General features: G+C 55.3%; 59 protein-coding genes (2 of these 59 cut by a window edge). 19 read left to right on the top strand and 40 right to left on the bottom strand.

Annotated features, from left to right (window positions below):
* On the bottom strand, window positions 1-346 hold the 5' portion of the coding sequence (locus tag C6A40_RS13145; RefSeq protein WP_045333742.1) for a Cu(+)/Ag(+) sensor histidine kinase. 1109 nt of this gene lie to the left of the window's left edge; the window shows 346 of its 1455 coding nt (coding positions 1-346); it begins with the start codon at window positions 344-346; the stop codon falls past the left edge of the window.
* Window positions 336-1019: a copper/silver response regulator transcription factor gene (locus tag C6A40_RS13140; protein WP_008503517.1), complete on the bottom strand. Its 684-nt coding sequence runs from the start codon at window positions 1017-1019 to the stop codon at window positions 336-338. Before C6A40_RS13140 ends, C6A40_RS13145 begins: the two co-directional genes overlap by 11 nt.
* A 162-nt stretch (window positions 1020-1181) precedes the next feature.
* Between C6A40_RS13140 and C6A40_RS13135 the strand changes: the two genes are divergently transcribed.
* From C6A40_RS13135 to silA, 4 genes are read left to right on the top strand one after another with little or no spacing between them, the layout of a single operon-like run.
* On the top strand, window positions 1182-2567 hold the full coding sequence (locus C6A40_RS13135) for an efflux transporter outer membrane subunit (RefSeq protein ID WP_045333740.1): 1386 nt from the start codon (window positions 1182-1184) through the stop codon (window positions 2565-2567).
* Between the two features lie 28 nt (window positions 2568-2595).
* Window positions 2596-2934 carry a cation efflux system protein CusF gene (gene cusF / locus C6A40_RS13130; RefSeq protein WP_045333739.1) on the top strand — a complete coding sequence of 113 codons (339 nt, stop codon included), beginning with the start codon at window positions 2596-2598 and terminating at the stop codon, window positions 2932-2934.
* Between the two features lie 11 nt (window positions 2935-2945).
* Window positions 2946-4193 carry an efflux RND transporter periplasmic adaptor subunit gene (locus tag C6A40_RS13125; RefSeq protein WP_045333737.1) on the top strand — a complete coding sequence of 416 codons (1248 nt, stop codon included), beginning with the start codon at window positions 2946-2948 and terminating at the stop codon, window positions 4191-4193.
* A 10-nt stretch (window positions 4194-4203) separates the two neighbouring features.
* Window positions 4204-7344: a Cu(+)/Ag(+) efflux RND transporter permease subunit SilA gene (gene silA / locus C6A40_RS13120; RefSeq protein ID WP_045333735.1), complete on the top strand. Its 3141-nt coding sequence runs from the start codon at window positions 4204-4206 to the stop codon at window positions 7342-7344.
* Between the two features lie 41 nt (window positions 7345-7385).
* Here the strand turns inward: silA and C6A40_RS13115 are convergent, their stop codons facing one another.
* The 4 genes from C6A40_RS13115 to C6A40_RS13100 all read right to left on the bottom strand — a co-directional run bounded on the left by C6A40_RS13115 (window position 7386) and on the right by C6A40_RS13100 (window position 11238).
* The gene (locus C6A40_RS13115; RefSeq protein ID WP_008503225.1) at window positions 7386-7955 is read right to left on the bottom strand and encodes a hypothetical protein; all 570 of its coding nucleotides are present in this window, start codon (window positions 7953-7955) and stop codon (window positions 7386-7388) included.
* Window positions 7956-7970: 15 nt separating this feature from the next.
* Complete coding sequence (locus C6A40_RS13110) at window positions 7971-8936, bottom strand: hypothetical protein (protein ID WP_008503224.1); 966 nt, start codon at window positions 8934-8936, stop codon at window positions 7971-7973.
* A gap of 160 nt (window positions 8937-9096) precedes the next feature.
* A complete protein-coding gene (locus C6A40_RS13105) occupies window positions 9097-10005 on the bottom strand; it encodes a LysR family transcriptional regulator (protein WP_114191294.1) in 909 nt (302 codons plus the stop codon).
* Window positions 10006-10200: 195 nt separating this feature from the next.
* A complete protein-coding gene (locus C6A40_RS13100; RefSeq protein ID WP_045335747.1) occupies window positions 10201-11238 on the bottom strand; it encodes an aldo/keto reductase in 1038 nt (345 codons plus the stop codon).
* Window positions 11239-11652: 414 nt separating this feature from the next.
* Here C6A40_RS13100 and C6A40_RS13095 point away from each other — a divergent pair, with 414 nt between their 5' ends.
* Both C6A40_RS13095 and C6A40_RS13090 read left to right on the top strand, forming a co-directional pair.
* Window positions 11653-12096 carry a PACE efflux transporter gene (locus tag C6A40_RS13095; protein ID WP_023292407.1) on the top strand — a complete coding sequence of 148 codons (444 nt, stop codon included), beginning with the start codon at window positions 11653-11655 and terminating at the stop codon, window positions 12094-12096.
* Window positions 12097-12190: 94 nt separating this feature from the next.
* On the top strand, window positions 12191-12562 hold the full coding sequence (locus C6A40_RS13090; protein ID WP_023344151.1) for a VOC family protein: 372 nt from the start codon (window positions 12191-12193) through the stop codon (window positions 12560-12562).
* A 59-nt stretch (window positions 12563-12621) separates the two neighbouring features.
* Here C6A40_RS13090 and C6A40_RS13085 read toward each other — a convergent pair whose 3' ends face one another.
* Window positions 12622-13395: a DeoR/GlpR family DNA-binding transcription regulator gene (locus C6A40_RS13085; protein ID WP_021242483.1), complete on the bottom strand. Its 774-nt coding sequence runs from the start codon at window positions 13393-13395 to the stop codon at window positions 12622-12624.
* An 86-nt stretch (window positions 13396-13481) separates the two neighbouring features.
* Between C6A40_RS13085 and C6A40_RS13080 the strand changes: the two genes are divergently transcribed.
* Both C6A40_RS13080 and C6A40_RS13075 read left to right on the top strand, forming a co-directional pair.
* Window positions 13482-14066 carry an NUDIX domain-containing protein gene (locus C6A40_RS13080; RefSeq protein ID WP_045335749.1) on the top strand — a complete coding sequence of 195 codons (585 nt, stop codon included), beginning with the start codon at window positions 13482-13484 and terminating at the stop codon, window positions 14064-14066.
* A gap of 286 nt (window positions 14067-14352) precedes the next feature.
* On the top strand, window positions 14353-15045 hold the full coding sequence (locus C6A40_RS13075) for a helix-turn-helix transcriptional regulator (protein WP_008503218.1): 693 nt from the start codon (window positions 14353-14355) through the stop codon (window positions 15043-15045).
* 14 nt (window positions 15046-15059) lie between these two features.
* On the opposite strand, the gene C6A40_RS13070 is transcribed toward C6A40_RS13075, so the two are convergent.
* Complete coding sequence (locus C6A40_RS13070) at window positions 15060-15698, bottom strand: acyl-homoserine-lactone synthase (protein WP_045335752.1); 639 nt, start codon at window positions 15696-15698, stop codon at window positions 15060-15062.
* A gap of 438 nt (window positions 15699-16136) precedes the next feature.
* Between C6A40_RS13070 and tam the strand changes: the two genes are divergently transcribed.
* Window positions 16137-16895, top strand: a complete 759-nt coding sequence (tam, locus tag C6A40_RS13065; RefSeq protein WP_008503216.1) for a trans-aconitate 2-methyltransferase — start codon at window positions 16137-16139, stop codon at window positions 16893-16895.
* 5 nt (window positions 16896-16900) lie between these two features.
* Here tam and C6A40_RS13060 read toward each other — a convergent pair whose 3' ends face one another.
* From C6A40_RS13060 to C6A40_RS13030, 7 genes are all read right to left on the bottom strand, one after another.
* On the bottom strand, window positions 16901-18091 hold the full coding sequence (locus tag C6A40_RS13060; protein ID WP_045335754.1) for a cytochrome c biogenesis protein/redoxin: 1191 nt from the start codon (window positions 18089-18091) through the stop codon (window positions 16901-16903).
* 137 nt (window positions 18092-18228) lie between these two features.
* Window positions 18229-19530: an ATP-binding protein gene (locus C6A40_RS13055; protein ID WP_058657835.1), complete on the bottom strand. Its 1302-nt coding sequence runs from the start codon at window positions 19528-19530 to the stop codon at window positions 18229-18231.
* On the bottom strand, window positions 19527-20267 hold the full coding sequence (locus C6A40_RS13050) for a response regulator (RefSeq protein WP_045335759.1): 741 nt from the start codon (window positions 20265-20267) through the stop codon (window positions 19527-19529). Before C6A40_RS13050 ends, C6A40_RS13055 begins: the two co-directional genes overlap by 4 nt.
* Before the next feature lie 44 nt (window positions 20268-20311).
* Complete coding sequence (locus C6A40_RS13045; RefSeq protein ID WP_045335761.1) at window positions 20312-21307, bottom strand: alpha/beta fold hydrolase; 996 nt, start codon at window positions 21305-21307, stop codon at window positions 20312-20314.
* A gap of 145 nt (window positions 21308-21452) precedes the next feature.
* The gene (locus C6A40_RS13040; RefSeq protein WP_045335763.1) at window positions 21453-21893 is read right to left on the bottom strand and encodes a GNAT family N-acetyltransferase; all 441 of its coding nucleotides are present in this window, start codon (window positions 21891-21893) and stop codon (window positions 21453-21455) included.
* 12 nt (window positions 21894-21905) lie between these two features.
* On the bottom strand, window positions 21906-22376 hold the full coding sequence (locus tag C6A40_RS13035; protein ID WP_045335765.1) for a GNAT family N-acetyltransferase: 471 nt from the start codon (window positions 22374-22376) through the stop codon (window positions 21906-21908).
* 11 nt (window positions 22377-22387) lie between these two features.
* A complete protein-coding gene (locus C6A40_RS13030; RefSeq protein ID WP_045335767.1) occupies window positions 22388-22975 on the bottom strand; it encodes a hypothetical protein in 588 nt (195 codons plus the stop codon).
* A 289-nt stretch (window positions 22976-23264) separates the two neighbouring features.
* Here C6A40_RS13030 and C6A40_RS13020 point away from each other — a divergent pair, with 289 nt between their 5' ends.
* The gene (locus tag C6A40_RS13020; protein WP_045335769.1) at window positions 23265-23813 is read left to right on the top strand and encodes a GNAT family N-acetyltransferase; all 549 of its coding nucleotides are present in this window, start codon (window positions 23265-23267) and stop codon (window positions 23811-23813) included.
* On the opposite strand, the gene C6A40_RS13015 is transcribed toward C6A40_RS13020, so the two are convergent.
* The 9 genes from C6A40_RS13015 to sad all read right to left on the bottom strand — a co-directional run bounded on the left by C6A40_RS13015 (window position 23801) and on the right by sad (window position 34171).
* Window positions 23801-24715, bottom strand: coding sequence for a bestrophin family protein (locus tag C6A40_RS13015; RefSeq protein ID WP_023292420.1), 915 nt, complete (start codon window positions 24713-24715; stop codon window positions 23801-23803). The genes C6A40_RS13020 and C6A40_RS13015 overlap by 13 nt on opposite strands.
* Before the next feature lie 201 nt (window positions 24716-24916).
* Window positions 24917-26368 carry a tagaturonate reductase gene (locus C6A40_RS13010; RefSeq protein ID WP_045335771.1) on the bottom strand — a complete coding sequence of 484 codons (1452 nt, stop codon included), beginning with the start codon at window positions 26366-26368 and terminating at the stop codon, window positions 24917-24919.
* A 119-nt stretch (window positions 26369-26487) separates the two neighbouring features.
* Complete coding sequence (locus C6A40_RS13005) at window positions 26488-27015, bottom strand: GNAT family N-acetyltransferase (protein ID WP_045335773.1); 528 nt, start codon at window positions 27013-27015, stop codon at window positions 26488-26490.
* Window positions 27016-27097: 82 nt separating this feature from the next.
* Entirely contained in the window at window positions 27098-28063 is a 966-nt protein-coding gene (locus tag C6A40_RS13000; RefSeq protein ID WP_021242497.1) for a sensor domain-containing diguanylate cyclase, read from the bottom strand.
* A 110-nt stretch (window positions 28064-28173) separates the two neighbouring features.
* On the bottom strand, window positions 28174-29622 hold the full coding sequence (locus C6A40_RS12995; protein WP_021242498.1) for a GGDEF domain-containing protein: 1449 nt from the start codon (window positions 29620-29622) through the stop codon (window positions 28174-28176).
* Between the two features lie 113 nt (window positions 29623-29735).
* Window positions 29736-30092: a DUF4186 domain-containing protein gene (locus C6A40_RS12990; protein WP_021242499.1), complete on the bottom strand. Its 357-nt coding sequence runs from the start codon at window positions 30090-30092 to the stop codon at window positions 29736-29738.
* The gene (glsB, locus tag C6A40_RS12985; protein ID WP_008503201.1) at window positions 30092-31018 is read right to left on the bottom strand and encodes a glutaminase B; all 927 of its coding nucleotides are present in this window, start codon (window positions 31016-31018) and stop codon (window positions 30092-30094) included. The genes C6A40_RS12990 and glsB overlap by 1 nt, the downstream gene beginning before the upstream one ends.
* Before the next feature lie 62 nt (window positions 31019-31080).
* Window positions 31081-32670: a methyl-accepting chemotaxis protein gene (locus tag C6A40_RS12980; RefSeq protein ID WP_025911134.1), complete on the bottom strand. Its 1590-nt coding sequence runs from the start codon at window positions 32668-32670 to the stop codon at window positions 31081-31083.
* A gap of 112 nt (window positions 32671-32782) precedes the next feature.
* Window positions 32783-34171 (bottom strand): succinate-semialdehyde dehydrogenase, encoded by a 1389-nt coding sequence (gene sad / locus C6A40_RS12975; protein WP_045336171.1) that lies wholly within the window; start codon window positions 34169-34171, stop codon window positions 32783-32785.
* Window positions 34172-34269: 98 nt separating this feature from the next.
* On the opposite strand from sad, the gene ptrR reads away from it, so the two are divergent.
* On the top strand, window positions 34270-35148 hold the full coding sequence (gene ptrR / locus C6A40_RS12970; RefSeq protein ID WP_032651796.1) for a putrescine utilization regulator PtrR: 879 nt from the start codon (window positions 34270-34272) through the stop codon (window positions 35146-35148).
* On the opposite strand, the gene C6A40_RS12965 is transcribed toward ptrR, so the two are convergent.
* The 3 genes from C6A40_RS12965 to C6A40_RS12955 form a co-directional block, all read right to left on the bottom strand.
* Window positions 35102-35584 carry a GNAT family N-acetyltransferase gene (locus C6A40_RS12965; RefSeq protein WP_023292427.1) on the bottom strand — a complete coding sequence of 161 codons (483 nt, stop codon included), beginning with the start codon at window positions 35582-35584 and terminating at the stop codon, window positions 35102-35104. The genes ptrR and C6A40_RS12965 overlap by 47 nt on opposite strands.
* A gap of 92 nt (window positions 35585-35676) precedes the next feature.
* A complete protein-coding gene (locus C6A40_RS12960; protein ID WP_039025071.1) occupies window positions 35677-36468 on the bottom strand; it encodes a PhzF family phenazine biosynthesis protein in 792 nt (263 codons plus the stop codon).
* 27 nt (window positions 36469-36495) lie between these two features.
* Window positions 36496-37284: a PhzF family phenazine biosynthesis protein gene (locus tag C6A40_RS12955; protein WP_045335787.1), complete on the bottom strand. Its 789-nt coding sequence runs from the start codon at window positions 37282-37284 to the stop codon at window positions 36496-36498.
* A 177-nt stretch (window positions 37285-37461) separates the two neighbouring features.
* On the opposite strand from C6A40_RS12955, the gene C6A40_RS12950 reads away from it, so the two are divergent.
* Window positions 37462-38658, top strand: a complete 1197-nt coding sequence (locus C6A40_RS12950) for a sugar transporter (RefSeq protein ID WP_045335788.1) — start codon at window positions 37462-37464, stop codon at window positions 38656-38658.
* Between the two features lie 79 nt (window positions 38659-38737).
* On the opposite strand, the gene C6A40_RS12945 is transcribed toward C6A40_RS12950, so the two are convergent.
* Window positions 38738-39580, bottom strand: coding sequence for a lysozyme inhibitor LprI family protein (locus tag C6A40_RS12945; RefSeq protein ID WP_008503532.1), 843 nt, complete (start codon window positions 39578-39580; stop codon window positions 38738-38740).
* Window positions 39581-39760: 180 nt separating this feature from the next.
* Window positions 39761-40426: a MarC family NAAT transporter gene (locus tag C6A40_RS12940; RefSeq protein ID WP_008502235.1), complete on the bottom strand. Its 666-nt coding sequence runs from the start codon at window positions 40424-40426 to the stop codon at window positions 39761-39763.
* Between the two features lie 255 nt (window positions 40427-40681).
* Between C6A40_RS12940 and marR the strand changes: the two genes are divergently transcribed.
* From marR to marB, 3 genes are read left to right on the top strand one after another with little or no spacing between them, the layout of a single operon-like run.
* Window positions 40682-41116 (top strand): multiple antibiotic resistance transcriptional regulator MarR, encoded by a 435-nt coding sequence (gene marR / locus C6A40_RS12935; RefSeq protein ID WP_008502236.1) that lies wholly within the window; start codon window positions 40682-40684, stop codon window positions 41114-41116.
* A 21-nt stretch (window positions 41117-41137) separates the two neighbouring features.
* Window positions 41138-41518, top strand: coding sequence for an MDR efflux pump AcrAB transcriptional activator MarA (gene marA / locus C6A40_RS12930; protein ID WP_008502237.1), 381 nt, complete (start codon window positions 41138-41140; stop codon window positions 41516-41518).
* Window positions 41519-41551: 33 nt separating this feature from the next.
* A complete protein-coding gene (gene marB / locus C6A40_RS12925) occupies window positions 41552-41770 on the top strand; it encodes a multiple antibiotic resistance protein MarB (RefSeq protein WP_008502238.1) in 219 nt (72 codons plus the stop codon).
* A 31-nt stretch (window positions 41771-41801) separates the two neighbouring features.
* On the opposite strand, the gene eamA is transcribed toward marB, so the two are convergent.
* Complete coding sequence (eamA, locus tag C6A40_RS12920) at window positions 41802-42707, bottom strand: O-acetylserine/cysteine exporter (RefSeq protein ID WP_023327461.1); 906 nt, start codon at window positions 42705-42707, stop codon at window positions 41802-41804.
* Between the two features lie 194 nt (window positions 42708-42901).
* On the opposite strand from eamA, the gene ydeE reads away from it, so the two are divergent.
* Entirely contained in the window at window positions 42902-44095 is a 1194-nt protein-coding gene (ydeE, locus tag C6A40_RS12915; protein ID WP_008502240.1) for an efflux MFS transporter YdeE, read from the top strand.
* Window positions 44096-44144: 49 nt separating this feature from the next.
* Here the strand turns inward: ydeE and zinT are convergent, their stop codons facing one another.
* The 8 genes from zinT to C6A40_RS12875 form a co-directional block, all read right to left on the bottom strand.
* Window positions 44145-44786, bottom strand: a complete 642-nt coding sequence (gene zinT / locus C6A40_RS12910; protein ID WP_008502241.1) for a metal-binding protein ZinT — start codon at window positions 44784-44786, stop codon at window positions 44145-44147.
* Window positions 44787-44838: 52 nt separating this feature from the next.
* A complete protein-coding gene (gene urtE, locus C6A40_RS12905; RefSeq protein ID WP_023327459.1) occupies window positions 44839-45537 on the bottom strand; it encodes an urea ABC transporter ATP-binding subunit UrtE in 699 nt (232 codons plus the stop codon).
* Window positions 45538-45546: 9 nt separating this feature from the next.
* Window positions 45547-46344 carry an urea ABC transporter ATP-binding protein UrtD gene (gene urtD, locus C6A40_RS12900; RefSeq protein ID WP_045335791.1) on the bottom strand — a complete coding sequence of 266 codons (798 nt, stop codon included), beginning with the start codon at window positions 46342-46344 and terminating at the stop codon, window positions 45547-45549.
* Entirely contained in the window at window positions 46344-47417 is a 1074-nt protein-coding gene (urtC, locus tag C6A40_RS12895; RefSeq protein ID WP_114191293.1) for an urea ABC transporter permease subunit UrtC, read from the bottom strand. The genes urtD and urtC overlap by 1 nt, the downstream gene beginning before the upstream one ends.
* Window positions 47417-48991, bottom strand: a complete 1575-nt coding sequence (urtB, locus tag C6A40_RS12890) for an urea ABC transporter permease subunit UrtB (protein ID WP_045335794.1) — start codon at window positions 48989-48991, stop codon at window positions 47417-47419. Before urtB ends, urtC begins: the two co-directional genes overlap by 1 nt.
* Window positions 48992-49015: 24 nt before the next feature.
* Window positions 49016-50287, bottom strand: a complete 1272-nt coding sequence (urtA, locus tag C6A40_RS12885; protein WP_114191292.1) for an urea ABC transporter substrate-binding protein — start codon at window positions 50285-50287, stop codon at window positions 49016-49018.
* Window positions 50288-50488: 201 nt separating this feature from the next.
* Window positions 50489-51592 carry a cobalamin-independent methionine synthase II family protein gene (locus C6A40_RS12880; RefSeq protein WP_023327455.1) on the bottom strand — a complete coding sequence of 368 codons (1104 nt, stop codon included), beginning with the start codon at window positions 51590-51592 and terminating at the stop codon, window positions 50489-50491.
* A 156-nt stretch (window positions 51593-51748) separates the two neighbouring features.
* Entirely contained in the window at window positions 51749-52162 is a 414-nt protein-coding gene (locus C6A40_RS12875; protein ID WP_008502248.1) for a rhodanese-like domain-containing protein, read from the bottom strand.
* A gap of 73 nt (window positions 52163-52235) precedes the next feature.
* On the opposite strand from C6A40_RS12875, the gene ftrA reads away from it, so the two are divergent.
* Together ftrA and C6A40_RS12865 are read left to right on the top strand one after the other, a co-directional pair.
* Entirely contained in the window at window positions 52236-53243 is a 1008-nt protein-coding gene (ftrA, locus tag C6A40_RS12870; protein WP_023292437.1) for a transcriptional regulator FtrA, read from the top strand.
* Between the two features lie 40 nt (window positions 53244-53283).
* Window positions 53284-53820: a dihydrofolate reductase family protein gene (locus tag C6A40_RS12865; RefSeq protein ID WP_045335797.1), complete on the top strand. Its 537-nt coding sequence runs from the start codon at window positions 53284-53286 to the stop codon at window positions 53818-53820.
* Between the two features lie 173 nt (window positions 53821-53993).
* Here C6A40_RS12865 and C6A40_RS12860 read toward each other — a convergent pair whose 3' ends face one another.
* Window positions 53994-54356, bottom strand: a complete 363-nt coding sequence (locus tag C6A40_RS12860; RefSeq protein WP_045335799.1) for a hypothetical protein — start codon at window positions 54354-54356, stop codon at window positions 53994-53996.
* 245 nt (window positions 54357-54601) lie between these two features.
* Here C6A40_RS12860 and C6A40_RS12855 point away from each other — a divergent pair, with 245 nt between their 5' ends.
* Window positions 54602-54832: a DUF2554 family protein gene (locus tag C6A40_RS12855; protein WP_008502251.1), complete on the top strand. Its 231-nt coding sequence runs from the start codon at window positions 54602-54604 to the stop codon at window positions 54830-54832.
* On the opposite strand, the gene C6A40_RS12850 is transcribed toward C6A40_RS12855, so the two are convergent.
* Window positions 54833-55844, bottom strand: partial view of a peptidase U32 family protein gene (locus C6A40_RS12850; RefSeq protein WP_025911165.1) — the 3' portion only. Its footprint extends 953 nt past the window's final position; 1012 of the gene's 1965 nt are visible here — the last part of the coding sequence; its start codon lies beyond the right edge, outside the window — the gene reads right to left on this strand; it ends in the stop codon at window positions 54833-54835.

Below are 55844 nucleotides of genomic sequence, written 5' to 3'. Positions count from 1 at the left end.
AGTTCGCTGTGTTCATCGCCGGGCGCAATGCCGCGCCTTGCGCCGAGCTGAACAGGGTATTGCCCTGCGGATCCATCAGCAGGACGGCCACGTTGCGGTAGCTGGCGACCGACTCTTTGAGCTTGTTGATTTTCTTTTGGTCGGGATCGGCCGGAGACTGGAGGATGCGATGCATTGCGCTGCTAATCTGCTGTAAGTCGCTGATATCCTGCTCGGCAAAGTGCTTCTCAACGGAGTGCAGCATAAACCAGGTAAAGGCGAAGAAGGCCAGTATGGTGGAGAGGCTGATAAAAAAGGTCAGCCGCAGCGCAAGCGAGAACGGGCGTCGGAGGGGCTTAACGGGCATCCGGCACCTCCAGCATATAGCCTACGCCGCGTACCGTCTGGATCAGCTTGGGTTCAAAATCGTTATCGATCTTTGCGCGCAGGCGCTTTACCGCCACATCTATTGCGTTCGTGTCGCTGTCAAAGTTCATATCCCACACCTGCGAGGCAATCAGGGAGCGGGGCAGCACCTCGCCCTGATGACGCATGAAAAACTCCAGCAGGCTGAACTCCTTGCTGGTTAACAGGATGCGATTGCCCGCCCGGCTGACCTTCCTCGACACAAGGTCAACCGTCAGGTCAGCCGCCTGAAGCTGGCTTTCCGCGATCACCGTATTTCCGCGTCTTAGCAGCGTCCTGACCCGGGCGAGCAGTTCCGCAAAGGCGAAAGGCTTAATCAGATAATCATCCGCGCCCAGCTCAAGCCCTTTAACCCGGTGCTCTATCGTCCCGAGGGCCGTGAGTAACAGGATGGGCATTCCTTTGCCGGCAGAGCGAAGCATGCGGACAATATCCCAGCCGTTCACGTCGGGCAGCATGATATCCAGAATCAGCAGGTCATATTCCGCGGTCATGGCGAGGTGGTACCCGGTCAGGCCATTATCCGCGTGGTCCACGACAAACCCCGCTTCCGTCAGCCCCTTGCTGAGGTATTCCCCGGTTTTCATTTCGTCTTCAACGATCAGTATTTTCATCTTGCTCCCCAGACTGGCTGCTGATGACATTCTAGTGAGCCCGCGATCGTTAACAATGACTTACGCCATAAATGACAACATTGTCATTATCCTGTCACCGGTCAAACAGGATGCGTTCAGTAGAGTAGCCCTAAAAATCCTCTGGACTTGATTTGAACCGCTATGTTCCTGTTAAAACGACTCAGCATCACTACGGTATTTATCCTGGCAGGCTGCGTCTCGCTGGCGCCTGACTACCCGCGCCCGGCATCACCGGTACCCCGGCAGTTTTCGCTCTCGCGCAACGGCCTGACGCCCGCGGCGGCCGGGTATCAGGACACCGGCTGGCGCAACTTCTTCGTCGACCCTCAGATAGCTGGATTGATTACAGAAGCCCTGAAAAACAACCGCGATATCAAAATGGCCGCCCTGAAGATTGAAGAGGCCCGGGCGCAGTTCAACGTGACGGAGGCAGATCGTTATCCGCAGTTGAATGGATCCGCAAGTATCACGTACAGCGGCGGGCTAAAAAGTGACAACCCGACCTCACGGCAGTACGACGCCGGTCTTGCGCTTAGCTACGAACTCGACTTTTTCGGCAAGCTGAAGAACCTGAGCGAGGCCGACCGACAAAACTATTTCGCCAGCGAAGAGGCCCGTCGCGCGGTGCATATTCTGCTCGTCTCTAACGTGTCGCAGAGCTATTTCAACCAGCAGCTGGCGTATAAACAGCTGCGCATCGCGCGGGATACGCTGGCTAATTACCAGCACTCCTATGCGTTCGTTGAGCAGCAGCTGGTGACGGGGAGCACCAACGTGCTGGCGCTGGAACAGGCCCGGGGACAGATCGAAAGCACGCAGGCAGAGATTGCCAAACGAGAGGGGGAGCTGGCGCAGGCCAACAATGCTCTGCAGCTGCTCCTCGGCACCTATCGCGGATTGCCGGGCGACAGCGGAATGAACGCCCGCGATATTGCGCCGGTAAAACTCCCGCCCCATCTTTCTTCAGCGATACTGCTGCAGCGCCCGGATATTATGGAGGCGGAGCATCAGCTTAACGCGGCCGATGCGAATATCGGCGCCGCGCGTGCCGCCTTTTTCCCGTCAATTACCCTGACCAGCGGGCTTTCAACAGGCAGTACGGAATTATCCAGCCTGTTTACCGCGGGCAGTGGGATGTGGAATTTCATCCCCAAAATTGAGCTTCCGATTTTTAATGCGGGCAGGAATAAGGCCAACCTGAAGCTGGCTGAAATTCGTCAGCAGCAGTCGGTTGTGAATTACGAACAAAAAATACAGGCTGCCTTCAGGCAGGTTGCCGACGCGCTCGCGCTGCGGGACAGCCTCAACCAGCAGCTTGCTGCGCAAGGACGGTATCTTGATTCGCTAAATATTACCCTGCAGCGAGCCAGAGGATTATATACCAGCGGTGCGGTGAGCTATATCGAAGTATTAGACGCGGAACGGTCGCTGTTTTCCACGCAGCAAAATATTCTCGACCTTATTTATGCCCGGCAGGTTAATGAAATTAACCTCTTCACCGCGCTGGGCGGCGGTTGGGCCGAATAACCTCATTTAATTAAAAAGGATATTAAACATGCGCAATTCACTTAACGCCGTCGTATTTGGTGCAATCATTATGTTTTCTGCCGGTCTTCAGGCTGAGGTTCATCAGCACGAGGCGATGAGCGCTGCCAGCGAAAGTGCCTCACAGCAGGTTATCACCGGGACCGGCATTGTGAAGGATATTGATCTCACGAATAAAAAAGTGACGATTTCTCACGAAGCCATCCCGGAAATTGGCTGGCCCGCGATGACCATGCGTTTTACTTTTATGCAGGCCGACGCGAGTATTACTGCCTTAAAAGTCGGCAGCCACGTGAATTTCTCGTTTGTTCAGCAGGGCAATCTCTCTTTACTCAAGAGCATTAAATAGCGAGAAACGGCATGGCCTCATTAAAAATAAAATACGCTGCCATGATAGTCGGCAGCCTTATTGCAGGAGGGCTGATATCGGTGACGGCCTGGCAGGCTCTTCATTCATCTGAAAAAACAGAAAATAGCGTTTCTGAAAGAACGGTGCTTTTCTGGTATGACCCGATGAAACCTGACGTGAAATTCGATAAGCCCGGTAAATCACCGTTTATGGATATGGATTTGGTGCCGAAATATGCCGATGAGAATGATAAAAACAGTGACGGTATCCGTATCGATCCGACCCAGGTTCAGAACCTGGGATTAAAAACGCAAAAAGTGACGCGCGGAAAGCTGAATTATGCCCAGACGATCCCGGCCAACGTCAGCTATAACGACTATCAGTTTGTCATTGTGCAGGCGCGTGCGGAAGGGTTCGTTGAAAAAGTGTACCCGCTGACGATTGGCGATAAGGTGAAAAAAGGCACGCCGCTGGTTGATATCACCATTCCGGACTGGGTCGAAGCGCAGAGCGAGTTCCTCCTGCTTTCCGGCACCGGCGGAACGCCCACGCAGATAAAAGGCGTTCTGGAGCGTCTGCGCCTGGCGGGTATGCCGGATGACGATATTCAGCGGCTGCGTGCGACCCGTACTATCCAGACCCGGTTTACCATCAAGGCGCCCATTGACGGGGTGATCACGGCCTTTGACCTGCGCACCGGAATGAATATTTCCAAAGAGAAGGTGGTGGCGCAGATTCAGGGGATGGATCCGGTCTGGATCGGCGCGGCGGTTCCTGAATCCATTGCTTATCTGCTGAAAGATACCTCGCAGTTTACTGTTTCGGTACCGGCTTATCCGGGTAAATCCTTCCCGGTTGAAAAATGGCGTCTTCTGCCGAGCGTGGATCAAACCACCCGTACGCTGCAGGTGCGCCTGCAGGTCTCCAACAAGGATGAACTGCTGAAACCGGGCATGAATGCCTACCTGAAGCTGAATACCCAAAGTCAGGAAATGTTGCTCATTCCGTCTCAGGCCGTTATCGATACCGGGAAAGAACAGCGCGTTATTATCGTTGATGCGAACGGGAAGTTTGTACCGAAAAGGATCCACGTTCTGCATGAATCACAGCAGCAGTCCGGCATTGGTACCGGACTGGAAGAGGGGGAGTCGGTGGTGGTCAGCGGTCTGTTTCTGATTGACTCGGAGGCCAATATTACCGGCGCGCTGGAGCGCATGCGCCACGCTGAAGCCGCTGACGACGCGCATTCAGGCCATTAAGGAGACGATGATGATTGAATGGATTATCCGGCGTTCGGTCGCCAACCGTTTCCTGGTGATGATGGGCGCGCTGTTTCTCAGCGTTTGGGGGACATGGACCATCATCAACACCCCGGTCGATGCCTTGCCCGATCTGTCTGACGTTCAGGTGATTATCAAAACAAGCTATCCCGGCCAGGCCCCGCAGATTGTTGAAAACCAGGTGACCTATCCACTCACTACCACCATGCTGTCGGTTCCTGGCGCGAAGACCGTGCGCGGTTTTTCACAGTTTGGTGATTCGTATGTGTACGTTATTTTTGAAGACGGGACCGATCTGTACTGGGCCCGCTCGCGCGTGCTGGAGTACCTGAATCAGGTTCAGGGCAAACTCCCCGCCGGCGTGAGTTCCGAAATCGGCCCGGACGCCACGGGCGTAGGCTGGATATTTGAGTATGCGCTGGTGGACCGCAGCGGAAAACACGATCTCGCCGAGCTGCGATCATTGCAGGACTGGTTCCTTAAATTTGAGCTGAAAACAATCCCGAACGTGGCTGAGGTGGCCTCCGTTGGCGGCGTGGTGAAGCAGTATCAGATTCAGGTTGACCCGTTAAAGCTGGCGCAGTTCGGCGTCAGCCTGCCGGAAGTTAAGCAGGCCCTTGAATCGTCTAATCAGGAAGCGGGGGGATCGTCCGTAGAAATCGCGGAAGCGGAATATATGGTGCGGGCCAGCGGCTATCTGCAGACCATCGATGATTTCAATCACATCGTCCTGAAAACCGGTGAGAACGGTGTGCCGATTTACCTGCGTGATGTTGCCCGCGTACAAACGGGGCCGGAAATGCGCCGTGGTATTGCCGAGCTGAACGGGCAGGGTGAAGTGGCGGGCGGCGTGGTGATCCTGCGTTCGGGTAAAAACGCGCGCGAGGTCATTACGGCGGTAAAAGACAAGCTGGAGACGCTGAAGGCCAGCCTGCCGGAGGGCGTTGAGATTGTGACCACCTACGATCGCAGCCAGCTCATCGACCGGGCCATTGATAACCTGAGCAGCAAACTTCTCGAAGAGTTTATCGTGGTGGCCATCGTCTGCGCGCTGTTCCTCTGGCACATTCGCTCGGCGCTGGTGGCGATTATCTCTCTGCCGCTTGGCCTGTGTATTGCCTTTATCGTCATGCATTTCCAGGGGCTGAACGCCAATATAATGTCGCTGGGAGGCATTGCCATCGCCGTCGGCGCGATGGTGGATGCCGCCATCGTGATGATTGAGAACGCGCATAAGCGGCTGGAAGAGTGGGATCACCAGCACCCGGGAGAGCAGATTGATAACGCCACCCGCTGGAAGGTGATTACCAACGCCTCTGTAGAGGTTGGACCGGCGCTGTTTATCAGCTTGCTGATCATCACTTTATCCTTCATTCCCATCTTTACCCTTGAGGGGCAGGAAGGGCGGCTGTTTGGTCCGCTGGCCTTCACCAAAACGTACGCCATGGCAGGGGCGGCCGCGCTGGCCATCATCGTGATCCCCATTCTGATGGGATTCTGGATCCGGGGTAAAATCCCCGCCGAGACCCGTAACCCGCTGAACAGGCTGCTGATTAACGCCTATCATCCGCTGCTGATTCGGGTGCTCAACTGGCCCAAAACAACCCTGCTGGTTGCGGCCTTATCCATCTTCACGGTGATCTGGCCCCTGAGCCAGGTAGGCGGCGAGTTTTTACCGAAGATCAACGAAGGCGATCTGCTGTATATGCCGTCGACGTTGCCCGGCGTCTCTCCGGCAGAAGCGGCGGCATTGTTACAGACCACGGACAAGTTAATAAAAACCGTCCCTGAAGTGGCCTCTGTCTTCGGCAAGGCCGGCAAAGCCGAAACGGCAACGGATTCCGCGCCGCTCGAAATGGTGGAAACCACCATTCAGCTTAAGCCTGAGGATCGGTGGCGTCCCGGGATGACGATTGACAAGATCGTTGAGGAGCTTGATAAGACCGTTCGTTTGCCCGGTCTGGCGAATCTCTGGGTTCCGCCCATTCGCAACCGCATTGATATGCTGTCGACCGGGATTAAAAGCCCGATTGGCATCAAGGTGTCTGGTACCGTTCTGGCTGATATCGACGCCACGGCGCAAAGCATTGAAGCGGTAGCCAAAACGGTGCCGGGCGTGGTGTCTGCCCTGGCAGAACGTCTGGAAGGCGGGCGCTACATCGATGTCGATATCAACCGGGAGAAAGCTTCCCGCTATGGAATGACGGTGGGCGACGTGCAGCTGTTCGTCTCCTCGGCCATCGGCGGTGCGACGGTGGGTGAAACGGTGGAAGGCGTGGCCCGCTATCCGATTAATATTCGTTATCCTCAGGACTACCGGAATAGCCCGAGCGCGTTGAAGCAGATGCCGATCCTGACGCCAATGAAACAGCAGATTACGCTGGGTGATGTGGCAGATATCAACGTTGTTTCAGGCCCCACGATGCTGAAAACGGAGAATGCCCGGCCTGCGAGCTGGATTTATATCGATGCCCGCGGCAGGGATATGGTGTCGGTGGTGAACGACATTAAGACGGCCATCAGCCAGAACGTGAAGCTCAGGCCGGGTACCAGCGTGTCATTCTCCGGGCAGTTTGAACTGCTTGAGCACGCCAACAAGAAACTGAAGCTGATGGTGCCGATGACACTGATGATCATTTTCGTTCTGCTCTATCTGGCGTTCCGTCGCGTGGATGAGGCCCTGTTGATCCTGATGAGCCTGCCGTTCGCGCTGGTCGGCGGGATATGGTTCCTGTACTGGCAGGGCTTCCATATGTCCGTGGCAACCGGCACCGGGTTTATCGCCCTGGCCGGGGTGGCAGCAGAGTTTGGAGTGGTCATGCTGATGTATTTGCGTCATGCCGTTGAAGCACATCCGGCGCTGTCCCAGCGCGAAACGTTCACTGAACAGGGGCTTGATGACCCCCTTTATCAGGGCGCCGTGCTGCGCGTGCGGCCAAAGGCGATGACCGTCGCGGTGATTATTGCCGGTCTGCTGCCCATTCTCTGGGGGACCGGGGCAGGCTCAGAAGTCATGAGCCGGATAGCGGCGCCCATGATTGGCGGGATGATTACGGCACCGCTGCTATCGCTGTTTATTATTCCTGCGGCGTATAAGTTAATTTGGTTGCGCAGGCATAAAAAGCCTTAAAAAAACCCGCCGGTAGCGGCGGGTTTTTACGGGTTGAATGCTTAGCGCGCCTTGCTGATCAGTTTGCGCCAGGCTCTGTTATGCAGAGTAAATAGCAGCATCTTATAGAAAGCGGTAGAGAAGATGCAGCTGCCACTAAGCCCCAGCATGACAGTACTCACCATCGCAGCGGTCAGACTGACGCCCGGAGCAGCGCTACCGCTCAGCGCGGCCAGCAAATAGGCTGCCGTTAATACCAGACTCATCACCGCCAGCGTAAGATGTAACCGCACGGCGCGCATGCTGCCTTTGCCAATCATAAACATCGTCACGCCGTTGATGCTTGCGAACAGGAGGGCGATCAGCACAACCCACACGAATACGCGTTCGGCTGGCTGGCCGAGTGCGGCGAGTACATCATAGCCCAACCACAGCTGAGGAATCGCGAAGCTGACAATTACCCCGAGAGTACTGATTGCCGCCGGAATACCCATGGTGTGTAGACCCACAGGTTTGCCCATTTCTTCAGCCAACTGAGTCTTTAGCTGTTGCAGCTGTGTCGGGGAGGTATTGCTTATGCTGGTAGCCACCTCGTTACAGTGTTGCAGGCGACGGGTTAAAACTTTAAACATTTAAATACTCAGCGTTCAGTTAGGTAAAAATGATTGCAGCACACCTACTACATAGCGTCCTGACTGGACGGTATTTTGTGGATTGCGGATAGTCCCAGTGAGTGAGCTCCCCACAAAGGCCGATGCGTTGTTGACCGCACTCATCAGCTCGCGCTGCAGTGATTTTTGTAACGATTCGCTTGGGAAACGTTTCGGATAAACACCTGCGCGGATCGCGGCCTTTACCCCGGCACTGGAGATACCTGGATTCTGCGCTTTAATGATCTCTTCCGTGATGCGCTTACGTTCGGCACGGCTCAGGCTCTGGAACCAGGCGGTAACTTTACTTGAAGACGCCGCTTTCATCAGCTTGTACGTTTCTAAAGTACCTCTTAGCGCGGTTCCTGCCGCAGCAAGCGAAATGACATCCAGAACTGTCGTGGTGGCAACGTACCAGTCCTGGCTGTCAAGCCATGCAACATCGGAACCATGGTCGTTATGGATAGCCAGCAGACGGCCCGCGCCAATCATGCATTGCGCTCCCGTAGCCAGTGTACCGGACAGACTAATCGCCGCAATCACACCAGACCCGCCAGCGGTAAACGGTACTGCCGCACCGGCACCAAACGCCATGACAAGCGTAACAATCATCGCGCCACAGGCAAAACCGGTCGAGGTAATTTCCGTAGCAAGTGACGGAGTAGTTAGCGTCGCAACCACAGCTTTTTCTGCACTGATTTCCTTAGCATCCGGAATTTTACTGATGACTACATGGCTGACGGTGCTCTGATTCACATCAGCAATGCGTCGAGACGGGCGAACCAGCCAGCGTTGCTTGCCATCATCAAAAATGATGCCGACATTGTAAAAATTACGCGTGCAGTCGAGCTGTGCGGCCAGCTTTTTAAAATCGATATCTGCACCGGCCTGTAGGCCAAGGCTTCGCGAGAGATCATAAGAGGGAAGGGTGCTGTCAGGCGACTGCTGACCGGGTAAGTTCATCGAGGAAGCTCCTTCATTCCGTGAGGACTATTAATTAGCAGGGTAATATATTGAAAAAATTTATGATTCGAAGATTAATACTTTGATAATAGCAGCGTTAACTCGGTGATCAAATGATTCCTACAACTGTTCCCGTATCGTCCCGCATGGAAGCGCTATTTCACAACCCCAGCGGCCTGGCCTCCTGTATGAACTCAATCAGAAGGCGAAGCCCGGTCGGCAGTTGCCGGCGGCTTGAATAATAGATATAAAAACCTTCCTCCAGCGGGGACCATTCCGTAAGCACCAGGCGGAGCCGTCCATCCTTCACATAGGGTGCAACAAAAGGCTCCGGAAAATACATTAGGCCGGCTCCGCCTAAGACGGCCACAAGGCCCGTTTCAGCCTGATTGACCGTCACAGAGCCTGGCACAGTGATTTGGTACGTTTCGCCGTCTCGCTCAAGTTCCCAGCGATAAATCCGATCGTCGCCGAGACGATTGCTTATACAACGATGGTGTAATAAATCATCAGGATGTTCAGGCGTTCCGTAACGTTCCAGGTAGTCTGGGGATGCGGCGATAATCCAGCGAATATCGGCAGATAAACGCCGGGCAACCATGTCTTCCGGGACGGTGCCACCATAGCGGATACCGGCATCGAAGCCCGCATCAGTGACGTCAACCATACGGTTGCTGGCCACAATATCGATTTCAATATCGGGATAGCGATCCATAAACGCGGGCATAACTGGCGCAAGCAAAAGATTGGCCGCTTCAACGGCAGCATTGATGCGGATACGTCCGCCAGGGGTATTACGATACTTGTTAAGCGATTCAAATGCGCCTTCTATTATGTCGAAAGGCTGAAGGACAGACTGAACCAGTTCTTCACCTGCTGCCGTAGGGGTGACGCTCTTGGTCGTGCGATTAAGCAGGCGAACCCCGAGCCGGGTTTCCAGTCCCTTCAGGGCATGACTAAGCGCTGATGCACTGACACCTAATTCAATGGCAGCACGGCTGAAACTGCGATGACGTGCAATAGCCATGAAATAAATGAGATCGGCAACATCAGCTCTGCTTATTTGCATACAGAATCCTTTTCCTTGTGCCTTAACGCCCGACTGCGTTGATACGGAAATGATATACACCATAGACCGATTAGCGCTAATCCGTTGCTGAATTTTTTTCACAAGTCAATCCACTCATCGCCTCTCACTGAAAACGGTGTGCTTCGTTATTCTTGAAAAGAATGAGACCCGGCAACGCCGGGCCAGGGAAGGGTGTTAACGGTTCTGTATTGCTGAAGGCGGCGTGAGTGAAGGGGGCGTATCAGGAAGCGGGGGAATGATCCCGTCGACGGGGTGCGGCAGATAGAGTGCCTCGAGTTCCGTGATTTCAGCATCGCTAAGTGTAAAGTCCAGTGCGCTGATAGCCGTGGAAAGATGTTCTGGTTTGGTCGCGCCAATGATCGGGGCTGTGATGACCGTTTTTGATAGCAACCAGGCAAGTGCAACATGGGCTCTTGGCACATGGTGCTTTTCAGCAATGCTGGCAACAACATCAATAACGGGCTTATCCAGAAGGGCTGCCTTCTCGTACATTTTTAATGCAAAGGCATCGTTTTGCGTTCGTCGGGACGTGACACTCCAGTCGCGCGTAAGCCTGCCGCGCGCCATCGGACTCCAGGGGATCACTCCAACGCCCTGGTCTTCACACAGGGGCAGCATCTCGCGCTCTTCTTCCCGGTAAAGCAGGTTGTATTGCGGTTGCATCGTGATAAATCGAGTCCAGCCGTTACGCTCAGCAGTATGCTGCATTTTTGCAAAGCGCCAGGCTTCCATAGATGATGCGCCGATGTAACGTACTTTTCCTGATTTAACGAGGTCATGCAGAGCCTCCATGGTCTCTTCAACAGGCGTGGAGTGGTCAAAACGGTGAATCTGAAAGAGATCCACATAATCCATACCTAAGCGCATCAGGCTATCGTCAATAGACTGAAAAATGGCCTTGCGGGAAAGAAACCCGGTATTGGGTGAGTTGCGCCACGGAAAGAAGGTCTTTGTCGCCACAACGATCTCATCGCGTCTGGCCATTTCTCTCAACGCTTTTCCTGTGATCTCTTCAGAACTTCCGCCCGAGTAGATATTCGCGGTATCAAAAAAATTAATGCCTGCTTCAAGCGCCTGACGGATGAGCGGTCGTGACGCTTTTTCATCCAGGGACCAGGGTTGAGGCAAACGTTCGGGGTCACCATAGCTCATACAACCGAGACAAAGACGGGAGACTTTCAAACCGCTACGACCCAGATTCACATACTTCATTCGGTGTTCCTTCTTTTATTGCCAGCAATTCTGTATGCGACAGGTTATTGCACTGGCATGAAGGGTACCAGCATGCGCCATCGAATGGTGTTTTGAGTTTTTTTCACAAATCGTCGTTATCGACAGTGAAAGACGAGAAGCGAGAGGGTGGTCAGAATTAATAACAGATTGATGTATCGGCTCGTGATTAGCTATCAGATGTCATTTAACATAATATACATTATACGTACTAACGTAAGTGGAGGCAAAATCTGCATTTCTGCGGTCATGATTGACCTGGTCCATTGAATCATGTGAAGCCACCTTTTCAAGCATGATTTGTGTCGAGGCCCCGCACGACCCAACGTCTACGTTTACACATGGTTGAAAGACGTTTGATATACTTCAGCCTTTGCCCACTGCTGCCGTAAACTTATGGAAATTGAATTAGATAAAAGCTTTAGAGAAAGGATTTTCCACGCGGTCATTTTTGAAGTCACGGCCAACATTATCATCGCGCTGTCGCTTGCCTGGCTGATGAACGTGTCGGTACTCCAGTCTGGCTCGCTGTCCGTGATATCCGCGCTTACCGCCACGGCCTGGAATTTTGTGTTTAACAAATTCTTTGACGCTCTTCAGAAAAAATACCAGTTTGAAAGAACGTTCCTCGTCCGCGCGCTCCATGCGGCCTGTTTCGAAGCCGGACTTATCATCACGTTAATTCCTGTGGCCATGGTAATGCTGCATTTAACGATGACGGAGGCATTTTTTGTTGAGATTGGTTTGGTACTGTTTTTCCTGCCGTACACGATGCTGTTTAACTGGGTTTACGATTACCTGCGCTGGACGTTTGTTGGACGGAAACAGTCTGCTATGTAACGAGATATCTGTCACATAGACGCACCTGTGCTCATATTCGACTCCTGTCACCTTCTATACTCTTCATTTCTCTATCGCTTTCAAGGAGTCGATAATGTTTGATCATGTGAAATTTGGCGTCAGCGATTATGAAAAAAGTAAAACCTTCTTCCTCGAGGCGCTTCGTCCGCTTGGTGTTGAACTCGTCGATGAAGGCGCGCCGGATTATGGTGTTGAGATGAGCTCTGGCGACGTTTCGCTTTGCCTTTTCCAGACAAATGACAAACCGGCGCCTCTGCATCTGGCGTTTGTGGCCAAGACCCGTCAGCAGGTAGATGATTTTTACCATGCCGCGCTGGGCGCTGGCGGACGTGATAACGGTGAGCCGGGGCTACGTTCCTATGGTGAAAATTACTATGCCGCTTTTGTCATCTCGCCTGATGGTCATAACATCGAAGCCGTATGCCATGCGCCGGAAAGTCGGTAGCCCAAATATTTCGCTTGAGAACATTTTAGAAGCTAATCCTGACAGCCAGTCGCTGGCTGTCAGAGGCTGTCACGATCTGAGGCCAGCACGACGGATACCCCCTTTTCCGATACCGCGCGGATCCACTCCTTATCTGTACCGTCTTCAACGATGATGGTATTCACTGAAGATACATCGCCAATCACAAACGACGACGCGGTGTTGATCTTTTCCGGAGACGCCAGAACGACCGTTTCCGCGGCTCTGCCGGAAAATGCACGTTTGATGCATGCCTCTTCGAAATCGCCGGTTGTCAGCCCCGCATCCGGATGAATACCGGTCACGCCCATAAAGAACAGATCTGCATGAATATTCTCTATGCCTTCGATGGCCGCCGCGCCGACCGCAACAATCGAGTGTTTATACAACCGTCCGCCGATCAAAATCACCTCAATGGCAGGATGATCAACAAGCCCCAGAGCAATACTCGGGCTGTGCGTCACCACGGTGATGCGCAAGTCAGGCGGGAAAAAGGTAATCAGCTCCGAGGTTGTCGTGCCTCCGTCGATAATCACCACCTGGCCTGATGAAATCAGCTGTGCCCCTTTGCGGGCCACCCTTTTTTTTGCATCCATCTTCACGGATTGTCGTTCGGCAAACGGAGCAATTGCGGAAGATGACGGTAGTGCGCCGCCGTGAACACGCTGCAAACGCCCTTCTGCCGCCAGCTCGCGGAGATCGCGCCGGATAGTGTCTTCAGAGACGTCGAAAAGAATGCTCAGCGCTTTTGACTGGACCTGACCTTCGGCACCCAGCTTTTCAAGGATCAATTGTTTTCGCTGACGAGTGAGCATCCTGTTTTCCTGATGTTGCATGTTTCACCTTGAAAGTGCATGATGTTGCTGTTTATGAGTAATACTCTACGTAAGGAGGAACAATCGTGCAATCAAAACGTGCAGATGTGCGCATCATTAACAGTGAAACCCTGTCAGATAACTGGTACATCCTAAAAAAATACACCTTCGACCTGCAGCGCCGTGATGGCGAATGGCAGCGGCAACAGCGGGAAGTCTATGACCGTGGCAACGGCGCGACGATTCTTCTCTACAACCGTGAGAAAAAGACGGTCATCCTGACGCGCCAGTTCCGCTTCCCTGTTTTTATTAACGGCCATGAGGACGATTTAATTGAAGCGGCGGCGGGATTGCTGGACAACATGGATCCTGAAAGCCGCATCAAAGCAGAAGCGGAAGAAGAGACCGGATTCCACATTACGCGCGTAGAGAAAATCTTTGAAGCCTATATGAGCCCGGGCTCTGTCACGGAAAAACTCTATTTTTATCTTGCCGAGTATCAGCCGAAAGACAGAACCGGCGCCGGCGGCGGGATCAAGGCTGAGGGAGAAGATATCGACGTGCTGGAAATGACGCTTGAAGAGGCATTACGCCGCATTGAAACCGGCAAGATTGTCGACGGTAAAACCATCATGCTGCTTTATCATATTGCCCTGAAAGGCATTCTGTAACCCACTGGTTTAAATCCTGATTTCAATTTGTATGAACCTGGGGGAAAAGCGTAAAACCTCCTAAATTTTGCAGCCTACTATATTTAGTGAACGATTTCGAAATTCGATAAAAACATCAACAATTCCCTAAGTCATCTGCATTTACCATTCAAAAATCCCAAACGTTCACGAGGCTGCCAGTTGAGGCAGCCTGTCTTATCTGTTGACTGGATTAAAATGCGACTCGCTACAGATAACGAAGCATATTATACTTGCTCCTCCACTCGTACAGGAGGCAGCAACTCACGTGAAGGATACATATTACAACGACTTAACGATCAATACGCAAATTCAGAGTGAGCTGGACGCGTTTTTTGAGGACTTCAAAGGGATCGTCTTCGCCTACGCCATTATGAACAAGAAAGATCCCTCACAGATGAGGATAATCAATAACAGTCCAGAGTGGTTTACTATCTACCTTGAAAAAAAATATCAGTTCATTGACCCTGTTATCATTCGGGCTTTGCGCTGTGTGGAAGATTTTTTCTGGGAAAGTGATGTTGTCCTGTCAGATGGTTATAACCTGACGCGTATTTTCGACGAAAGTGTTCAGTATGATATTTATCAGGGACAGACGTTTCCTCTGCATGACTATTTGAATAATCTTGTTGTCTTATCCGTCATCAGTCCTAAGCATTCTGGGATTGACATTGAAAAATATCGGCCGCATTTTCTACGCTTCCTTGTTCAGTTACACCAGAAGACACTCAATCTGTATAGTCAACATCAGCAGAAAAAGAATGTTTTCCTGTCGCCACGTGAGCGCCAAATCCTTAAATGGGTCAGCGCCGGAAAAACGTACGCAGAAATTTCTGTTATATTGTCTATTGCTGAGCGCACCGTTAAATTCCATATGGGCAACATCATGAAAAAGCTCGGCGTGAATAATGCAAGGCACGCAATAAAACTTGGAACGGAACTCCGGTTACTGGAGGACTGAGCCTCAGCCACTGGTTATAAATGGCGTAAGTGCTCGAGCATTTCGCGAAGCCAGTGACTGGATTTGTCTTTGCTAATAATGTCTTCAATAATGCTGGTGCTGGCGGGCATATAAATATAGTAAATAACCTCGCCTTTTTCAGAAACACCGCGCTGAATAACTTCAACTTTCCAGTTCGCATGGCGAAATATGGCATACATTCCACGACTGGCTACAGCATACATTCCATGATAGTTGTTCTTCATGCAATAAATATTCATTGCAAGAAACAATGCTTTACTGGCGGGCACGCCATGCAGACTTGCGGAATCTCGTATTTCTTTATCTAAAAATAAACGGCTCACTTCACAACAAGGAACATCTGCGGGAAAAACAATGGGGTTATCGAAATAATTATGAAAAATTTCGCTTATCATTGTGGGCTGCGTTGCGTTAATAAATCGTGCGCCGCATAACAGCTGTCCATCATACATACCCAGTAAATATGTCGTGTTATGGGAATCAAATTGATCCTTCTCCATACCTTCGACGCATTCCACTTTCCAGTCGAGTCGGTCCCGAAACGTTTTTCTCCGGAGTCGGTAAAGTTCGCGCGCTAATGCTGAGGGTAAATCATCGTAGTCGTGTAAAAAAAATTCAATGACAGAATTCATGCTCTTGTTCCTGATAATAACACCTGAAACTATTATCACCTGTCTTTAAGGACAGCTTTCATTGTGCCGCATATTCCCTATACTTAAAAAGTACCTGACCACGAAGTTCTCGCAAAACTAAGCGGCCAGGAGGTCAAAGACCTACGAAACACCAGGGATATACCCATCGATGATTATCTAATATTTAAAGTTTCGGGTACAGAGCATAAGAAGCACTTTGCCGATAAAATATTAAAAAACAATAATCATAAAATAATTACAATAAATGTATTGCCCCTTAATCTTTTAAGGGGTAATATTTCCGTTTTATTATTTTTTGCACCTCTCCTCATTTTCTGACTCTGCTGGCTTCTTCTGGCCAAACACCCTCGCCACTACCGCTTTGCAGGCATCTGCCTGTGCTATTCTTGCAGAAACATGCAAAACGGAGAATTGATAATGGCCGACTGGAACCCTTCTCTTTACCTGCAATTTGGCGCAGAAAGAACGCGTCCGGCCGCAGAACTGCTCGCCAGAGTTCCTCTGGATGAGGCCGCTACCATCGCGGATTTGGGCTGCGGACCGGGAAACAGCACCGCGCTGTTGAAGCATCGCTGGCCTTCTGCTCACATCACCGGGGTCGATAACTCCCCTGCCATGCTCGAGGAAGCACGCGCCGCCTTACCCGATTGCCATTTTGTAGAGGCCGATATTCGTCAGTACACGCCCGGCCAGCCGCTGAGCCTGATTTATGCCAACGCGTCGCTGCAATGGATTCCGGACCATTACGATCTCCTGCCGCATCTAGTCTCCCTGCTTAAGCTAAATGGCGTGCTGGCGGTCCAGATGCCTGATAACTGGCTGGAACCCACCCATGTGGCGATGCGTGAAGTGGCGCTGGAGCAAGACTACCCAGATCGTGGCCGCGAACCGCTGCCGGGCGTACACGCTTATTACGATATTCTGTCTGAAGCTGGCTGTGACGTGGATATCTGGCGGACAACCTATTATCACAAAATGAGTTCTCATCAGGCGATTATTGACTGGGTAAGCGCCACCGGCCTGCGCCCCTGGCTTCAGGAACTGAACGAAAGCGAGCAGAAACGGTTCCTGAAACGCTACCATGAACTGCTGGAAGAGCAGTATCCACTCCAGGAAAATGGGCAGATACTGCTGGCTTTTCCAAGGTTGTTTATCGTGGCTCAACGCCAGCCCTGATCCGATTATGAGCGGGCTTCTTTGAGCAGCTGCTGGATAACCTTTTCCTGTTGCTCATAGTCACCTTCGCCAAAGGCGGTATAGCGCAGCTGCCCTTTGGCATCAAAATAGTAATGCGCAGGCCAGTACTGATTGCCGAACGCATTCCAGATTTGATAGTTGTTATCCGTCACCACCCGATACGGCAGTTGCCATTTCTTCACCGCATTTTTAACCGACGACAGCGGTTTCTCCCAGGGATATTCCGGGGTGTGAACGCCAATCACCACCAGACCTTGCGGCTGGTACTTTGTGGCCCACTCCCGCACATGGGGGAGCGTATGCTGGCAATTGATGCAGTCCCACGTCCAGAAATCAATCAGTACAACCTTTCCCCGTAACGATTCAGACGTGACAGGGTCACCGTTTATCCATCCTGTTCCACCACTTAGCGAAGGCAGCTGGCTACTGGGCTCAGCGATTGCCACCGGCTGGAGCTTCACCGTCGCGGTTGTGGGTTTTGCCAGGCTTAAGAGCGCGGTCTCAAGACGGTCTGCGACGCCGTTAGCGCCTTTCAGCAACGAGGTCATCCCCGTCGCATTCATGACGACTGCCGCTAACATCGCCACCCCCGCACCCTGACGCAACTTCGCCATTAGCGCCGATTTTGCTCTCAGTGGTGCCATCAGCGAGCGTCCGCCGAACACGAGTAGACCCAGCATCAGCGCGCATCCGCTGCCATAGGCGGCAAGCAGTGCGCCTGTGGCGATGGCCGAATGCCCCGCAATATTAATGCTGAAAATCGCGCCCAGAATAGGCCCGGCGCAGGGAGACCAGAGCAGCCCAACCGCTAGCCCGGCCAGAAAAGCCGATGCCATTCCGCGCGTTTGCCCGCTACGGCTGTTGAGAACATTTCCCGCGCTGACGGCCGGTCCCGCAATACGCTGGGCGAAAGACGGGAAAATCAAGGCCAGCGCGGCGGTGGCCAGAATGACGAGCGCGATCCAGCGCCCGACAATGGTTGCCTCTGTTATCCACTCGCTGGCGACGGTGACGACCATTGCCACCAGGGTGAACATCACGATCATCCCCGCAAGCAGGGCCAGAATATGCCGACGCTGCCCCTGGAAACCGGCGAACAGGAGTGGAATAACCGGGAGCGTACATGGGCTGAGCAGGCTTATCATCCCGCCCAGAAAAGCGATTACCAGAAACATAGTGACCTCACATGACATGTCCTGCGACACTGCAGTGAGGCTATTTCATCGTGCGGATGTGTTCAGGGTATGTGTAAACGCGTGGGTTTTGTCTGGCTCTGTATCGCCCAGGCCGGGAGATACAAAGCCGTACAATTCTACGAACGACGCGGTAGCGTAATGGCGACATCCAGTCCGCCCCCGGCGCGGTTCGCCAGCCTGAGTTTTCCTTCCAGCTGTGCGGTCAGCTGCGCGGCAATCGCCAGGCCGAGTCCTGTCCCGCCGGTATCGCGGTTACGCGAGGTTTCAACCCGATAAAACGGCTGCAGAACCGCCTCCAGCTCGGCTTCGGGTATTCCCGGTCCGTCGTCCATAATGTGAATAATGACCTCGCTGTCCGACGAAACGTCTATCGCAATCGCAGCACGCTCGCCGAATTTGAGGGCGTTATCCAGCAGGTTGGTCATCACCCGGCGAAGCGCCTGCGGCCGCGTGACGATGGGCAAGCGGGTTTCGCTTGCCTGAAAGTGCACGTTTTTACCGATGTCCTGATAATCGCAGGCGATGCTGTTGATCCAGGCGTTCAGCTCCAGCTTCAGTGACGTCTCCTCCAGTGATTCCGATGACCGGGCATACGCAATGCCCTCCCGCACCAGACGAGACATGTTATCAAGGTCGTTCAGGAGCTTGTCGCGAAGTTCAGGCTCTCCGGCCATTTCGACGCGCAGCTTCATGCGGGTAATGGGCGTCTGGAGATCGTGAGAAATCGAGGCCAGGATCTGCGCGCGTTCCCGGAGATAAGACTGTATGCGCGCCTGCATGGCGTTGAAGGCATGCGCTGCCCGCTGCACCTCAAGCGGCCCTTTTTCCGTCATAGGCGTGCTGGCCGCCGGATCCAGCGCATCCACCGCACGGGTAAAGTGTGAAAAAGGCCGTACCACCTGCCGCACGGCGATCCAGGCGCAGACGGCCAGTACGAGCAGCTGCAGGATGAGGACGACCGGTAGCCAGCTGGCGACGGGCGGCATGCGTGGGATCAGGTCAATGGTCAGCGGCGCGCCATCGCGTAACGTAAGGTGGGCCTGAATATGTGAAATGGCGCCAGGAACGGCGGTAAAGCTAAGCGGGTAATGCGCGGCCAGCGTCGCTTTTAAGGTTCTGATGGCGTCCTGCGAACGCTGATCCGTCGGCGCTGCGCCGGGTTCCCCTGTGCCCAGGATATAACGATAGTTACCTCGTTCAAGCCGCGGCAGCCAGGCGGCGCGTTCGCTGGGCGGTAAGCGGTCTAAAATGGCGACGCTGGTTGCGACATCGTTTTCCAGATTACCGAGCATCACCGTGCGGGCGCTGTGCATGCGTTCAACCATGACCAGCGTCAGGCTCAGGGCGTTAGCCAGCAGCAGACCGGCCAGCACGACGAGCAGCAAACGGGCCAGCAGCGAGCGCGGCCAGATCGTCATTCGTTAACCTCTTTGATGGTCACCGGCATCGTAAAGACGTAGCCTTCGCTGCGCACGGTTTTGATATAGGCGGGCGTGCGGGCATCTTCATTGAGACGCTGGCGAACCCGGCTAACCAGCAGGTCGATTGAGCGTTCAAACAGCTCGGCGTCTCGCCCCTGCGTCAGGTTGAGCAATTGGTCTCGGGTCAGCACGCGCTGCGGATGGTCAAGGAAAACGCGCAGCAGACGATACTCCGCTCCGCTAAGCGCGACGATCACCCCTTCCGGGTCGATTAAGTGGCGAGCGACGGTATCGAGCTGCCATTCACCGAACATCACCAGCCGCCCTGCTTCTGTCACCTGTAAATTGGGCGGCATCGCGCGAAAACGCCGTAAAATCGCTTTAATGCGCGCCAGTAGCTCACGTGCGACAAACGGCTTCACGACGTAATCATCCGCCCCCATCTCCAGCCCCAGGATCCTGTCCGTCTCCTCGTTGCGCGCGGTCAGCATCAGAATGGGCAAATCTTTATACTTCCCGACGCGCAGCTCTCGACACAGCGTAAGGCCGTCGTCACCGGGCATCATGATATCCAGCACTACCAGATCGATATGCTGTTTATCCAGCACGGCACGCATCTCTTTGCCGTTCGCCGCGCCGGAGGCGCGATAACCGGACTTAACGAGATAGTCGACAATCAGTTCACGAATATCCCTGTCGTCATCGACGACAAGGATGTGGTCAATATGTTCCACCGAACTCTCCAGACCGAAGGGTAACGTACTGAAAATAGCACATTTCACAGCTTATCCGCGTCGATAACCGCCTTAAAGAAATCCTGCGGATCTTCCTGAGGCGGATTGTGCCCCACGGTTGCGCCGAAGGTGCGGTGCTCATATTTGCCGGTAAATTTAGCTGCATAGGCCTGCGGTGCCGGATGCGGCGCGCCGTTGTTACCGCCTTCGATGGTGATCGTTGGTACGGTGATATTCGGCAGCGTGGCCAGTTTTTGCTCGTAGCGGTCGTATTTGCGCTCGCCTTTTTCCAGCCCTAAACGCCAGCGATAGTTACTGAGCGTCACCGCGACGTGGTCCGGGTTATCGAGGGATTTGGCGCTGGCGTTAAAGACCGCGTCGCTGAATTTCCAGTCAGGCGAGGCCTGCGACCAGATTAAGCGCGCAAAGTCATGCGTGTTTTTGGCATAGCCTTCCGCACCGCGCTCTGTCGCAAAATAGAATTGATACCACCACTGCTGCTCTGCTTTTGGCGGCAGCGGCTGTTTGCCAATTTGCTGGCTGCTGATGAGATACCCGCTCACCGACACCAGTGATTTTACGCGCTCTGGCCACAGCGCCGCGACGATATCCGCCGTCCGGGCGCCCCAGTCATAGCCTGCAAATACCGCCTGCCGGATATTCAGTGCATCCATCAGGTTGACGATGTCTTTCGCCATCGCCGAGGGCTGGCCGTTGCGCGGTGTGTTTGCTGACAGGAAGCGCGTGGTACCGTAGCCGCGCAGAGACGGCACAATGACCCGGTACCCTTTTGCCGCCAGAGCCGGTGCAACCTCGGCGTAGCTGTGAATATCGTAGGGCCAGCCGTGCAATAAAATAACCGGCTGACCGTCTTTCGGGCCAATGTCGACATAACCGACGTTCAGATCGCCTGCATTAATTTGCTGAGGATGATCAAAGGCGGTCGCGAAATTCGTGCCGGTGGCTTCCGCCTGACAGGACATCACGGTGCCAAGCGAAACGGTCAGTGCGAGGGTTGAGTAAGCAAGTTTGCTGAACATGTTGGTATCTCCGGTTGAGTACAATTCACGGGGATATCACAACACCTCAATGTATAGCGGATATGTGCGAAAGCGGGTTTATTGCAAGCCTGTGTATGTATCCGGGACGCTGATACAGTGTGATACAAACACAGGCCTTGAAGTCTTAGAGGGAGAGACGGTAGCGGACGTAGTCGTCAGCTTCACCATATTTGTCATAAAGTTTACGCGCCGGATTGTTCTCCCGGGTGACCCAGTACAGTTTCGACCACCCTTCGCGCTTGCCTTCCTCAATCAGAGCGTCAATGAGCACCTTACCGGCCCCCGCCCCGCGTTCGGCAGCATCAACAAACAGATCTTCCAGGTAGCAGATGGGTGCGGTTGACCAGGTGCCTTCGTGCAGAACACACATTGCGAAACCGATGATCTTTTCGTCTTTCTCCACGACCCGGCAGAACATCGATGAATGCGCTGAGAGCGCCCTTTCCCACGTCGCTGCGGTGACGGATTCCTCAAGGTAGCAATCATAAAAATGGGTATAGCCGTCCCACAGCGGTCGCCATTGGGAATAATCGTCTTTGTATAGCGGTCGTACCGTAACAGCCATGTTTTCCTCACATTACAGAGTAATCGCCATTTCAAAACAGCGTAAATCAGCCCCCGCCATACGCGAGTGATGATAGTTTTCGCGCAGCGTCACAAACCCCAGCTTCTGATAAAACGACTGGGCGTTAGGCGTTGCATCAAGCGTCAGGCGGGTTATCCCCCGGCTGCGGGCCTCATGTTTGAGGGCCTCAATAATCTGGGTCGCCATGCCTTTGCCGGAGGCTGCGGGCAAGGTGAAAATCGCCTCCAGGCAATGGGTATCCAGATCGAGGTAGCCGGTTGCCGCAACATCGCCCTTTTCATCTTCAACCACGTAAAAAGGGTATTCAATGACCATTTGCCGATAGCGTTCGGGCATCAGATCGGGCGTCCAGCGCGCAATGACCTCAGCGTCGTAACTGGTTTTACAGCCGTGACGAATCGCCTGATTGCGTATATTCCAGAGTGTTTCGGCTTCCTGTGGCGTGGCTTTTCGTAATGTCATAACCTCCCCCTTTAACGGCTTTTTAGCCGCATTTCCCGTGCCAATCTGGCAAGACGCTGAGTACGACAATAGAGCGTAAACAGAACAAAGCCGCTGCCGTTCATCACCACCCGACAAAGTAACAGCGCGAAAGATGCAATGACGTGTGGCCAGAGGCTTCCATCATGAGAAAGCATGACATGTAGAACCTGAACGAGGGTCGTTATCAGCAGGATGATGAACAACGCCCTAAACCCCAATAATCCCGACGTCTTCCCACGAGCCAGGAGTACGCTTATCACAATGAGCGCGCCTGTCATCGTCAATGATGGTACGAAAAAGCTCAATGCATGATGTAAAGGTGACAACCCCTGCAACGCGCTGAGAAAAGGCAGAAGGTTTAACGCAAACGCCACTAAAAACAGAGGTAACAGCAACGCTACCGGATAAGGATTTTGACGCGGAAGTTCGCTGAGGGGGCGCGAAAAATACCGTTCCAGCTCGGGAGTGGAATTATCCAGAAGGCGGGCATCACGACGAGCATTAGCCTCCTCTATATCTTTACCATGTTGCAGGAGATCCTGGAAAACCCGTCCGGTTAACAAACTCAAAAACTTCATCAGAATACCGCCAGTGACTGAATGGTACCGATAATGTATTTACCGGTCCGTGGTAAGTTACTGGGCGCTGCAATAACGCCGCTCACCGCACTTCCTGCCAATGCTGCGGCACTTGTTACCACTTGCCCAAGTTGTCGAGTGAGTTCTACCTGAACCGGCCCGGTTGGAAAGCGTTTCGGATAAGGCCCGCGCGGATAAGAGCCTTGATTTTTTTGTTGCCAGAACGTCACATAGATGAAAATACCAGAACGCAAACAAAAGCATAACGCCTAAAAAGGGAGATCCGCGCATGACGATACCGACGCTCACGACAGAACGTTTACTGCTGAAACCGCTGGTTGCCGAAGATGCCGCCCAGATACAAACGCTGTATCCGCGCTGGGAGATCGTCCGTTATATGGTCTCTTCCGTCCCCTGGCCCTACCCGGATAACGGCGCGGAAAACTATGTCAACAACGTGGCGCTGCCGGATATGGCAGAAGGGATTGCCTGGTTCTGGAGCATCCGGCGACGTGAGGTGCCGGATGAATTGATGGGCATTATTTGCCTGTACGACGTCGAGGATAACAACCGCGGGTTCTGGCTCGCGCCGGAGTTTCAGGGTTTCGGATATATGCGCGAAGCCAGTATTGCGGCGACGGATTACTGGTTCAACACGCTAAACAAATCCGTTTTGCGGGCCCCGAAGGCCGCCGCCAACAGCCGCTCCCGTCGTATTTCGGACAGTAGCGGCATGCGGCTTATCAGAACGGAGAAGAAAGCCTACGTCAGCGGGATGCTGGACTCCGAGCTGTGGGAGATCACCCGCGACGAGTGGAACGCCCGTCAGGTCAGCTGATAGTGCTTATCCGGCATCAGCCTGTCCGGAATGTTCTCTTCATCATTCATCTGCAGCAGATCGCGTTCCATCATGTTGCAGATGGCGTCCAGCGGCAGGTCGTTATCTTCCGTGCCAAACGGGTCTTCCAGCTCTTCCGCCAGGGTGTCCAGCGAAATAAAGGTATAAGAAATCAGCGCAGAGACAAAGGGCGTCATGTAGTGCAGGTCCACAACCAGTGCGAACGGCAGCATAATGCAGAACAGATATACCGTGCGGTGCAAAATTAGCGTGTAGGCAAACGGCACCGGCGTGGTCGCAATGCGCTCGCAGCCGGAAAGGACGATAGACATGTCGTTCAGACGGTTGTTCAGGCTATGGAACAGAATGTCTGAGAGTTGCCCATTTCGCCGCCGCACGGCCAGCCACTCCCCCATGATCAGCAAAATACGGTTCGCCGGTGAGTTGGCGTCCATGACTTTACGTAAATCCTCTGCAGCAAGATAACGAGAGAGCTGCTCAGCGTTCAGTTCCCGGCGCAGGGTCATGCGCAGACAGTTGGCGAAAGCAATCTGCAGGCGGACAAATTCGCCGAGGTGCTTATCGTCGGGTAAGGTGTTTTTTACCTCGCGAAACAGCGAGCGTGCCGCTATCATCAACTGCCCCCAGAGCAGCCTCGCCTCAACGTAGCGTGAATAACAGGCGTTGTTTCTGAAACCCAGAAAGATAGCGATCGCCACGCCGAGAATGCTGAATGGCGCCACGGTAAATTTGATACCGAGCGAGGTATACCACGGTAACATCAGGATAACGGCGATAGAGAGCAGGAAGTTGAGCAGCAATCGGGTATAGATCTTGGGAAGTACCGAACCGTGCCAGACAAAAATCAGTTGTAGCCAGTGCTGTTTAGGACGAACGATCATAGTGAGTTTCAGGCAAGAAAAGAGCGAGGCTATTAAACGTGATCCCCGTCACCGTTGCAAGCTTGTTAACGGGACATTGCATTTTCTCCCCTGATTAGCGAAATCCGCACGGTGCTGCATGTGCTTTTTTAAAAACAAAGCACATAGTATGTTGTAACTAAATGGGGCCTATTCAAACCCGGCCGAAGCCGGGTGAATGCATTAGCAAAGCGGTTTAACCGCGGCGCGCATGCCCTTAAGCAGAATGGCATCCAGATCCAGCGTCACCTGGTCGACAAGACCGCTTACCTGCGTCAAGTCCTGCTCCCAGTGGTCGCGTGCGCTGAGCACCGATTGCACCAGTTCACGGGTGCTAAGCTGCCGATCGCGGTGCTGCGCCCACAGCTGCTGATAACGATCCAGCCAGCGTGCATCATCCTGCACCGGATAGCTCTCCCCGTTACGCTCCGCGCGATAAAACGCGATCAATGCGGCCAGAGCAAACGTCAGGCGAGCCGGTAATTGCCCCTTTGCCTTCTGCCCTGCCAGCAGCTGCGGCAGGATGCGGGTACGGTATTTGGTCATACCGTTAAGCGCGATGGAGAGCAGCTGGTGTCTGATGTAGGGATTACGAAAACGTCCTGTCACCGCACTGGCGAACGATTCCAGCTCGTTACGCGGCAAATCGAGGACCGGAATGATCTCCTGATAAATCGCTTTTTCGACGAACGCGCAGATCTCCGCATCATTCATCGCCTCGCCTACCGTATCCAGCCCGGCCTGGAAGGCGACCGGCACCAGCGCCGTGTGCGCGCCGTTCAGAATGGCCACCTTGCGTTCTTTGTAAGGCCTGATGTCGTCGACAATCAGCACGTTTAACGGGTACTTATCCAGACGAAGTTCGTGCGAAAGAGATGCCGGTCCCTGAATCACAAACAGATAAAAATGTTCGGCCGTGTCGAGGAACCCATCGTGATAACCCAGTTCAGCCTCCAGTGCGGCCGCTTCATCGCGGGGATAGCCTGTCACGATACGGTCAACCAGCGTCGAGCAGAAGCTGTTGGCGTCGTTGAGCCACTGCATAAAGGCGGCAGGCAGCGCCCACTCCTGCGCATAGCGCAAGACGAGTTCACGCAGTGCGTCACCGTTGTAGTCAATCAGCTCGCAGGGAATGATGATCCAGCCCTTGTCAGCCGCACCGTTGAAGTGGCTAAAGCGCTCAAACAGCAGACGCGTCAGCTTCGCCGGATAGCTCACCGCAGGGGCATCGTCGACGCTGTCACCCGCGTGGTAGCTGATACCCGCTTCGGTGGTGTTCGAGAAGACAAACCGCATATCGGGATTGTGAGCCAGTTTCAGAAATGCGCCATAGTCGTCATAGACGCTGATTTCCCGGTTAACGGAGCGGATCAGCCGGGCCTCGCTCACCGCCTCGCCCTGCTCATTCAGGCCACGAACGATCGTGGTGTACAACCCATCCTGGGTGCTTAACGACGGCGGGAAGTCGCTCTGAATCGGGCGAACGATTACCACGCCAGCGTTAAGATCGGTATGTTCGTTTAACAGGTCAATCTGCCAGTCGACAAACGCACGCAGGAAATTGCCTTCACCAAACTGAATGATGCGTTCTGGATAGTGCGCACCGGGAAAATCACGACGGTTGAGCGTGTTCACAAGGGGGGTTCCTTTTATGATTAGTCATACAGCCTGATAAGATTGGTACGATAACTTATCAAAACTTAACGACCAGAAACCCTGTTTTGATCAATCCGCGGTGCGGTTGTGCAAAATAATTATAAGAACTTATAAAACACAGAGGTGGCGGTAATGGCGCCGTCAGGCATCAGCGCGTAGCGCGGGATCTCACCAACCTTTTGCCAGCCGGCACGCAGGTAGAAAGTTTCGGCCCCGCTGCCGGTGGAGGTATCGAGCACCAGCACAGAAATGTCTCTGGCCCGGGCCTCAGCCTCCAGCGCTTCCAATAACGCCATTGCGGCCCCTTTTCGACGCGCTTTTTCATGCACCAGCAGCTTCGCCACATCCGCCCGGTGCGGCTGGTTTTCCGGCTGGTCTGCGATCAGCTGCACCGTTCCAATGACCCCGTCCTGCGCATCGACGCAGGCAAGCACCAGCCGCTCGCCTCGCGCGACGCTTTCGGCAATACCGCGCCAGAAAGTACGGGCCTTGTCGAGGCTAAAAGGGAGCATAAAGCTGACGGATGCCCCGCCGTTTACGCAGTTTTCGAGGATCCCGGCCAGCGCATCAAGATGGATGAGGATCTCTTCCCGGGTGAGGGTTTTGATTTGCAGTGAGGTATTCATTGTTTTTCCTTACGTTGAATACGCTCACTTTGGGTTTAACAACTTATTAACGCAAGCGGTTCGGACATAGGCTTTTATTATGTCACCGGGCGCGCTGGCGCTGCTGCTTCATGGCATACATCTTTTCATCGGCGTCTTTTAACCACTGTTGCAGGTCGTTGCCGTTATGATCGAATTCACTGAGCCCCCATGAGAAGTGTAGCGACCACGGGTGAAGCTTGCGGGCGTTATAGCTTTCCACCTGCTCGGCGAGATACTGCATGGCTATCCAGGCGCCCTGCTCGTCGGTATCCGCGAACAGCACCGCGAACTCATCCCCGCCAAAACGCACCAGCATATCGGCCTCACGGAAAGCGCTGCGCATCAGCTGCGCCATAACTTTCAGCGCCTTATCGCCCTCTTCATGCCCGTAGCGATCGTTAATCTCCTTAAAGCGATCCAAATCCAGCCAGCCGAGCGTCAGCGGCTCCGCCCGGCGTCGGGCAACCGAAAGCGTAAACCGCACCAGCTGATTAAAGCCCCGGCGGTTGAATAAGCCGGTTAACTCATCCGTGGTCGCCGCGCTGATGGCGGCAAACTCATCTTCTGCCAGCGCGCCCAGGTCTCCCAGCACGGCAAGATCGGCCGCCGAGAACTCACGGGGGGCGTAATCAATCAGACACAGCGAGCCCACGCTGGCGCCGTCACGCAGGCGCAGCGGGAAGCCCGCATAAAAACGCACGCGAGGTTCACCCGCCACCAGCGGATTATCCGCAAAACGATCGTCCTGCAGCATATCCCCTACCACCAGCGGTGCTTCGGTGAGGATCGTATGGCCACAAAACGAGATATTACGCGGAACGGTATCAGGCGCCTTGCCATCGGCCGACTTCACGATCAGCGAGTGCTCATCAATGAGGTTGACCATTGCCAGCGGCACCTGGAAGAAGCGCTTCGCCAGACGCGTAAGCCGGTCAAACGCCGGGGAACTGTCGATCTCAAGCAGACCTGATTCGCGAAGCGAGTTCAGTCTGTCTGTTTCATTTTCAGGGGTTGCAGGTGCTTTCATAATGTCTCCTGACGTAAAGCGTTACTCAAAGCGTAGCTTAAACAGTGACATTGTCAGTGTTCTGACAGTCTGTTAAGCCACTTGCTATTCACGTCAATGCCTTATGACGATTAACGCAGCTCTGTTTCATGCCCGGTGGCGGCAGTAATATGCTCGTCCGCGACCCGGGCGCTGGTACGATTTCGACCCGCTTTTTTTGAACGATAGAGGTGATCGTCCGCTTCGGTCATGAGTTTGTTGAAGACCTCGGTCAACTGCCATGCCTCCGCCTTCCCGCTTCCAAGGCCAATACTGACCGTCAGAGAGAGCGTTTGCTGACGCCATGTAAAAGGATGGTTAGCGACGGTAGTTCTGATACGTTCCGCCAGTTCATAACCGTGTCGAGCGTCGCCAGAGTTGACCACCACCGCGAACTCTTCCCCGCCCATACGCGCGACCATCCCGTCTTCACCGACCACCTGCTGAACCTGCCGGGCGAATGACGCCAGCACGCGGTCGCCACACTCGTGGCCGTAGTTATCGTTGATGCTTTTGAAGTAATCGATATCCAGCAGCATAACGGTCAGGAAACGCGAATGGCGGTGCGTCTCTTCGTGTTTTAACGCCTCATAAAGTCCGGAACGCGAATAAACCTGCGTTAAAAAGTCATAATCCGCCCGCAGGGAAACCTGACGGATCAGGGAATTAATGGCTGCCATGCTGACGGAAACCAGCACCGGACAGATCGCCATCGTGGCAATACCCAGCCGGGCAGAAAACATCATTGGGGTGGTCAGCGGTGTCGCCACGGCAATATTAATCACCGAATTGGCGACCAGAATAATTTCAATGGCGCCCGTGACAAACGTCAGCAAGCAGGTCACAGGCAATGGGTAGCGTACCGCACACCAGATAAGCGCAGGCAGTGGAAAAGAGAGGCTCCCCGCGCCGCCAATCACGACTGACGCGACCACCGAGACGATCAGCGCAATAACCGGTAATAGCTGCTCCAGACGTAACCTGAATTCGCGCACGGGCATGCCTATCGTGAGCATACACGGCACAACAAGCACGCCGGTTGAGAACTGCTCGCTAAACCAGTCGGCAAAGAGCGGCCAGAAGGTGTGGCTGTCAATCCCGACCGACCCTACCGCGCCGAGCAGTGCGCACAGCAATGCGGCAATCAGGCAGTAGTTGAACAGGCGTAATGCGTTAAGCGGATCCGGGGTTTTCTTCATCAGCCGCCTGTCACGCTGAATCAGCACGGCGACCACGACGATAAAGACCATGTTAGACAGGTTGATCACCACGGAGGCTATCCCCCAGTTGGTCGTCACCGCGTCGTACATCAGCATGGCGACATAGGATACCGCGTAGTAGTGCAGGCGATTCAGAAAAACATAGCGGGCAAAGATCCCTGCCATCACGCCGTTGAGGGGCCAGAACAGCGACAAGGCCTCCACGAGACGTAATTCCGCCCCCACAAAATAGAACAAAGTGGTGAGGATAAAGATCGTCGATGCATTTCGCAGCGGCGTGTCAGGCTGGAACGGCCTGAAAGCGGTAAGAGCAGAACGCATTAAATTTCATTCCATATGAAAGCTTATGGCAGTTATTGCGGTCGTCAGCACGATCGGCGCTCACTTAGGATGAATCTATAACACAAATATAACGGGATCATAACTCGTCAAATTTAGGCGTTCATCTGGAGCACCAGCCAGTGGTGAATCACGCTGACGATATACTGCTGCTGCTGCGCGGTGAGCTGAACACCGTGAGGAATATTATGCCATTTCGCCAGACAGCCCCGACAACAGGTGGCGGTGGCATGCTGGGCGATAAATACCGGGTGACCGCGCATGGGCGTCTGTTTGCCGTCATTCGCGGGTTGTGCAGGGGCAAGGCGCTTTTCGACAAAATCAGCGGCATGCTGATCAATGGTATCGGGGCCTTTATCCCAGCAATACTGCCGTTCCTTATCGCCTAAGCGGAAGCGCGAGCGAAACGTCGATCGCGCCAGACGGGAAAAAAGGGGATCCAGGTCAGACATCAGTAAACGGAACGTCCCATACGCTGGGTCAGTTTCTCCAGAACCGCGACACCGGCAAGGGAATTTCCCGTTTCATCCAGCTCGGGGCTCCAGACCGCAATCGCCATTTCATGCGGTACAATCGCCACCACTCCGCCGCCCACGCCCGACTTGGCCGGGAGACCAACGCGCCAGGCAAACTCGCCGGCGTTTTGATACATCCCGCTGGTTGCCATCAGCGCGTTGACCTGGCGCGCCTGCAGAGGAGAAACCACCTCCTGGTCGAGGTGCGGCGCATGCCCCTGATGCGCAAGGAACAGGAACGTCTGAGCCAGCTCAACGCAGCTCATTTTCAGGGCGCAGTAGTGGAAATAGTTTTGCAGGACGGTCGCCACGTCGTTATGGAAGTTGCCGAAGGATTTCATCAGCCACGCGATGGCCGCGTTACGGGCAGAGTGTTCGAACTCCGAGCGGGCCACCACCGGATCGTAGGCAATGTCGTCAACCCCCGAGAGCTGGCGTACTATCTCCAGCATTCGTTGACGCGGCGCGCTGAGGCGGCTCTGCAGCATATCGCAGACCACCAGCGCCCCGGCGTTGATAAAGGGATTTCGCGGTTTACCCTGCTCGATTTCAAGCTGAAGCAGCGAGTTAAAAGGCTGGCCGGACGGATCTTTACCCACGCGCTGCCAGATTTCGTCTTCTTCATACTGGCGCATCGCCGCAACCAGACTGAGCACTTTCGAAATGGACTGAATGGAAAAACGTTCTGTTGCATCCCCTGCCTGGAATCGCTGTCCGTCGATGGTGCAGATAGCAATACCCAGCTTATTTCCGCTGACCGAGGCAAGGGCCGGAATATAGTCGGCAACCTTCCCCTTTCCAATTAACGGACGAACCTGCGCCAGAATCTCGTCCAACATCTCATTATGGATGACCGCAGCCACACTTTGCTCCTTGCCCTCAGGCTAAAACGGGCTGCGAGTATAACAGAGGCTTATGTATTGCGTCAGGCGCTAAGACGAAAACGCGAAACGGCCTGCAATAAAAGATCGGATTGCTTTTGCAGCCGCTCAGAGGCCTCCGAGGCGTCAGAGACCAGCAGGTCCGTCTGACGGGAGACCTGGTTCAGCGCCTGAAGCTGACGCGTCATCAGGTGAATACGCTCTCCCTGACTGAGCGTGGCGGTGGAGATCTCATTCAGCAAACTGCTCAAATTGCCCACCAGACCGGTGACCTGCTGCAAATTCTCTTCCATCAGGGTGACGGCACGGGAACCGTCTTCGATACCCTGCAGTGAACGGTTGATCAGCTCCTGGATGGTCTGCGTCGAGTGGCTGCTCTTTCGGGCCAGCAGTCCAACCTCGCGGGCGACGACGGCAAACCCGCGCCCCTGATTTCCGGCATGGGCGGCCTCAATGGCGGCATTCAGCGCCAGGATGTTCGTCTGAAACGCCACGCTGTCGATCATCGCCACGATCCCGCGCATCTCAGACGATCGGTCGACGATCGCCTGCATAGACGCGTTTACGGTCGACATCATCTGGTCGCCGCCCACGGCTGCCTGGCGTGCTTCATCGGCCCGGGAGCTGGCGAGTCTGGCATAGCCGGTATTCCCTTCCACGTGGCTTTCCAGCGCCGCAATATGCGCCGTCACATCCTCAAGCTCTTTCGCCTGGCGTGCCGACTGCTGATACAGCTTCTGGTTACCCTGTGCCAGAGAGTCAATGTTCTCCACCATGGTAGCCGTGGCGTGGCTGACCTGCGTCACCAGCTGCTGCAGGCCGTGCTGCATCGTGGCAATGCTGTCGCTAAGCTGCCCTATCTCCCGGTTGAAGCGCATGACGTTCGGCGGCGTGCCGGAGAGATCCCCTGCTGCCAGCCGGTTGATATGCGCGATGAGCCGACGCAGCGGCGTAATCACCCATCGGGACATACCGAACCAGACGACAGCGGCAATGGCGACTAACAGCAACGGGGCAAACAGGAATAACGTTTGCAGGTCAGAGAGCTGCGCCATGAGGCTCTGACGCCCCTGCATGGCCTGCTTCTCGCTTGCCTGCTGGTAGCGCGCATAGTTGTCGTTAAAATCAGTCTGAAAAGCCTGCGCCGGGACGGCAAAAAAAGCGTCGATGGTATTGGTTTTGACCAGACCTTCCGCCTGCTCGTTGATCGCGCCGTAGAAGAGCTGATAGCTGTTCACCAGGGCGTCGTCTTTCGGTGGATTCAGCGCCAGCCAGGCCTTCCACGCCTGCTGAGACACCGTCAGCGCCTTTTGCGCGTCATCCATCAGGCTGTGCCAGCTTCCGTCGGATCCGGTCTCTTTATCCTGCATAAACCACACCCCGGAGCGGTTAAGGAGATCGCTTGCCGCCAGCAGAGAGACGCGGGCCAGATCCAGCTTGCTCTGCTGCTGCCACGCCAGCAGGTTTTGCTGCTCGTTGCGCTGGGCTTCGTTCAGGGAGGCGTTAAGCAGGAATGACGAGGAGAGCTGCAGCGCGGAGAATAGGCCAATAATGCAAAAGATCCCTGTCAGCAGGCCAAAGTGACGGGGAGTGAGACGCTGCGCAATACGGCGAAAAATTTGCGTTAGGTTCATAATTAGCTTCATTTACAAGGCGTTAGACGCGAGCGAGTCTACGAAATGAAAATGACAGAACCATTGCAGATTAATGACAACGGCCCTCGAGATGAGGGCCGACATCGCGGGATTACACGCGATCCTTCCACACCGTCTGCACGTTGCAGAACTCGTGCAACCCAAAGTGGGAAAGTTCGCGGCCAAAGCCACTTTTCTTCACGCCGCCAAAGGCCACGCGCGCATCGCTGGCGCTAAAGCCGTTGATAAACACCCCGCCGCACTCCAGCTCGCGGGAGAAGGTCTCTGCCAGCGCATCACTGGCGGTAAAGACCGTGGCAGACAGGCCAAAATCGCTGTCGTTGGCAAGCATCAGGGCATGCTCCGCGTCTTTCGCGATAGTAATGGCCGCGACCGGACCAAACAGCTCCTGCCGGAAGGCCGTCATCGCCGGGGTGACGTTCGCCAGCACGGTTGGGGCGTAATAATTCCCCTCACCGCTAATTTTCTCACCGCCCAGCAGCAGCGTTGCACCTTCCGCCAGCGTCGCCTGCACCTGCTGATGGAGTTCATCGCGCAGGTCAAAACGCGCCATCGGGCCAATATAGTTTTCTTCCTGGTCCGGCGCGCCCAGCTTCAGCGCAGCAACCGCGTCGACAAAGCGCTGGGTAAAGGTCTTCGCAATCCCCTCTTCCACAATGAAGCGTTTGGCCGCCGCGCACACCTGCCCGGTATTCTGGTAGCGGCCTGCTACCGCCGCCTTCACGGCAAGATCCAGGTCGGCATCGTTGAGGACGATGAACGGGTCAGAGCCGCCCAGCTCAAGAACACATTTTTTCAGCGCGGCCCCCGCCTGAGCACCAATGGCAGCCCCGGCACGCACGCTGCCGGTGACGGTCACCGCCGCAATACGACGATCGTTAATCGCCTGGCTGACGCCGTCATTGGTGGCGTTTACCCAGCCGAACACGCCTTCAGGAAAACCGGCATCCGCAAAGATCTGCGCGATAAGCTCCGCCGAGCCGAGGACGTTGGGCGCGTGTTTAAGCAGATAGCTGTTACCTGCCAGCAGAATCGGCACCGCGCCGCGCAGCACCTGCCAGAGCGGGAAGTTCCACGGCATGACCGCGAGGATCGGCCCCAGCGGACGGTATTCAATGACCGCATTCTGGTTTTCGACCAGCGTCGGTTCCGCCTGCAGCATCGCCGGGCCGTGCTCGGCGTACCAGTCGCACAGGCCGGCGGATTTCGCCACTTCGGCCCGCGCCTGCTGAATGGGTTTGCCCATTTCACGGGAGATCGTCTGCGCCATCTCTTCAGCGCGATGACGCAGCGCGGCGCCAAGATCGCGCAGCTTTTGCGCCCGGTGGGAGATGCTTTCGCGACGCCACAGGCGATAGCCCGCATCGGACAGAGAAATCGCGCGGTCAACCTGTTCCGACGTCGCCCACGGATACGCGGCGAGGGTTTCACCCGTTGCCGGGTTGACAGAGAAGGCATGTGTTGCAGAGGAATAAGTCATGGTGTTCTCCACGTTTTTCGGTTGATTCATTGTGGCTCACTCTGCTATTTCTTAAAAATGAATAATACTAACCACCTTATTCACGAAACGAGAACATTATGGATTTAACCCAGCTTGAGATGTTTAACGCCGTCGCGCTGACGGGCAGTATCACCCAGGCGGCGCAGAAGGTGCATCGCGTGCCGTCTAACCTGACGACCCGCATTCGCCAGCTGGAAGCCGATCTGGGCGTTGAGCTGTTTATTCGTGAGAACCAGCGTTTGCGTTTATCCCCGGCTGGCCATAACTTTTTGCGCTACAGCAAGCAGATCCTCGCCCTGGTGGATGAAGCGCGCATGGTCGTCGCGGGGGATGAGCCGCAGGGGTTATTTGCCCTCGGCGCGCTGGAAAGTACCGCCGCCGTGCGCATTCCTGAAACGCTGGCACAGTTTAACCAGCGCTATCCGCGCATTCAGTTTGCCCTTTCTACCGGGCCGTCCGGGACGATGATTGATGGCGTACTGGAGGGAACCCTGAGCGCCGCCTTTGTCGACGGGCCACTCTCGCACCCGGAGCTGGAAGGAATGCCGGTCTACCGGGAAGAGATGATGCTGGTCACGCCTGCCGGGCAGGCGGAAATCTCACGCGCCGCGCAGGTGAGCGGCAGCGACGTTTATGCCTTTCGCGCCAACTGCTCTTATCGCCGGCACCTGGAGAGCTGGTTTCACGCTGACCGCGCCACGCCCGGCCGCATTCACGAGATGGAGTCCTATCACGGCATGCTCGCCTGCGTCATTGCGGGCGCGGGCATCGCGCTGATGCCGCGCTCGATGCTGGAGAGTATGCCCGGGCATCATCAGGTTGAAGCCTGGCCGCTGGCAGAAAACTGGCGCTGGCTCACCACCTGGCTGGTGTGGCGACGCGGGGCAATGACCCGCCAGCTGGAGGCCTTTATAGCGCTGCTAAACGAACGTCTTCAACCAGCGCCTTCTCCATAAACAGGCTGAGCGGATCGTCAACGTAAGGGGGAAACGCCGGACGCAAATCGTATCCGCACTGTTCATAAAGACGCACCGCGGCGCGCTGCTTGATGCCCGTCTCCAGCCGTACCGTATGGCAATGACGGCTCAGGGCCTCATCTTCCAGGGCGGCCAATAGCGTCTCCCCAAGGTGCTGCCCACGATGGGCCGGATCGATATAGACCCGCTTCATCTCGCCCGTACCGTCGCCGTTGAGCACGATGGCGCCACAGCCAACGGCCTGAAGCTGCTGGTCGCGAATGACCATCAGGATCAGCGACGTTTCCGGCAGCGCAGCCAGATCGATCAGATGATTGCTTTCGGCGGGATAGAGTTCGCTCTGATAGCGGTCCAGCGCCGCGATCAGGCTGAGAATGTCCGGGTGACGTGCAGATTCAGAGGTAATGGAATACATGGCAGGCTCCTTGCTTTTTTTGTGAGGCTAAATGTCAACATAGCGCAGGCCTGCCGGGGTGCTTCATACAATTAACTTATCGTACCGCTCCGTTAGCGCAAAAAGATTTTCCCTTTCAGATACAGGGTGGCCTGACCGCCAATCAGCACGCGGTCGCCCTTCATTTCGCAGCGCAGATCCCCGCCACGGTGCGCCCCCTGGTGGGCATAAAGTGACGTTTTACCCAGCTTTTCGCTCCAGTATGGGATCAGCATGCTGTGGGCGGATCCGGTAACCGGATCTTCCGGCACCCCTTCCCCCGGGCAGAAGAAGCGGCTGACGAAGTCATATTTTTCGCCCGGTGCCGTCACGCAGACCATTTTATCCAGCGGGATCATTGCCCCAATATCCGGCGTTAACGCTTCCACCTGCTGCTGGCTCTCCAGCACCACCAGGTAATCACGTCCGACGCGCACCTCTTTTGCGTCTGGGATGCCCAGCGCGCTAAACAGCAGCGCAGGTGGGTTCTCGACCACCTCGGTTGACCACGCGGGGAAGTTCAGCGTCAGCCAGTCGCCGCTGCGTTTCACCGTCAGTTCGCCCACGAAGCGCGTGGTGAAGGTAATTTCAGTGTGCGGATAGTCAAGGTATTCGAAAATAACGTGCGATGCGGCAAGCGTAGCATGGCCGCACAGGTTAATTTCATCGAGCGTGGTAAACCAGCGCAGTTCAAACCCACCGTCGGTGCGTACAAAAAAAGCGGTCTCAGACTGGTTATGCTGCTGCGCCATTTTGAGCAGCGCCTCGTCCGGCAGCCACGCTTCCAGAGGACATACCGCTGCCGCGTTGCCGCCAAAGGTTTTGTCGCTGAAGGCATCCACCAGATAAAAATCAATTTCCTGCATTGTCTATTCCTCTCTTGTTATGGGTATTTAGCGCAGAAAAACTGTGCCTTTCAGATAAAGTGAAGCCTGTCCGCTCATCAGCACGCGCGAGCCTTTCAGCTCACAGCGCACGTCGCCGCCGCGCGCGGAAACCTGACGGGCAAGCATGGCTGTTTTCCCCAACTGTTCACCCCAGTACGGGATCAGCATGGTGTGCGCGGAGCCGGTGACCGGGTCTTCCGGAACGGATACCCCGGGGGAGAAAAAGCGGCTGACAAAATCGTATTCCCCCTCCCCCCGTGCCGTCACGCTCACCTTATGCTCGCCCGGCGTCATCGCCGAAAAGCGTGGCGCGAGTGCTTCAACCTGCTGGCGATTGTCCAGCACGATCAGCCAGGCGCGCCCTTTGCGGGCTGCAACGTAATGACGGATACCGAGCGCCGAGAGCATCTCCGGCGGCGGCGTCTCTTCATGGGTTGGACATGCCGGGAAGTCCAGCGTCATCCACTCCCCCTCCCGGCTGACCGTCAGGCGGCCAGAGGCGGTATCAACGTGGATCCGCGAGTCGGGATAATCCAGTTCATTAAACAGAACGTACGCGGCGGCTAGGGTGGCGTGGCCGCAGAGATTGACTTCGGTAAGCGTGGTAAACCAGCGTAGCTCAATGCCTCCTTTAGTGCAGACGAAAAAGGCCGTTTCCGACTGATTATGCTGCTGTGCCATTTTCAGCAAGGTCTCATCGGGTAACCATTCCTTGAGCGGACAAACGGCGGCCGGGTTGCCGCCAAACGTGGTATTGCTGAACGCATCGACCAGATAAAAATCAATCTCCTGCATTGTCTTACCGCCTGTTTTTATTGTGTTGTTCTTTTATATTCAATGAAAACAGCGCTCCCGGCTACCGCTTTCATAAGGTAAATATTGAGATCTGCGTCACATAATGGTTGAGTTTTCGCCATTCAACGTTTTAAGATCGTCTCCTCTTCTTTTCAGCAACGAATCTCCGACATCCCTATGACAACGAACACAGTTTCCCGCAGGGTTGCGTGGCTACGCGTGGTCACGCTGGCCATTGCCGCGTTTATTTTTAACACCACAGAATTTGTGCCGGTTGGGCTGTTGTCTGACATCGCTGACAGTTTCCAGATGGAAACGGCGCAGGTGGGCATTATGTTGACCATTTACGCCTGGGTGGTGGCGCTGATGTCCCTGCCGTTCATGCTGCTGACCAGCCAGATAGAGCGGCGCAGGCTGCTGATCGGTCTGTTTGTCTTGTTCATCGCGAGCCACGTGCTGTCGTTTATGGCGTGGAATTTTACGGTGCTGGTCATCAGCCGCGTCGGTATCGCCTTTGCCCATGCGGTGTTCTGGTCGATCACCGCGTCGCTGGCGATTCGCCTGGCACCGGCGGGTAAACGCGCGCAGGCGCTAAGCCTGATTGCTACCGGTACCGCACTGGCGATGGTGCTGGGCCTGCCGATTGGCCGCATCGTGGGGCAATACTTCGGCTGGCGTACCACCTTCTTCGCCATCGGCATGGGCGCGCTGGTGACGCTGGTGTGTCTGATTAAGCTGCTGCCCGCGCTGCCGAGCGAACATTCCGGCTCGCTGAAAAGCCTGCCGCTGCTGATGCGTCGCCCTGCGCTGCTGAGCATCTACCTGCTGACCGCCATCGTGGTAACGGCCCATTACACGGCGTATAGCTACATTGAACCGTTTGTGCAGGTGGTAGCAGGCTTTAGCGCCAACTTTGCCACCGTCTTACTGCTGATCCTCGGCGGCGCGGGGATTATTGGCAGCGTGCTGTTCGGCAAGCTGGGTAACCGGCATGCCTCCTCGCTGGTGAGCAGCGCTATCGGCCTGCTGCTGGCCTGTCTGCTGTTGCTGATGCCCGCCGCGGGCAGTGAAAGCCATCTGGCGATCCTCAGCCTGTTCTGGGGCGTGGCGATCATGATTATTGGCCTGGGCACGCAGGTGAAGGTGCTGGCCCTGGCGCCGGATGCAACGGACGTCGCCATGTCGCTGTTCTCGGGAATTTTCAATCTGGGGATTGGCGCGGGTGCGCTGGTGGGAAACCAGGTCATCCTGCACGTGTCGATGTCGGCGATTGGCTATCTGGGTGCCATTCCGGCCCTGATGGCGCTGATCTGGTCAGTGCTTATCTTCCGTAAGTGGCCGGTGGCGCTGGAGGAACAGGGGCAGCACGGGTGAGGGTTGTTTGTGCCGGGTGGCGGCTACGCCTTACCCGGCCTACAAGATCAGCAGGTCGGATTGACCCACAGCATGTGCATTAATACTGTCGTTCTTCATCTCCACCCAGATAGATAAATCTTTCAAAGGTTCTTTCAGACTGGCACTGATAGATCTTGATTCTTGTCTCAACAGGCGTGGCAGTAGAAGACGCATCACTGATCTTCCCGCATCTTTTAGCCTTCTCGTTAATCCAGAGATTCTGTTCTTTTTTCATAGAGGCTCTGACAGACTCTGGAAGCGATTTCCAGAGATTATTTAACTGACCATCGTTTTCTGAATAGGCAAATATGGCATTGTTTAATTTGTTATCGAGATCGGCTTTCTCAAGTTCGGATTTATTCATTGCCAGCATAGTCATAGCGGCCAGCGACTGAGAAATATAATCCCTACCAGAATATTCATAGGATGCAGAAATATCTTTGCCATTGTCTGCCAGAGATAATAAATAAACAAACTTCTCCCATTGAACACTATTGTTAAGCACCTTGCCGCCCCCTTGATTTATCCCACCTAACTTCTGAGGATAGGATGCAATAAACCCAAGAATTTCCGTTGGCATGGTGAGGGTCACCTTAGCGGTACAACTGCGGTTTGAATCATTTTTATCAAACGGTGTCGTTGTGACATTTTCCAACTGAATAGTTATTTGCTGTGCTTTTTCCAGGTAAGATTTAAGCGGTTTTCCATAAAATTGCGAAGGCGTTGCCAGATACGTCTCCTGCAATTTACTCATCGCATCATCTCTGATTTTAGATTGCATAGCAGCAATGGCATCCTCACGACCACATTTAAATTCGGGCGCAGAATCGAACAAACCGGCAGTGGCATTAAATGAAAACAGCAACGTACTCAGTACGAGAAAACAGTGTTTTGCACGCATGACAATATCCTTAAGCGAAATGAGTGCAGTACATTACTTTAAGAGCTAACAAGCAACAAGCTTGGTGGTGCTTATTTGACCCAGATTAAATTAAAAAGGTATTTTTTCAGAATTGATTTATATTCATCTAATAAATGTTTTATATGCCGGGTAAGGCGAAGCCGCCACCCGGCAATGAACTTAATGATAGGTCTTAATAATCTCCAGCACGCCGTTAATAATAAACTGCACGCCCATACAGACCAGTAAAAAGCCCATCAGACGGGAAATCGCCTCGATACCGCCCTTGCCTACCCAGCGCATGATGGCGCCGGAGCTGCGCAGCGATGCCCACACGATAATCCCGATAATCGCAAAAATCAGCGGCGGTGCCACCGTCAGCACCCAGTCCGGGAAGGTTGCGCTGTCACGCACCGTCGACGCGGAGCTGATGATCATCGCGATGGTCCCCGGCCCCGCCGTGCTCGGCATGGCAATCGGCACGAAGGCGATATTCGCGCTCGGTTCGGTTTCAAGCTCTTCCGATTTGCTGGTCGCTTCCGGCGACTCATGCGCTTTTTGCGCCGGGAACAGCATGCGGAAACCGATAAAGGCCACGATCAGCCCCCCGGCGATGCGCAGGCCAGGGATGGAAATCCCGAAGGTATTCATCACCAGTTGCCCGGCGTAGTAAGCCACCATCATGATGGCAAACACATACACCGAGGCCATCATCGACTGATGATTGCGCTCGGCGCTGTTCATGTTCCCTGCCAGCCCGAGGAAAAGCGCCACCGTCGTTAACGGGTTAGCCAACGGCAGCAAGACCACCAGCCCGAGGCTGATTGCTTTAATCAAATCCAACATAGTGCGTTGTCGTCCTTATCCATATTTAACACAGCAATTATAGGGGGAAAGTGTGACATTCAGCCATGGGCGCAACGTAACGATTATTTTCCTTCTGAAAAGATAACAGGAAGTTATCCCTATGATTTGAAACACCTTAAAAAAAGTTCATGAAACGTTTTAGCAATTCGTGGCATCGGCTGATTCATTCAGTTGACTTATACTTGCCTGAGCAATAATATCTGCCGTGACTAATTACTTGCCAGGGCAACCATTGTGAAAAGCACCAGTGATATCTTTAACGACGTTGTTCCGCTGGGTCGTCTTATTCATATGGTCAATCAGAAAAAAGATCGCCTGCTCAATGACTATCTGTCACCGCTGGATATCACCGCAACACAGTTCAAAGTGCTGTGTTCCATTCGCTGCGAAGTGTGTATCACGCCGGTTGAGCTGAAAAAGGTGCTCTCTGTCGATCTGGGTGCGTTAACCCGCATGCTCGATCGTCTCGTCTGCAAAGGATGGATAGAACGAAGCCCTAACCCGAATGACAAACGCGGCGTACTGGTGAAGCTGACCAGCGATGGCGCGGCCATGTGCGAGCAATGTCATCAATTAGTAGGACAAACACTGCATCAGGAACTAACAAAAAACTTAACGGCAGATGAAGTGGCAACCCTTGAGCTTTTGCTGAAGAAAATCCTGCCGTAAACAGAAAAAAGAGGTATGACGATGTCCAGACGCAATACTGACGCTATCACCATTCATAGCATTTTGGACTGGATCGAGGATAACCTGGAATCGCCGCTCTCCCTTGAAAAAGTGTCAGAGCGTTCGGGTTACTCCAAATGGCACCTGCAACGGATGTTCAAAAAAGAGACCGGCCATTCATTAGGTCAATATATTCGCAGCCGCAAGCTGACGGAGATTGCCCAGAAACTGAAAGAAAGCAATGAGCCGATCCTTTATCTGGCGGAGCGTTACGGATTTGAATCGCAGCAAACCCTGACGCGTACGTTCAAGAACTATTTTGACGTGCCGCCTCATAAGTACCGAATCACCAGCGTGCCGGGCGAATCCCGATACCTGTATCCGTTAAAACACTGTAGTTAATCATCGCCTGTCACAGACGTAACCGAGGAAATCATGAAAGTTATCGCCTCCGCCGCCCTCGCCTTGCTGGTGCTGTTCTCCAGCCAGACCTTCGCGGAGCAAACCCCTCGTGCAACGCAGCAAAATAATCCTGATACGATGATTTTGCCGTCCGCACATGACCAGTCGCCCTATGATTTCAACCATATGGGTGCTGGTAGCGACAAATCCGACGAATTAGGCGTGCCTTATTATAATCAGCACGGCTTCTGATTCGTTTTTGCCCCGCAGACGCGGGGCTTTTTTATGCCTTTTCGCTTACCCGCGTCGTCCGACGAACCCGCAGACCAAACACGTTAATGTACAGCCCGGCCATGATCAGCACGGCACCGAACAGCTGCAGCGCGCTTAGCGTTTCATCCAGCAATATCGCCGCACTGGCAAGCCCTACCACCGGCACCAGCAGAGATAACGGCGCAACGCGCCAGGTCTCATAACGCCCCAGCAGCGATCCCCAGATCCCGTAGCCCACAATGGTGGCGACAAAGGCCAGATAGACGAGAGACAGGATCGTGGTCATATCGATGTCGACCAGACTGTTCAGCATCACCGCCGGACCGTCCAGAATACTCGACGCCAGCAGAAACGGGATAACCGGGATCAGTGCGCTCCACACCACCAGCGACATCACCGCCGGGCGCGCCTCGTGCTGCATGATCAGCTTGTTGAAGATATTCCCGCAGGCCCAGCTCAGCCCCGCCGCCAGCGTCAGCATAAACCCGAGCAGCGCCACGTGCTGACCATTCAGGCTGGCCTCGATCAGCACCAGCACGCCAAACACCGCCAGCGTGATCCCCGCCAGCTGTTTGCCCTGCAGGCGCTCGCCAAACACAAACGCCCCGAGAATAATGGTAAAGAACGCCTGCGCCTGTAACACCAGCGAGGCCAGACCGGCCGGCATACCGAACTTGATGGCGCAAAAGAGAAACGCGAACTGGCCAAAGCTGATGGTCAGACCGTAGCCCAGCAGCAGTTTAAAGGGGATCTTTGGACGCGCCACAAAGAAGATGGCCGGGAAAGCGACCAGCATAAAACGTAAGCCGGCCAGCATCAGCGGCGGCATGTTGTGCAGCCCCAGCTTAATGACCACAAAATTGAGCCCCCATACTACGACCACCAGCAGTGCCAGCAGCCCGTCTTTCCGCGTCATATCCCGCCCCTGAATTATTAATAATTTGTTAACACTTCAAGGTAACAGAAAAAAGTGCGTCACGAGAAGATCATTATTTCTGGCAGGCAGCTGAAGCACTTAGGGATAAATCGGGTGCTATACAAGCCCCTTATGTCATGGTAATCCTGTTAACACACATCGAATAAAAGCATAAGCAACTGTCGGGCAGGAATATGAAACCATCTCTCAGGCGCTCAACCGCAGCGCTGCTGGCATCGTCATTGTTGTTAACCATCGGTCGAGGGGCAACGCTGCCGTTCATGACCATCTATCTCACGCGCGTCTACAGCATGAGCGTCGAGAATATTGGTTATGCCCTGACGATTGCGCTTACTATCGGCGTGGTGTTCAGCCTGGGATTTGGCATTCTTGCCGATAAGTTTGATAAAAAACGCTACATGCTGATCGCGATTGTGGCGTTTATCGCCGGATTTGTGGCGATCCCGCTGGTCAATAACGTCACGCTGGTGGTGCTGTTTTTTGCGCTGATCAACTGCGCCTACTCCGTCTTTTCGACGGTGCTGAAAGCCTGGTTCTCCGACGTCCTCACCTCCAGCCAGAAGGCGCGGGTCTTTTCGCTGAACTACAGCTTCCTGAACATTGGCTGGACGGTCGGCCCGCCGATTGGCACCTTGCTGGTGATGTACAGCCTGCAGCTGCCGTTCTGGCTGGCAGCCTTCTGTGCCGCCCTGCCGCTGGGCTTTATCCACTTCTTTGTGCAGAAAAGCGTGGCGTTAGATACCGCCGAGGAGAAGACGCCGTGGCAGCCGTCGGTCTTGCTGAAAGATCGCGCGCTGTTCTGGTACACGCTCTCTGGCCTGCTGGCGTCGTACGTGGGCGGGTCGTTCGCGAGCTGTATTTCGCAATACGTTCTCGCTGCACATGCGGACAGCGATTTCGCCGAAAAGGTGGTCGCCGTGGTGCTGCCCGTCAACGCCGCCGTGGTGGTAACGCTGCAATATGCGCTGGGCCGCAAAATCTCAGCCAGCAATATCCGCCCGCTGATGTCCCTCGCCACCCTGTTTTTTATCGTGGGGCTGGGCGGCTTTATGCTCTCCGGGGAAAACCTGGTTTACTGGGGCATCGCTGCCGCCATCTTTACGCTGGGTGAGATTATCTATGCGCCGGGTGAATACATGCTGATCGACAACATTGCGCCACCGGGAATGAAGGCGAGCTATTTCTCCGCGCAGGCGCTGGGCTGGCTCGGCGCGGCGGCAAACCCGATGATCACCGGTATCATCCTGACCAACCTGCCGCACTGGTCGCTGTTTGTGATTATGATGGCCGCGATTATTGTGGCGTGGCTAATGATTTTGCGCGGGATGAGCGTGAAGGCATGGTGCGAGTCACCCAAAGCGGCGTAGCAAATGTAGGCCGGGTAAGGCGAAGCCGCCACCCGGCAAAAGCAAAAACCTAGTGGTGCAACATCTCCTCCACCACCTGCTCTTTATACATCTCGTTCGGATAATAGGTCGGCCAGTTATCCATCTCTTTCAGCAGCGCCTCGTGGGAGGTATTGCCCATGAAAATATGGAAGTGCGAAGAGGCCTTCGGGCCGATGGTATGGTCGCTGAACTGGACGAACTTCGGCGCCTTGCTGCTGGCGTCCTTGCACTCAAAGAGATAGCGCACGCCTTTCTTGCCTGACGCGTAGGTCAGAATTTTGTAGCCGCTGTAATCGTACTGGCAGCGGCTGACCGCTTTCCCCTGATGGAACTCCATCACGTTATTTTCGATGCCGATGGCATCCACGTCCGTCGCATAACCCGTGCGGTAGTAGGCTTTCACCTCATCAAAGGATTTGCTTTTATCCTTCTGCGCTTTCTGCTTAAAGACCGGATCCAGCGAACCATCGAGCAGGAACGGATAGACCGACTGCCAGGTGCCGTCCCAGTCAGACAGCGCTCTGTCCTTCACGTCTTTATCCTCAAACACGCCGTTCGCCGCTTTCTGTTCTGCTTCGGTCATCTGGTGGCCGTGCGAGTGAGCAAACAGCTGGCCGCTGACCAGCAGCGCCCCCAGAGTCATGGCAAATTTCCCAATATGTGCAGCCAAAGTAACGCCCTCATTCCGTTTTATAAGAATGAAGATGTTATATTATAACATTTCAGATCGCAACCAGCCCGCGAACGCCCTCCTGCTCCATATTTTCACCCCGCCCGCGCTGAATAATGGTGCCGCGGGACATCAGCAAATAGCTGTCGGCCAGCTCGGCGGCAAAGTCGTAAAACTGCTCAACAAGCAGGATCGCCATGTCGCCTCTGTTTGCCAGGGTGCGGATCACGTGGCCGATCTCTTTAATAACGGAAGGCTGTATGCCTTCGGTCGGTTCATCCAGGATAAGCAGCCGCGGACGACTCGCCAGCGCGCGACCAATCGCCAGCTGCTGCTGCTGACCACCCGAGAGATCGCCCCCGCGACGGTGCTTCATCTCTTTGAGCACCGGGAACAGCTGCCAGATCTCCTCCGGCACCTGCTTCGCCTCGCGGGCGGAAAACCGCGATAGTCCCAGCAGGAGATTCTCCTCCACGGTCAGGCGCGGAAAAATCTCGCGTCCCTGCGGGACATACGCCACGCCAGACTGCACCCGCTGGTGCGGTTTGCTGTGGGTAATCGTTTTCCCCTGCCAGATGACCTCCCCGGTTTTCGCCGGGATCAGCCCCATCAGACACTTCAGCAGCGTGGTTTTCCCCACGCCGTTGCGCCCCAGCAGGCAGGTGACTTCGCCGGTGACCGCCTCAAAGCTCACGCCGCGCAGGATATGGCTGCCGCCGTAATACTGATTCAGTTCGTTGACCTGTAACATTCCCTCTCCTTAACGTCCCAGATAGACCTCAATCACCTGCTCGTTGGCCTGCACGTCGCGAAGCGACCCTTCCGCGAGCACCCGCCCCTGATGCAGCACGGTCACATGGTCGGCGATGGTTTCAACAAAGCCCATATCGTGCTCCACCACCATCAGGGAGTGCTTGCCCGCCAGCGTTCTGAACAGCTCTGCGGTGTATTCCGTTTCCGCGTCGGTCATTCCGGCGGCGGGTTCATCCAGCAGCAGCAGATGCGGGTCCTGCACCAGCAGCATGCCGATCTCCAGGAACTGTTTCTGTCCGTGGGAAAGCAGCCCGGCCCGTCGGTCGCGCTCCGCGCTAAGGCGCAGCAAAACCAGCATCTCGTCAATGCGGTCACGCTGCTCGCCGTTGAGTTTTGCCCGCAGGCTCGCCCAGACGGATTTATCGGTTTTCATGGCGATCTCCAGGTTTTCCCACACCGTCAGCGCTTCAAAAACCGTGGGCTTCTGGAATTTACGCCCGATGCCCTGGCGGGCGATGGCCGCAGGCTCCAGCGCGGTCAGGTCGATGGACTGATCGTAAATCGCCCTGCCGCTCTTTGGCCGCGTTTTGCCAGTGATGACGTCCATCAGCGTGGTTTTACCCGCACCGTTGGGGCCAATCACGCAGCGCAGCTCGCCCACGCCGATATTCAGCGAGAGATCGGTCAGGGCCTGGAATCCATCAAAATTGACGTTAATGGATTCAAGCTGAAGCACCGGGTCAGTCTGGTCCCGGTAGCGATCGCCGGGTAGCTGGCGGGTGAATAATCCTTCCGTTGGCTGCATTATTTCTCTCCCTTACGCAACAGACCGTAGACGCCGCGCGGCAAGAACAGCGTGACGGCGATAAAAATCAGCCCCAGAAACAGCTGCCAGTACTCCGGCATCGCGACGGTGAAGAAACTTTTCGCCCCGTTCACCAGCGCTGCGCCAATCACCGGCCCCACCAGCGTGCCGCGCCCGCCCAGCGCCACCCAGATGGCGGCCTCTATCGAGTTCGTCGGCGACATTTCACCGGGGTTAATAATGCCGACCTGTGGGACGTACAGCGCCCCCGCCAGACCGCACAGCACGGCAGAAAGCGTCCACACCAGCAGCTTGAACCCGCGCGGATCGTAACCGCAAAAGGTCAGGCGGTTTTCGGCGTCGCGCACGGCGGTCAGGATGCGGCCAAACTTGCTCTTCGCCAGCGCAAACCCGGTGCCCAGGGCCAGAAGCAGCAACAGCACGGTCGCCAGGAACAGCGCGATGCGGGTGGTCGTTTCCGTTACCGAAAACCCGAGCAGCGTGGTAAAACCGGTAAAGCCGTTATTGCCGCCAAACCCGGTTTCGTTGCGAAAGAACAGCAGCATCCCGGCATAGGTCAGCGCCTGGGTCATAATCGAGAAATAGACCCCTTTGATCTTCGAGCGGAAGGCAAACCAGCCAAACACCAGCGCCAGCAGGCCCGGCACCAGCACAATCAGCACCAGCGCCCAGGCAAAGTGCTGGGTGCCCCACCAGAACCAGGGCAGCTCGCTCCAGGAGAGAAACGACATAAACGCGGGCAGACCGTCACCTGCCGCCTGGCGCATCAGGTACATGCCCATCGCATAGCCGCCCAGGGCGAAGAAGAGGCCGTGCCCAAGGGACAGCATACCGGCGTAGCCCCACACCAGATCCAGCGCCACCGCCACGATGGCATAGCAGAGGATCTTGCCAATCAGCGTCAGCATCCAGGTCGACAGCGCCAGCGGATGCGTCGCAGGCAGTAAGGCGAAAAACGGCAGTATCAGCAAACACACCACCAGCAGGCTGCACGCTATCTGCGTGGTGCGTGGCGCTTTGCGCGCCAGCGTTAAGGTCAGCGGCTGGCTCATCAGTCAATCACCCTCCCTTTCAGCGCAAACAACCCCTGCGGGCGTTTCTGAATAAACAGCACGATCGCCACCAGAATCACGATCTTGCCCAGCACCGCCCCCATCTGTGGTTCCAGGATTTTATTAAAGATCCCCAGCCCAAACGCCGCGGCCACGCTGCCTGCCAGCTGGCCTACGCCTCCGAGCACCACCACAAGGAAGGAGTCGATGATATAGCCCTGGCCCAGCTCAGGCCCGACGTTACCGAGCTGCGATAGCGCCACGCCGCCTAACCCCGCAATCCCGGAGCCAAGCCCGAACGCCAGCATATCGACGCGCCCTGTCGGTACCCCGCAGCAGGCGGCCATGCTGCGGTTTTGCGTCACCGCCCGCACGTTGAGCCCCAGACGGGTTTTATTCAGAATGAGCCAGGTAAAGAACAGCACCAGCAGCACGAAGCCCAGCACCACGATGCGGTTCCACGGCAGCGTCAGGTTGGCAAAAACCTGCACCCCGCCGGAGAGCCATGCCGGGTTCGCCACCTCCAGGTTCTGGGCGCCAAAGGTCATGCGCACCAGCTGGATAAGCATCAGGCTGATGCCCCACGTCGCCAGCAGCGTTTCCAGCGGACGACCGTACAGATGACGGATCACCGTGCGCTCCAGCGCCATTCCAATGCCCGCCGTGAGGCAGAACGCGACCGGCAAGGCGATAACGGGATAGAGCGCCAGCCACTGGGGCGCAAGCCCGGCCATCGCCTGCTGCACCATCCAGGTCGCATATGCCCCCAGCATCAGCATCTCGCCGTGGGCCATGTTAATCACGCCCAGCAGGCCGTAGGTGATAGCCAGCCCCAGCGCGGCCAGCAGCAGCACCGACCCAAGGGACAGCCCCATAAACGCCTGGCCCAGCAGGTCGCCCCACATCAGGCGGTGTTGGATCTGTCTAAGACTCTTTTCTGCGGCCGCGCGCACCGCGCTATCCGGCTCCGTCTGCGGCTGGGTAAACGGGGTAAGCCTGGACTGCACGTCCGGATCGTCTGACTGGCCTAACAATTCGACGGCCTTGCGGCGCACCTCGGCCTGCGGGCTGGCCAGCTGGAGATTCGCGACCGCCAGCAGCAGCGCCTGACGCGCCACGGCGTCCGTCTCATCGTTCACACGCTTTTCCAGAAAAGCGAGCATGTCGGGCCGGGCATCGCGCTGCAGCTGACGCGCCGCCGCCCGCCTTTCGGTGACACTGTCACTCACCAGCTGATGCGTGGCGATGGCGGTTGCTGCCAGCACGCGCAGCCGGTTCGTCAGGCGCACGGCTTTGGTTGGGCCCTCTGCCGTCTGACTGTCCCCCAGCGGGATGACGTTGCCATCGCGTTGTGCAAAGGCGTGCTTTTGCGTATCGACGTAGAGATTTTCCTTTTGTAGCGCCTCAAGGAGCGGCAGTCTTGACGCATCCGGCGCGGCGGCCCACTGCGTCAACAAATCCGCCTGCTGGCTGCGGCTGGCGGCAACAAAACGATCGGCATCCGATGCCTGCACCATCCCTGGCAGCAGTCCGGAAAGCCATACAAGAGCGATGAACAGGCGCATGGCGTTCATGACGTTTCTCCCTGCGGCGATGGCTTAGTTGCTGGCGGCTTTCATCGGCTGGTCGGGCTTTTTGTCATTCCCGGCGATGAACGGACTCCACGGCTGGGCGCGTACCGGCTGTTCGGTCTGCCACACCACGTTAAACTGACCGTTGCCTTCGATTTCACCGATCATGACCGGCTTGTGCAGATGATGGTTGGTGGCATCCATGGTGAGCGTAAAGCCTGACGGCGCCTTAAAGGACTGACCGGCCATCGCCGCACGCACTTTGTCCACATCGGTAGTGCCCGCTTTTTCCACCGCCTGCGCCCACATGTGAATACCTACGTAGGTGGCTTCCATCGGATCGTTAGTTACGACGGTATCGGCGTTCGGCAGCTTGTGCGCCTTCGCATAGGCTTTGTAATCCGCTACAAACGCCTGGTTAGTCGGGTTATCCACGGACTCAAAGTAGTTCCAGGCTGCCAGGTTACCCACCAGCGGTTTGGTGTCGATCCCGCGCAGCTCTTCTTCCCCCACGGAGAACGCCACCACCGGCACGTCCGTCGCCTTCAGCCCCTGGTTAGCCAGCTCTTTGTAGAACGGCACGTTGGAGTCGCCGTTGATGGTCGACACCACGGCGGTTTTGCCGCCCGCGGAGAATTTCTTGATGTTGGCAACGATGGTCTGGTAGTCGCTATGGCCAAACGGGGTGTAAACCTCTTCGATATCCTTATCCTCCACCCCTTTCGAATGCAGGAACGCGCGCAGGATCTTGTTGGTGGTGCGCGGATAGACGTAATCGGTACCCAGCAGGAAGAAGCGCTTCGCCGCGCCGCCGTCTTCACTCATCAGGTATTCCACCGCCGGGATGGCCTGCTGGTTCGGCGCCGCGCCGGTATAGAAGACGTTTGGCGACATTTCCTCGCCTTCATACTGCACCGGATAGAACAGCAGGCCGTTCAGCTCCTCAAACACCGGCAGTACGGATTTGCGCGACACCGACGTCCAACAGCCGAACACCACCGCCACTTTATCCTGGCTCAGCAGCTGACGCGCCTTCTCGGCAAACAGCGGCCAGTTTGAGGCCGGATCCACCACCACCGGCTCCAGCTTCTTGCCCAGCACGCCGCCTTTGGCGTTGATCTCATCGATGGTCATCAGCGCGACGTCTTTCAGCGGGGTTTCGGAGATGGCCATGGTGCCGGACAGCGAATGCATGATCCCCACCTTGATGGTATCGGCCGCCTGCGCGCCAAAACTCATCCCCATCGCCACGACGGACGCGGATAACGCAAAAGCTTTTAATAAGGTACGACGCTGCATATTTTCACTCCTGAAAAAGAACGCTGTGCGAAAACGTCCGGTAAGGCGTGGACGCGGAAAAAAAAGTGTCAGCGAAGCAGGAGCAAAAAGAGTGCCAGAATGGAGATAGCGCTATTTCTGGGAGGGGAACGCCGGATGTAAAGAGAACGACTCAGAATGGTACAGCGCTGCACTTTTATAATGCAGCGCCGTATAACGGGGTTACCAGACTTCGCTGGCGATCTGCGTGACCAGCCGGACTTTGTCCCACTGCTGGGCTTCGCTCAGGCTGTTGCCCTCTTCGGTCGAGGCAAAACCGCACTGCGGGCTGAGGCAAATCTGCTCTTTCGCCACGTATTTCGCCGCCTCTTCGAGACGGGCTTTAATTCCCTCCGGATTCTCCAGCTCGCCGTTTTTTGTAGTGATAAGACCCAACACCACCTGCTGTTTGCCCGGGCGAACAAAGCGCAGGGGCGCGAAATCCCCGCTGCGGTCGTTATCATATTCGAGGAAGAAGGCGTCAACGTTGACCGTTCCGAACAGCACTTCCGCTACCGGCTCGTAGCCGCCCTCGGAAATCCAGGTGGAACGGAAATTGCCGCGACAGACGTGCAGTCCGATGGTCAGATCGTCCGGCTTGCCCTCCAGCGCCTTGTTCAGCACGCGGGCATAGATGCGCGCCAGCTCATCGGCGTCGTCGCCGCGCTCGCGGATCTGACGGCGCTGGTCGTCCGAACAGAGATAGGCCCAGACGGTGTCATCCAGCTGCAGATAACGGCAGCCCGCGTCGTAGAAGGCCCGGATGGCATCGCGCCACGTGGTCGCCAGGTCATCGAAATAGACGTCAAGGTCCGGATACACGGTCGCATCAATATCTTTGCGACCGCCGCGGAAGTGCAGCACGCTTGGGCTCGGAATGGTCATTTTTGGCTGGGCGTTACCGCTGATGCTTTTCAGATAGCGGAAATCGTCCAGCATCGGGTGCTCGCCAAAGCCCAGCTTGCCGGTAACGCGCACGCCGTGGGCTTTGGTTTGCACGCCGTTAAACTGGATGCCCTGCTGGGAATCGTAACGCTCAACGCCCTGAAGACCGTCGAAGAAGTCGAAGTGCCACCAGGCACGGCGAAACTCACCGTCGGTCACCACATGCAGGCCGCACGCACACTGCTGCTCGACGACGTGGCGAATGGCCTCGTCCTCCACCGCGCGAAGCTGTCCGGCATCAATCTCGCCGCTGGCAAATTTCAGGCGAGCCTGCTTGATGGCATCCGGGCGTAAAAAACTGCCGACTACGTCGGCGCGGTACGGGGCGTGGTGTCGTTGCATGGCAATCTCCTCAGTCTGCCGGCGATAATTGCCCGCAGTGATAATTCATTATTTGAAGTTTTAGACTTCTGGATGTCTAAATGTCCAAAAACAATGTCATACCTCACCGGTGCCGGCAAACGAGAAAATTTCACGTATGTTGAAAAAAATTCATCTTCACAGCGCGGCGACGGACGCCTCGCTGGCAAACGCGTAGCGTTCATCTTCCCAGCCGGTGATCCCACCGAGCATGATTTTGACCGGCAGCCCGAGACGGGCCAGCTTCAGCGCGGCTCTGTCCGCGCCGTTACAGTGCGGCCCTGCGCAGTAGACGACAAACAGCGTCCCTTCAGGCCATTGGGCCATGCGCTCAGCGGTCATCTGGCTCCACGGCATATGCAGAGCGCCCGGCACATGGCGACGGGCAAACTGCTCCGGGCTCCCCACCACGTGCAGCAAAACAAAGTCCTGCTCGTTATGCGTGATGGCATGATGCACATCGGCGCAGTCAGTTTCGACGCTCAGGCGACGCAGAAAATGGGTAACGGCTTCCTGCGGTTCGGCAGCCGGAAATTCAGTAACATAGCTCATGATCCTTCCTCATCTTTGGCGTTTGTGTTAACACTACTCTATCCACAAATTCAGCTCATGAATGCGCTCGCTTATGCCAGAAAACAGCAAAAAGATGACAACGTTAAGACAGATTGCCCGCCCGAAGGTGGTGGTGCTGGCGTATGACGGTCTGTGTACCTTTGAGTTTGGGGTGGCGGTGGAAATCTTCGGCCTGCCGCGGCCCGAGCTGGGTGACGACTGGTATCGTTTTGCCGTGGCAAGCGTTGATGACGGTGAGCTTCGGGCGACAGGCGGGATCCGCATCATTACCGATGGCGATCTCTCCCTGCTTGCGTCTGCCGATCTGATCGTGGTACCGGGCTGGCGGGGGGTGGACTCGCCGGTCCCGGACGCGCTCTGCAACGCATTACGTCAGGCCAGCGCGCGGGGCTGTCAGCTACTCTCCATCTGCTCGGGCGTGTTTGTGCTGGCCGCCTCCGGTCTGCTCAACGGACGCAAAGCCACGACGCACTGGCGCTACATTGAGACGCTTAAAGCCCGCTACCCTGACATCGACGTGGTCGAGGATGTGCTCTATCAGGACGAAGGCGAGATCCTGACTTCCGCAGGCAGCGCGGCGGGGATCGATCTCTGTCTGCACGTGGTGCGTCGGGATTTCGGGATGGAAACCGCCAACAGCGTGGCGAGGCGGCTTGTCATTCCCCCTCACCGGGATGGATCTCAGCCGCAACAGCTGAGCCGCCCGGTGGCGCAGCTGCGGGAAAGCCAGCGCCTTGGTCAGCTGTTTGATTTTCTGCACACGCACCTCACCGAGCCGCACAGCGTCGACTCGCTGGCGCGTCGTGTCGGTATGAGTCAGCGCACGTTTCTGCGTCGCTTCGAAGCGGCAACGGGAACGACGCCTGCCCGCTGGTTACTCAATGAGCGCCTGCTGCGGGCGAAAGATTATCTGGAAAGCAGTCGTTTAAGCATCGACAGCATCGCGGAACAGACCGGGTTTGGTCAGGCATCGACGCTGCGTCATCATTTTCGCCAGCAGTTCGCGATTTCCCCGGCCCAGTACCGTAAACAATTTTCTCATGCCGGTACTGCCCGCTGAGGCGTCAGTCTTTTGGTTTCGCTGGAATACGGAGAACCTGATGGTCACCACACACGTTTTTATTGCAACCAGTCTTGATGGCTACATCGCCCGACACAATGATGATATCGACTGGCTGCTGCAGCGCGATGACCCGAATGAGGATCATGGCTACACGGCTTTCATCGCGGACAAAGACTGGATCGTGATGGGCCGGGGGAGCTATGAGAAGGTGCGGACCTTTGAGACATGGCCTTATGACAGGCCCGTGCTGGTGCTCTCCCGACAGCTGGCCGACACGCCCGTACCCGACGCGCTGAGGGGCAAAGTACAGTTTTCCGGCCGCACGCCAAAGGAGGTGCTCGACGATCTGGCGAGGCAGAACGCCCGTCGCGTCTATCTCGATGGTGGGCAAGTCATACAGTCGTTCCTGCGAGAAGGACTGGTGGCCGATATGGTGATCACAACCGTTCCTGTCCTGCTCGGTTCGGGAAAATCGCTGTTTGGCGCCCTTCCCGGGGATATCGATTTGACGCTGGTCTCCAGCCGCAGCTTTCCTTCGGGTCTGGTGCAGTCGCACTATCGGGTGACGCCATAACCCCACGGCCAACACCGCTACGTTATGCGCAAAAAAAAACCGCCAAAAAATGGCGGTAAATGCTTGCATGGATAGATTTGTATTTTGGTCTCTACGTCCCGACACTCCATGGCCGGACTGCGGATCCCATACAACCTAACACTCGTTGTCTTAACGAAGGTTAAACAGTTTTATTAACCTGCATGGGTATTGATCTGCAAATAACGCATAAGCCCCTGTTCAGCGCTCTGTTTTGCATCATCATTAATGGCTTCAAGATAAAAGGATCGCGCTACGCCATAAGGTGCATTTTCAGAGGGAAACACCGCAAACTGGAATGTTTTTCCTCCCTCTTGATGAGTACAATCTAATTCCCAGCGCAGATCGTTAACTTTTTTGCTGCCGCAGGCAACAACGCCATAGTCGCTGGTTAAATAGGAACCAACGCGAATTTCTGCTGATTGAATATATTCTGGTTCGTCATTAGCTGCATAACGAATTCCCACAACAGCCCCGATCGCAACCGCCAGAAGCGCAAGTGCTATTATTTTTTTCATTTAGTAATGACCCATTCCTTAGCCAGAGATTCTCTATTATATAGGATTTGTCCTTAATGCAAATATCCAACTTTGGTCCAGAAATGGAACATTTACCATACATATATGTACTTTAGGAAAAGTCTTAAGCCTTATTATGAACGTACATTATTTGACATTCTCTTTGCGCTAGTTTGAATATTTGAATAATAACAATAATAAATAATCGGCATCATTAAGCCGCAACGTTATTCGGCGGTGACCTCATGGTTAAAAAAGGTTTATCTCTCGTGATGCTTATCTGTGCCCTCTTTTCGGGCCAGCTTATGGCCGGGCACAAAGGACATGAATATCTGTGGGTAAAGAATGTGGATCATCAGCTGCGTCATGAAGCCGATAGCGATGAATTGCGAAGCGCGGCGGAGGAGTCGGCGGAGGGTTTGCGCGAACACCACCTGTGGCAGAAATCGCGCAAACCGGACACGCACGTTCGGTAGTTAGCTGCCCTTGCGTTTTGGCAGGGTTTTCATCAGATCGTCCGGACTGACGGACGCCACAATACTGCCGGGCTGCGGCATTTTGAAGATGTGGTTTTTCATCTTGCCAATCACATGCATTTCGCAGGGACGGCAGTCAAATTTGAGGGTCAGCACTTCGTCACCGTTTACGAGCTGCATAGGCGTGGCCTTCCAGCTCTTGATGTTGCCTTTCGCCTGCTTAGGACACAGGTTAAACGCGAAACGAAGGCAGTGTTTGGTGATCATCACCGGCACATCGCCCTTCTCTTCATGCGCCTCATAAGCCGCGTCGATCAGCTGCACGCCGTGGCGATGATAGAATTCACGCGCTTTATGGTTGTAGACGTTGGCGAGGAAGGATAAATGCGTATCCGGGTAGACGGGCGCAGGAACGGTTTCCGCTTTACGGCTAGCGCGCGGGTAGTTCGCCAGGCGCGCGTCATCCAGCATCTCGGCGGTTTCACGGCGGAACTGGTTGAGCAAACTGTTCGGCACAAAGAGGGCATCCGGCAGATTGACCTCAACGTTGCGGGCGTAGTAAATCGTCTGCCCCAGCTTCGCGACGCCATCCTTCAGGCTGTTGCGCGCTTTCTCCGCGTTGTTTGCCACCTCGAACAGGCCATCAAGCGTATGCGTTACGCTGATGCCGTCTTCACAGGTCATGGTCAGAATCAGCTGCTCTTCCCAGCCGCCCAGTTCAATATCCACCGCGATACGACGCTCGCTGGAGGTTTTCAGCAGCGCCTGCTGCCAGTTATGATCGAGGTTACGGTTAAGCGCCGCGTTCGGCCGTGCCTTGTAGAGATCGGCCGGCATTTCATTCGGCCATACGCGGTAGCGGTTCTCCCCGGTTTTCTCGACCGTGTTAGCGCGGAAGCCCACGACCTCACGCTTAATCATCACGTTAAGGCCATCGCCGTTCGCCAGCGGTTCCGTCACCGCAACATCAAGGTGATCTTTCGCCACTTTCAGCACTTCACCCACCGGCAAA

It is taken from the genome of Enterobacter sp. GER_MD16_1505_Eko_090, from assembly GCF_003331015.1.
Lineage (GTDB): Bacteria > Pseudomonadota > Gammaproteobacteria > Enterobacterales > Enterobacteriaceae > Enterobacter > Enterobacter roggenkampii.
Note: the sequence above shows the minus strand (reverse complement) of the source record. Positions and strands in the feature narration are given on the sequence as shown.

What these genes read in the sequence shown, in the direction of transcription:
- C6A40_RS13140 (WP_008503517.1), bottom strand. Translation starts at nt 1,019, where the DNA reads ATGAAAATACTGATCGTTGAAGACGAAATGAAAACCGGGGAATACCTC.
- C6A40_RS13135 (WP_045333740.1), top strand. Translation starts at nt 1,182, where the DNA reads ATGTTCCTGTTAAAACGACTCAGCATCACTACGGTATTTATCCTGGCA.
- cusF (WP_045333739.1), top strand. Translation starts at nt 2,596, where the DNA reads ATGCGCAATTCACTTAACGCCGTCGTATTTGGTGCAATCATTATGTTT.
- C6A40_RS13125 (WP_045333737.1), top strand. Translation starts at nt 2,946, where the DNA reads ATGGCCTCATTAAAAATAAAATACGCTGCCATGATAGTCGGCAGCCTT.
- silA (WP_045333735.1), top strand. Translation starts at nt 4,204, where the DNA reads ATGATTGAATGGATTATCCGGCGTTCGGTCGCCAACCGTTTCCTGGTG.
- C6A40_RS13115 (WP_008503225.1), bottom strand. Translation starts at nt 7,955, where the DNA reads ATGTTTAAAGTTTTAACCCGTCGCCTGCAACACTGTAACGAGGTGGCT.
- C6A40_RS13110 (WP_008503224.1), bottom strand. Translation starts at nt 8,936, where the DNA reads ATGAACTTACCCGGTCAGCAGTCGCCTGACAGCACCCTTCCCTCTTAT.
- C6A40_RS13105 (WP_114191294.1), bottom strand. Translation starts at nt 10,005, where the DNA reads ATGCAAATAAGCAGAGCTGATGTTGCCGATCTCATTTATTTCATGGCT.
- C6A40_RS13100 (WP_045335747.1), bottom strand. Translation starts at nt 11,238, where the DNA reads ATGAAGTATGTGAATCTGGGTCGTAGCGGTTTGAAAGTCTCCCGTCTT.
- C6A40_RS13095 (WP_023292407.1), top strand. Translation starts at nt 11,653, where the DNA reads ATGGAAATTGAATTAGATAAAAGCTTTAGAGAAAGGATTTTCCACGCG.
- C6A40_RS13090 (WP_023344151.1), top strand. Translation starts at nt 12,191, where the DNA reads ATGTTTGATCATGTGAAATTTGGCGTCAGCGATTATGAAAAAAGTAAA.
- C6A40_RS13085 (WP_021242483.1), bottom strand. Translation starts at nt 13,395, where the DNA reads ATGCTCACTCGTCAGCGAAAACAATTGATCCTTGAAAAGCTGGGTGCC.
- C6A40_RS13070 (WP_045335752.1), bottom strand. Translation starts at nt 15,698, where the DNA reads ATGAATTCTGTCATTGAATTTTTTTTACACGACTACGATGATTTACCC.
- tam (WP_008503216.1), top strand. Translation starts at nt 16,137, where the DNA reads ATGGCCGACTGGAACCCTTCTCTTTACCTGCAATTTGGCGCAGAAAGA.
- C6A40_RS13060 (WP_045335754.1), bottom strand. Translation starts at nt 18,091, where the DNA reads ATGTTTCTGGTAATCGCTTTTCTGGGCGGGATGATAAGCCTGCTCAGC.
- C6A40_RS13055 (WP_058657835.1), bottom strand. Translation starts at nt 19,530, where the DNA reads ATGACGATCTGGCCGCGCTCGCTGCTGGCCCGTTTGCTGCTCGTCGTG.
- C6A40_RS13045 (WP_045335761.1), bottom strand. Translation starts at nt 21,307, where the DNA reads ATGTTCAGCAAACTTGCTTACTCAACCCTCGCACTGACCGTTTCGCTT.
- C6A40_RS13040 (WP_045335763.1), bottom strand. Translation starts at nt 21,893, where the DNA reads ATGGCTGTTACGGTACGACCGCTATACAAAGACGATTATTCCCAATGG.
- C6A40_RS13035 (WP_045335765.1), bottom strand. Translation starts at nt 22,376, where the DNA reads ATGACATTACGAAAAGCCACGCCACAGGAAGCCGAAACACTCTGGAAT.
- C6A40_RS13030 (WP_045335767.1), bottom strand. Translation starts at nt 22,975, where the DNA reads ATGAAGTTTTTGAGTTTGTTAACCGGACGGGTTTTCCAGGATCTCCTG.
- C6A40_RS13020 (WP_045335769.1), top strand. Translation starts at nt 23,265, where the DNA reads ATGACGATACCGACGCTCACGACAGAACGTTTACTGCTGAAACCGCTG.
- C6A40_RS13015 (WP_023292420.1), bottom strand. Translation starts at nt 24,715, where the DNA reads ATGATCGTTCGTCCTAAACAGCACTGGCTACAACTGATTTTTGTCTGG.
- C6A40_RS13005 (WP_045335773.1), bottom strand. Translation starts at nt 27,015, where the DNA reads ATGAATACCTCACTGCAAATCAAAACCCTCACCCGGGAAGAGATCCTC.
- C6A40_RS13000 (WP_021242497.1), bottom strand. Translation starts at nt 28,063, where the DNA reads ATGAAAGCACCTGCAACCCCTGAAAATGAAACAGACAGACTGAACTCG.
- C6A40_RS12995 (WP_021242498.1), bottom strand. Translation starts at nt 29,622, where the DNA reads ATGCGTTCTGCTCTTACCGCTTTCAGGCCGTTCCAGCCTGACACGCCG.
- C6A40_RS12990 (WP_021242499.1), bottom strand. Translation starts at nt 30,092, where the DNA reads ATGTCTGACCTGGATCCCCTTTTTTCCCGTCTGGCGCGATCGACGTTT.
- C6A40_RS12980 (WP_025911134.1), bottom strand. Translation starts at nt 32,670, where the DNA reads ATGAACCTAACGCAAATTTTTCGCCGTATTGCGCAGCGTCTCACTCCC.
- sad (WP_045336171.1), bottom strand. Translation starts at nt 34,171, where the DNA reads ATGACTTATTCCTCTGCAACACATGCCTTCTCTGTCAACCCGGCAACG.
- ptrR (WP_032651796.1), top strand. Translation starts at nt 34,270, where the DNA reads ATGGATTTAACCCAGCTTGAGATGTTTAACGCCGTCGCGCTGACGGGC.
- C6A40_RS12965 (WP_023292427.1), bottom strand. Translation starts at nt 35,584, where the DNA reads ATGTATTCCATTACCTCTGAATCTGCACGTCACCCGGACATTCTCAGC.
- C6A40_RS12960 (WP_039025071.1), bottom strand. Translation starts at nt 36,468, where the DNA reads ATGCAGGAAATTGATTTTTATCTGGTGGATGCCTTCAGCGACAAAACC.
- C6A40_RS12955 (WP_045335787.1), bottom strand. Translation starts at nt 37,284, where the DNA reads ATGCAGGAGATTGATTTTTATCTGGTCGATGCGTTCAGCAATACCACG.
- C6A40_RS12950 (WP_045335788.1), top strand. Translation starts at nt 37,462, where the DNA reads ATGACAACGAACACAGTTTCCCGCAGGGTTGCGTGGCTACGCGTGGTC.
- C6A40_RS12945 (WP_008503532.1), bottom strand. Translation starts at nt 39,580, where the DNA reads ATGCGTGCAAAACACTGTTTTCTCGTACTGAGTACGTTGCTGTTTTCA.
- C6A40_RS12940 (WP_008502235.1), bottom strand. Translation starts at nt 40,426, where the DNA reads ATGTTGGATTTGATTAAAGCAATCAGCCTCGGGCTGGTGGTCTTGCTG.
- marA (WP_008502237.1), top strand. Translation starts at nt 41,138, where the DNA reads ATGTCCAGACGCAATACTGACGCTATCACCATTCATAGCATTTTGGAC.
- marB (WP_008502238.1), top strand. Translation starts at nt 41,552, where the DNA reads ATGAAAGTTATCGCCTCCGCCGCCCTCGCCTTGCTGGTGCTGTTCTCC.
- eamA (WP_023327461.1), bottom strand. Translation starts at nt 42,707, where the DNA reads ATGACGCGGAAAGACGGGCTGCTGGCACTGCTGGTGGTCGTAGTATGG.
- ydeE (WP_008502240.1), top strand. Translation starts at nt 42,902, where the DNA reads ATGAAACCATCTCTCAGGCGCTCAACCGCAGCGCTGCTGGCATCGTCA.
- urtE (WP_023327459.1), bottom strand. Translation starts at nt 45,537, where the DNA reads ATGTTACAGGTCAACGAACTGAATCAGTATTACGGCGGCAGCCATATC.
- urtD (WP_045335791.1), bottom strand. Translation starts at nt 46,344, where the DNA reads ATGCAGCCAACGGAAGGATTATTCACCCGCCAGCTACCCGGCGATCGC.
- urtC (WP_114191293.1), bottom strand. Translation starts at nt 47,417, where the DNA reads ATGAGCCAGCCGCTGACCTTAACGCTGGCGCGCAAAGCGCCACGCACC.
- urtB (WP_045335794.1), bottom strand. Translation starts at nt 48,991, where the DNA reads ATGAACGCCATGCGCCTGTTCATCGCTCTTGTATGGCTTTCCGGACTG.
- urtA (WP_114191292.1), bottom strand. Translation starts at nt 50,287, where the DNA reads ATGCAGCGTCGTACCTTATTAAAAGCTTTTGCGTTATCCGCGTCCGTC.
- C6A40_RS12880 (WP_023327455.1), bottom strand. Translation starts at nt 51,592, where the DNA reads ATGCAACGACACCACGCCCCGTACCGCGCCGACGTAGTCGGCAGTTTT.
- C6A40_RS12875 (WP_008502248.1), bottom strand. Translation starts at nt 52,162, where the DNA reads ATGAGCTATGTTACTGAATTTCCGGCTGCCGAACCGCAGGAAGCCGTT.
- ftrA (WP_023292437.1), top strand. Translation starts at nt 52,236, where the DNA reads ATGCCAGAAAACAGCAAAAAGATGACAACGTTAAGACAGATTGCCCGC.
- C6A40_RS12865 (WP_045335797.1), top strand. Translation starts at nt 53,284, where the DNA reads ATGGTCACCACACACGTTTTTATTGCAACCAGTCTTGATGGCTACATC.
- C6A40_RS12860 (WP_045335799.1), bottom strand. Translation starts at nt 54,356, where the DNA reads ATGAAAAAAATAATAGCACTTGCGCTTCTGGCGGTTGCGATCGGGGCT.
- C6A40_RS12855 (WP_008502251.1), top strand. Translation starts at nt 54,602, where the DNA reads ATGGTTAAAAAAGGTTTATCTCTCGTGATGCTTATCTGTGCCCTCTTT.